The organism is Streptomyces sp. AK02-01A, from assembly GCF_033795305.1.
GTDB lineage: Bacteria > Actinomycetota > Actinomycetes > Streptomycetales > Streptomycetaceae > Streptomyces.
Genome location: NZ_JARBAE010000013.1, coordinates 56,828 through 114,498 on the forward strand (window position 1 = coordinate 56,828; position 57,671 = coordinate 114,498).

Here is a 57,671-nt window from a genome sequence, read left to right on the forward strand (position 1 = left end):
TGGGTCTGTACGGCGCCGGGGCGGTCCACGATGACCACACGGCCCGTGTCGTCGGCGGTCACGGGCGGCACGGGACGGGGAGCGGCGGTGTCACCGGTCCAGGAGCCGAGCGTGTCGGCGAGCACCTCGTCGAGATCGACGCCGGTGAGGTCACCGACGACCACCGCGGTGGCCGTGGCGGGACGTACATACGCCTCGTAGAAGGCCCGTACGCCCGCGGCGTCGATGCCCGCCACGGTCTCCTCGGTGCCCTGGCGCGGCCGGGACATGCGCGAGGCGGCCGGGAACAGCTCCTTGGAGAGCTGCTTGGCGGCCCGGCGGCCCGGGTTGGCGGTCTCGTGCGGGATCTCGTCCAGGCGGTTGCGGACGAGCCGCTCGACCTCGCTGTCGGCGAAGGCGGGCGCGCGCAGCGCCTCGGCCAGCAGGCTGAGCGCCTTGGGCAGCCGGGAGACGGGGACCTCCAGGGAGAGCCGTACGCCCGGATGGTCGGCGTGCGCGTCGAGCGTGGCGCCGCAGCGCTCCAGCTCGGCGGCGAACTCCTCGGCGCTGTGCTTGTCGGTGCCCTCGGAGAACGCCCGCGCCATGATCGTGGCGATGCCGTCGAGCCCCTCGGGCTCGGCGTCCAGCGGAGCGTCCAGATTGATCTCGACCGCCACCACCTGCTGGCCGGGGCGGTGGCAGCGCAGTACCGTCAGGCCGTTGTCGAGCGTGCCGCGCTCGGGAGCCGGGAAGGCCCAGGGCCTGGCCTCGCCAGGGGCCGGCTGCGGATGGAAGTCCATGGTCACGGCAGCGTCGCTCACTGGTCCGCCCCCTCGTGCTCGTCGTTCTCGTCATCGGCGGCGTCGTCGGCGGCGGTCAGCGGCTCGTACACCAGCACCGCCCTGTTGTCCGGGCGCAGCCGCGCCGCGGCGACCGTCCGCACCTCGTCGGCGGTGATGTCCAGCACCCGGTTCACGGCGGTCAGTGCGAGCTGCGGGTCGCCGAACAGCACGGCGAACCTGCACAGTTCGTCCGCGCGGCCCGCGACCGTGCCGAGCCTGTCCAGCCATTCGCGCTCAAGCTGGGCCTGCGCCCGCTCCATCTCCTCCGCGGTCGGTCCCTCGTCGGCGAGACGGGCCAGCTCCTCGTCGACGGCGGCCTCGATCCGCGGGATCTCCACGCCGCCGGACGCCTTCACGTCCAGCCAGCCGAGCGAGGGCGCGCCGGCCAGGCGCAGCAGGCCGAAGCCCGCGGCGACGGCGGTCCGGTCCCGGCGCACCAGCCGGTTGTGCAGCCGGGAGGACTCGCCGCCGCCGAGGACGGCGAGCGCCAGATCGGCGGCGTCGCACTCGCGGGTGCCGTCGTGCGGCAGCCGGTAGGCGGCCATCAGCGCGCGCGCCGGGACCTCCTCGTGGATCTCCTCGCGCAGCTCCTCGCCGATGACCTCGGGAAGGGCGCCGTCGCGCGGCGGCTTCTTGCCGTCGTGAGCCGGGATCGAGCCGAAGTACTTCTCGACCCAGGCGAGCGTCTGCTCCGGGTCGATGTCGCCGACGACGGAGAGCACCGCGTTGTTCGGCGCGTAGTTCGTCCGGAAGAACGCGCGGGCGTCCTCCAGGGTCGCGGCGTCCAGGTCGGCCATCGAGCCGATCGGAGTGTGGTGATACGGATGACCCTCGGGGTAGGCGAGCGCGGTCAGCCGCTCGAAGGCCGTACCGTAGGGCACATTGTCGTACCGTTGGCGGCGCTCGTTCTTGACGACGTCCCGCTGGTTCTCCATGGACTCGTCGTCGAGCGCGGCGAGCAGTGAGCCCATCCGGTCGGCTTCCAGCCAGAGCGCCAGCTCAAGCTGGTGGGTGGGCATGGTCTCGAAATAGTTGGTGCGCTCGAAGCTGGTGGTGCCGTTCAGCGAACCACCGGCTCCCTGCACCAGCTCGAAGTGCCCGTTTCCCTTCACCTGCGCCGAGCCCTGGAACATCAGGTGCTCGAAGAGGTGAGCGAGTCCTGTACGACCCTTGACCTCGTGGCGTGAGCCGACGTCGTACCAGAGGCAGACCGCGGCGACCGGGGTCAGGTGGTCCTCGGAGAGCACCACGCGCAGGCCGTTGGCCAGCCGGTGCTCAGTCGCTGTCAGGCCGCCGGAACCGGCCTGCGCTGTGGCCGTGTGACCCATGGGCATGTACGTCCCTTCGATCGCGATATGGAGAAGTCCTGCCACTGTATGCAAGCGTGCTGCCACCTGGCGAAGTTCCCGTGCCCGGTACGTTCAACGACGGGTCGAGGTCGGCGTTGTCAGAGGCGCGGTCCACAATGGTCCGCGTCAGTTCAAGAAGTTGCCGTACAGAACCTGTGAAGGAGCCGCAGCAGCGATGGCCCGCCGCAGCACGAAGACCCCGCCGCCGGAGGACTTCGAGGAGAAGATCCTCGACATCGACGTGGTCGATGAAATGCAGGGCTCCTTCCTCGAGTACGCGTACTCGGTGATCTACTCCCGGGCCCTGCCGGACGCCCGGGACGGCATGAAACCGGTGCACCGCCGCATCGTTTACCAGATGAACGAGATGGGCCTGCGCCCCGACCGTGGCTATGTGAAGTGCGCGCGCGTCGTCGGCGAGGTGATGGGAAAGCTTCACCCGCACGGAGACTCGTCGATCTACGACGCGCTCGTCAGGATGGCGCAGCCGTTCTCGATGCGGCTGCCGCTCGTCGACGGCCACGGCAACTTCGGCTCGCTCGGCAATGACGACCCGCCGGCCGCCATGCGCTACACAGAGTGCCGGATGGCCGACGCCACGTCACTGATGACGGAATCGATCGACGAGGACACCGTCGATTTCGAGCCGAATTACGACGGCCAGGAGCGAGAACCGGTCACGCTTCCGGCCGCGTATCCGAATCTGCTGGTCAACGGCGCCTCCGGAATCGCCGTCGGGATGGCGACGAACATGCCGCCGCACAATCTCGGCGAGGTCGTGGCGGCGGCACGCCATTTGATCAGGCACCCTGCCGCGGACCTGGAGACGCTGATGCGTTTCGTACCGGGTCCCGATCTGCCGACCGGTGGCCGGATCGTCGGCCTGACGGGGATCAAGGACGCGTACGAGAACGGCCGGGGCACCTTCAAGATCCGGGCCACCGCGACGGTCGAGGACGTCACCGCGCGCCGCAAGGGCCTGGTGATCACGGAACTGCCCTTCACGGTCGGTCCCGAGAAGGTCATCGCGAAGATCAAGGACCTGGTCTCGGCCAAGAAGCTCCAGGGCATCGCGGATGTCAAGGACCTCACGGACCGCGCGCACGGTCTGCGTCTGGTGATCGAGATCAAGAACGGCTTCGTGCCCGAGGCGGTGCTGGAGCAGCTCTACAAGCTGACGCCGATGGAGGAGTCCTTCGGTATCAACAATGTGGCGCTGGTGGACGGCCAGCCGCTGACGCTGGGGCTGAAGGAGCTGCTGGAGGTCTATCTGGACCACCGGTTCACGGTGGTGCGCCGGCGCAGCGAGTTCCGGCGGACCAAGCGGCGCGACCGGCTGCATCTCGTCGAGGGGCTGCTTGTCGCGCTCATCGACATCGACGAGGTCATCCGGCTGATCCGGTCGAGCGACAACTCCGCGCAGGCGAAGGAGCGGCTCATCGAGCACTTCTCGCTGAGCGACATCCAGACGCAGTACATCCTGGACACTCCGCTGCGCCGGCTCACCCGGTTCGACCGGATCGAGCTGGAGAGCGAGCGCGACCGGCTCAACGGCGAGATCGACGAACTGACCGGCATCCTGGACTCGGACAACGAGCTGCGCAAGCTGGTCTCGGGCGAACTGGCCGCGGTGGCCAAGAAGTTCGGCACGCCACGGCGCACGGTGCTGCTGGAGTCCGCCGGTTCTTCGGTGGCCTCGGTGCCGCTGGAGGTGGCGGACGATCCGTGCCGGGTACTGCTCTCCTCGACCGGCCTGCTGGCCCGTACGGCCAACGGCGAGCCGCTGGAAGGCGGCGGCGGCCGGCGGGTCAGGCACGATGTGATCGTCTCGGCCGTCCCGGCGACGGCTCGCGGCGATATCGGCGCCGTGACGTCCGCAGGACGCCTGCTGCGGATCGCGGTGATCGACCTGCCGCAGCTTCCGGACACCGCCTCGGCACCGAATCTGTCGGGCGGTGCGCCGATCTCCGAGTTCCTCGCGCTGGAGGACGACGAGACGCTCGTCTGTCTGACCACGCTCGACGAATCGTCACCGGGGCTCGCGCTGGGCACGCTCCAGGGCGTCGTCAAGCGGGTCGTGCCCGACTATCCGGCCAACAAGGACGAGTTGGAGGTCATCACGCTCAGGGAGGGTGACCGGATCGTCGGTGGCGCGGAGTTGCGGACGGGCGAGGAGGATCTCGTCTTCATCACCTCCGACGCCCAACTGCTGCGCTACCAGGCCTCGCAGGTACGGCCGCAGGGCCGGCCCGCGGGCGGGATGGCGGGTATCAAGCTGACCGAGGGCGCCGTGGTGATCTCTTTCACGGCGGTGGACCCGGCCGCGGACGGAGTGGTCTTCACGGTCACCGGCTCGGACGGCACGCTGGACGACTCGGTGCGTACGGCCAAGCTCACGCCGTTCGACCAGTATCCGCGCAAGGGCCGGGCGACCGGCGGAGTGCGCTGTCACCGGTTCCTGAAGGGCGAGGACAAGCTGGCCCTGGCCTGGGCGGGAGCGAGCCCGGCGCACGCGGCGCAGAAGAACGGCACACCGGTGGAGCTGCCGGCACCGGACCCGCGCCGGGACGGCTCCGGTACGCCCTTCACCTCGGAGATCGAGACCCTGGCCGGCCCGGCGCTCTGACCGGGGCCTACAGCGACCTGTCCGGGCTCTCGGGCTCGGACAGGTCGGGTACATAGCGCAGGACGCCCCACATACTCCGCTCGTCGGCGGCGTCCCGCGACGCGTCCTCCCGGGTCCCGTCCGCGTCTGAGCTCTCCCGGCACGCTTCGAGCTCCTTGTGCAGGGCGTCGCCGTCGATGCCCGAGCCGATCAGCACCAACCGCGTGAGGCGCTCCTCACCGCGTGGCCAGGGCTCCGGATAGAAGCGGAGAAACCGGCCGACCGCGTGCACGGCATAGCGGTTGGCCGTGTCGGCCGCGCCGAAGTCCACGAATCCCTTGATCCGGTAGAGCCCTTCGGTCCTGGAGTCGAGGAAGTCCATGAGCCGCCGCGGGTTCATCGGTGTCCGCGCGGTGTACGAGACGCTCTCGTACGCAGTATGCGGATGGCCGTCGTGCTCCGCGTGCTCGTCCTCGCGCAGATCCTCGAAGCTGAGCTGACGCGCCTTCGTCTCCTCGTCCGGCCGGACGGCGGGGTCGAGGAGCAGCTCCGGGTCGATCCGTCCGTACGCGGCCGAGACCACCGGCGTACCGGGCCCGAGCGCGCCGAGGACGGACCGGAGGCGCTGCCGCTCCGGCTCCGCCACCCGGTCGGTCTTGTTGAGGACCACGAGATCGGCGATGGCGAGATGGCGGTCGATCTCGGGATGACGCTCCCGGGTGGCGTCGAACTCGGCGGCGTCGACGACCTCGACCAGTCCGCCGTACACGGTGCGCGGATTGTCTCCGGCGAGGATCATCCGGACCAGTTCCTGCGGCTCGGCCAGTCCGCTCGCCTCGATGACGATGATGTCGATCCGGGCGGCGGGCCGGGAGAGCTGCTCCAGATATCCGTCGAGTTCGCTCGCGTCGACGGCGCAGCACAGACAGCCGTCGCCGAGCGAGACCGTCGAACCGACCTGACCGGCGACGGTCATGGCGTCGATCTCGATGGCGCCGAAGTCATTGACGACGACCGCGATCCTTCGTCCCGCGCGGCGGCGGAGCAGATGGTTGAGCAGGGTCGTCTTGCCGGATCCCAGAAAGCCCGTGAGGACGACCACCGGGATCTGCTTGCTGCTCAAGGATGCGCCTCCGTGCCGCGTCGGGCCCGTCCGGGTCCCGCTCCGTCCAGGTCCCGCGCGGACAGCCGGCAGCGGCTGCGGCGGGGGCGGTCCCGCGTCGGGGCCACCGGGCGGATGATCTTGGAGTCCTCCGCCCGCTCCAGGATATTGGCGCTCGGCTCGGCCCGCCCAGGGCCCTGCCCTGAGCGGGCGGAGCGCCGGGCGGACGGGTTGCCGGATGGCCGAGGAGCCGCCGGCCGGACGCCTCGGCGCCCGCGACAGCGTTGTCAGGAGCGCTGTCGCGGGCGCCGGGACGTGCGCGGGAAGACCGGTGGCGCCGGCCTCGGTGTCAGCTTCGCAGCCAGGCCGCCGTGTCGCGCGGGAGACGTCCGTCGCCGTCCAGCGGACCGCTGGTGAGCAGGAGCTGACTGTGGCCGGGCAGCTCCGCCGGTTCAGCGACGAGGTTGACGACACAGATCAGACCGTCGGTCCTGGTGAAGGACAGCACACCGGGAGCGGCCTCCAGCCAGCTCATCGGCCCGTCTCCGAAACCGGGCTCGGTGCGCCGCAGCCGCAGCGCCTCGCGGTAGAGATTGAGCATCGAGTCCGGGTCGCCCGACTGCAGATCGGCGGCGTAGGAGGACCAGGACTCCGGCTGCGGGAGCCACGGCTCGGTGTCGGAGCCGAAACCGGCGTACGGCGCGTCCGCCGTCCAGGGCAGCGGCACCCGGCAGCCGTCCCGGCCCGGGTCCGTACCACCGGAGCGGAAGTGCATCGGGTCCTGGATCCGGTCGAGCGGGATGTCGGCTTCCGGCAGGCCGAGCTCCTCACCCTGGTAGAGATACACGGCGCCGGGAAGGGCCAGCGAGAGCAGCGCGGCGGCGCGGGCGCGACGGGTGCCGAGCTCCAGGTCGGTCGGTGTGCCGAAGACCTTCGCCGCGAATTCGAAGCCGGTTTCCACCCGCCCGTACCGGGTGACCGTACGCGTCACATCGTGGTTGCAGAGCACCCAGGTGGCCGGGGCGCCGACCGGCGCGTGCTCGGCCACGGTCTCGTCGATCGCGCTCCGCAGCAGGTCCGCGTCCCAGGGGCAGGCCAGGAACTTGAAGTTGAACGCGGTGTGCAGCTCGTCCGGGCGCAGATAGCGTACGAATCGCTCGGTATCGGGCAGCCACACCTCACCGACGAAGATGGCGTCGTACTCGTTGGCGATGGCACGCCAGGAGCGGTAGACGTCGTGCAGCTCGTCGAGGTCCACATACGGATGCGGATCGCGGCCGGGAGTGAAGTCCGGCAGCGCCGGATCCTTGGCCAGCAGCGCGGCGGAGTCGATCCGTACACCGGCCACCCCACGCTCGAACCAGAAGCGCAGCACGTCCTCGTGCTCCTGGCGCACCGCCGGGTGGGCCCAGTTGAGGTCGGGCTGCTCCGGCGCGAAGAGATGCAGATACCACTCGCCGTCGTCGAGGCGGGTCCAGGGTGTGCCGCCGAACTCGGAGATCCAGTCGTTCGGAGGGATCTCGCCGTTCTCGCCGCGCCCGGTCCTGAAGTGGAACAGCTCGCGCTCGGGGCTGCCGGAGCCGGCGGCCAGCGCCGCCGTGAACCAGGCGTGCCGGTCGGAGACATGGTTGGGCACGACGTCGATGATCGTGCGGATGCCCAGCTCGCGGGCCTCGGCGATGAGTTTCTCGGCCTCGGCCAGAGTGCCGAAGGCCGGGTCGATGGTGCGGTAGTCCGCCACGTCGTAGCCGCCGTCCGCGAGGGGCGAGAGATACCACGGGGTGAACCAGAGTGCCTCCACGCCCAGTTCCACGAGATACGGCAGCCTCGCCCGGACACCCGCGAGATCGCCGGTGCCGTCGCCGTCACCGTCGGCGAAGCTGCGTACGTAGATCTGATAGATGGCGGCGTCCCGCCACCAGTTCGTGTCGGCGGGCTCCAGAGGGCTGCCTTCCATGCGATGTTCCTTTCGGGCTGGTGCGGTGGCCCTCACGGCGGTGCCTTCCGTGACGAGGCGAGGGTGGTTCGAAAGCTGCGCACCGCCGCCCCACAGCGGGGACTGGGATGGGTGACGGCGGTGCGCAGGACGGTCGGCCGGGCCTGGGTCCGGCTCGGTCCTTGCCGCGGTGGTGCCGCAACACCGTCAACGCCGCGGGCGTGGACGGCTTTTGAGGCAGAGGAGAGCTGTCTCGCCGTACGGGCCTTCGGCATTGAAGGTGAGGGAGGTCGGTCCGGTGGGGAGTGATCGGAGGTGATGCGGGCCGGTCGCGGACAGGATCCGAAGTGGTCAGCCCTTGGTACCGCCGGCGCTGATACCGGCGATGATGTGGCGCTGGAAGACGAGGAACATCGCGACCATCGGGATACTGGCGATCACCATGGCGGCGATCAGCACCGAGAGCGGGATGTTCTGCGAGAGCTGGACGAGCGCGACGCTGATGGGTTGTTTGTCGGTGTCCGGGAAGACCATCAGCGGCCAGAGGAAATCCTGCCAGACGGCGACCAGCGCGAAGATCGACACAACGCCGAGCACCGGCCGGGACATGGGCAGCAGGATCGACCAGAGCGTGCGGAGCTTTCCCGCGCCGTCGATCTCCGCCGCCTCCAGCACGTCACGCGGGATCTGGTCGAAGAACCGCTTGAGCAGATAGAGGTTGAAGGCGTTGGCGACCGCCGGCAGCCAGATGCCCAGCGGATCATTGAGCAGGCTGGTGTGGATCAGCGGCAGATCGGCGATGGTCAGGTACTTCGGTACGAGGAGGGCCTGGGCCGGGACCATCAGCGTGGCCAGGATGCCGCCCAGGATCACCTTGCCGAACGCCGGCTTCAGCTTGGACAGGGCATAGGCCGCGGCCGTGCAGAAGACGAGCTGGAGGATCCAGGCACCGGCGGCCTGCACCACCGTGTTCCAGAGATGCCGCGGAAGCTGCATCAGGTCCCACGCGTCGGTGTAGGCGCTGAAGTGCCAGGTCTCGGGGATGAGGGTCGGCGGTGTCTGCACCAGTTCGTCCGGGGATTTCATGGCGCCGGACGCCATCCAGTACACGGGGAACAGGAAGGCCACGCCGAAAGCCAGCACGACAGCGCTGAAGACGATCCAGTAGAGCGTCTTGCCGCGGGTGCTCGCGAGCGCGAGCGGGGAGACAAGGGTGCGTACGGCCTGGCTGTCCGTTTTTCCGCCGGCGCGCTCACCGGACGCGGGGGGTGCCTGCCGGGGAGGCGGCGCGATCTGTGTCATGGCGCTGCGCTCCTCTCAGTCGTCGGTGCGGGTGAGCCGCAGATAGAGGGCGGAGAAGAGGCTGAGCGCGAGCAGCAGCAGCACGCTCAGGGCGCAGGCCCCGCCGAAGTCGTTGTAGAGGAACGCGTACTTGTAGATGAGATAGAGGATCGTGACGGTGGAGTTCTCCGGGCCGCCGCCGGTGATGACGAAGGGTTCCGTGAAGACCTGCATCGTGGCGATGATCTGGAGCAGCATCAGCATCAGGATGATGAAGCGGGTCTGCGGGATCGTCACATGGCGGACGCGCTGGAAGATGTTGGCGCCGTCCAGCTCCGCCGCCTCGTACAGCTCTCCCGGGATTCCCTGGAGAGCGGCGAGGTAGATGAGGACCGTGCCGCCCATGTTCGCCCAGGTGGCGACGATGACCAGGGAGAGCAGCGCGGTGTCCGCGCCGTTGGTCCAGTTCGACGTCGGCAGGTGGAGAAAGCCGAGGGCCTCGTTGGCGAGGCCGGCGCCCGGATCGTAGAACCACTTCCAGAGCAGGGCGCTGACCACCGGCGGGATCATCACCGGAAGGTAGACGACCACGCGGAAGAACGACTTCGCGTGGCGCAGTTCATTGAGCACGAGTGCCATCAGGAACGGCACCGCGAAGCCGAGCAGCAGGGCGATCACCGTGAAGGTGAGCGTGTTGCGCCAGGCCGCTCCGAACTCCGGGTCGTGGAAGACCTGAGTGAAGTTGGCGGTCCCCACCCATTCCGGAGCTGATCCGGGGGTGAACTTCTGGAAGGCGATGATGACCGCGCGGATCGCCGGATACCAGGAGAACAGCGCGAAGCAGATCAAGCCGCCGATCAGGAAGCCATAGGCGCGCACCTGATGGGAGAGCTTGCGGCGGAAGGGGCTGGGGGCCCCGCGGCCCGCCGGCCGCTGCCCCGTTGTGGAGGGCGGCACGGCGGCGGACCGCTGGAGGGCCTGGGCAGTCTTCATCGGTGCGTCAGCCTCGCGCCAGAATTCCGTCGATCTTGGACTGCGCGTCCTTCAGCAGATTGTCGATGTCGGCGTCCTTCTTGGTGAGGACCGAGGACACCGCTCCGTCGAGGACCGAGTAGATCTGCTGGGCCTTCGGCGGCTCCAGCTTGAGCGTGAGCTGCTGGCTGCCGTCGAGGAAGGGCTGGTAGTTCTCGACCGGGACATTGGCGTACTGCTTCTTCAGCGCCAGGTCCTTGGTGTCGGTCGCGCCGGTCCACAGACGGGGCTCGGGAAGACCGACGGGAGCCTTCAGGTCGGCCGCGCGCTTCCAGTCGTTCAGACCGCTGCCCGGGGTGTTCGTCTGGAACGCGAGCCACTTCAGACCGGCCTTGATCTGCGCCGGAGTGTTCTTCTTGTTGAACATGTAGCCGTCGCCGCCCGCGAGCGTGCCCTTGCCGCCCGGCATCGGAGCGAGCGCCAGATCCTCGTACTTGCCGCCCTTCTCCTTCACCAGGATCGGGACATTGTCCGGGGCCGAGATGTACATGCCGAGCTTGCCGGAGCCCATCATCTGCTGGACGTCGTTGAGGATGAGGAGCTGCTTGGTGCCCATGGAGTTGTCGGTCCAGCGCATGTCCTTCAGGGTCTGCAGGACCGCCTTGCCCTCGGGGCTGTCGACGGCGCCCTTCTTGCCGTCGGGAGTGACGACGTCGCCGCCCTGCGAGTACATCTCGGCGGTGAAGTGCCAGCCGCCCTGGTTCTGGGCGCTGTAGTCGGCGTATCCCACATAGCCCTTGCCGAGACCCGCGATCTTCTTGGCGGCCGCTCGGACCTCTTCCCAGGTGGCCGGCGGCTTGTTGGGGTCGAGGCCGGCCTGCTGGAAGAGCTTCTTGTTGTAGAGGAGGCCCATCGAGTAGTTGGTGCGCGGGACGCCGTAGACCTTGCCGTCGACCGTGTAGACGTCGCGCAGCGACTGCTGGATGTCGCCGTAGCCCGCCATGTCCTTCACGTACGACGTGATGTCCGCCGCCTGGTTGATGTCGACGACGTGCTTGGCGTCCGTGAAGTACGTGTAGAAGACGTTCTCCATCTGGCCGCCGGCGAGCTTGGCGTCGAAGGTCTTGGGGTCCTGGCACGGGAAGGCGTCGTGGCCGACCACGTCGATGTCCGGGTTCGCCTTCTCGAACGTCTTGATGTCGTCCTCGAAGCTCTTCCGGTCGATCTTGGCACTCTTGGGCGGCATGCAGTTCACGGTGATCTGCGTCTTGCCGCCCGCGGTGTCCTCGCTGTCCGAGCCGCATGCGGCCAGTCCAGTCAGGGCCAGAGCGGAGGCTATGGCAGCGGTACAGGTGCGGCGGAACCCGGAGCTTCTCATCGGTGGGACCCCTCTTGGGCAGGAGCGTGGGAAACCCACAGCTGCTCGCTGTGTGGCGGCGCTCACTCAACCACTAACTACGGATGTCCGCAATATGTCGCTCCGATTTCGCAAATACTTGACAGCAACCTGCATGAGCGGGGTTCGGAGGAGCGTCCGTACCCTATGCTTTCGGACCAACCGCACAGGGGCGCCCCGCTGCTTCCTGATGCCCTGTCCGGCCTGCGTGCGCCGCGCCGACGCGCCGTCGGCGCGCACGACACGGAGGACGAGGTTCCACCGCGGGCCGTCAGCACACCTGGCGCCGCGGACGGTACTTTCGGCCCTGCCGCGTTGACCCGGGTGTTCTCGGTTTCTTGCGAACGCCGCGAAGCGGCAGCGCAATTCTTACGCGGATGCCGCAAGCGACTTGCCCGCGCCAGCGCCTTTCCAGCGACATCCAAGCCGGAGGCCGGGCCCGTCTCCGTCCGGGCCGAACCGCCGCTCCACCTCGGGCGCTCCGCCTCGGACCGGCCGCGCTCCGTACGGCGAACGGCGTAGCTCCGGTTGGACCGCGTGGACCGCCCGGCGTAGCCGAAGTCCTCTTTCCCGGGCCTCACTTGACGGTCAACAGAGGTACGCGGACGGAGCGAGTGGCCGAAGACGCCGTCCGGGCGGGACTCCGGGCCGGAATCAGCGAAGAAGCCCATTGAATGTCTGGCTTTTGCGCCATCCTCACGAAAAGTTGCCGAGCCGGGATCTCCCGGAGGAGAAGGTATGCCACCACACGAAGACCATCCGCTGGTCGGCGCGCGAGCCCTGCGCAAGGTCTACGCCGTCTCCGACACCCGCTCCCCGGTCCGTCCGGCCGGACACCGGCGCCGCACCGCGCGTGCGACGCCCGGCGCTCCGGGAGCTCTCGTACTGGCTGCACCGGTACCGGCGCACCTGGCGCGGGAGAACGGCTCGTATCCGGCCTTCCTGACTCCGGGCCTGCCGGCCGCGGCGAGCATGCGGACGGCGTATGTCGACTCGGCCGGACCGGTGTACGAGTCGACCGGGCCCGGAGGCCACTACCGGGCCGCGGCGGCGACTCCGCTGCGGCCCGCCGACATCCTCCACGGCCATCTGCTCTTCATCCTGGTACGGCTGACGCTGAGCGCCTTCCTCTTCACAGCGGTCGCGACGGCCTTCGGCGCCGTGGCACCCTCCCGCGCCGTCCTACTGGTCCCGGCGGCCGTACTCACCGGCTTCGCCTTCGCCTCGGTCGGCCTCGCGGTCGTCACCTTTCTGCGCGACTGCCAGGACTTCCAGTTCATCCAGCTCGCGATGTTGCCGATGTTCCTGTTCGCGACGACCTTCTATCCGCTGGACGTCTATCCGCGGCCGTTGCGGATCGTGGTCGAGTGCCTGCCGCTCTACCAGAGCATCGAGCTGCTGCGCGGCCCGTTCCTGGGAACCGCCGGCCTTGGGCTGATCTTTCCGGCCCTGCATCTGCTCGCGCTCGGTGCGCTCGGCCTGGCGGTGGCCGCACGCCGGCTGGACGGCATTCTGCGCACCTGAAGGACCCGTTTCCAGGTCCTGGAGATGGCCGCGAGGCCCGTAAGCGGGCCCCGCGGGCATTTCTCGTGGGCAGATGTCCGTAATATTTCGCGTGCGTTTCGAAAAAGTTTGACAGCCCGTGTCCGGCTGTCAGCCGCGCGCCACCGCCTCGGCTCCCACCGCCTGCCGGGGAGCCTGCGCCGTGGAGCCCCGTACCACCAGCTCCGGCTCGAAGAGCAGCTCGCCAGGAGGGACCGCACCACCCTGGATCTGGGCAGTCAGCATCTCGACGGCTGCTCGTCCCATGGCCTCGATGGGCTGGCGGACCGTGGTCAGCGGGGGCTCGGTGCAGTTCATGAAAGCGGAGTCGTCGAAGCCGACCACGGACACCTCGCGCGGCACGTCGAGACCGCGCCGGCGGGCCGCCCGTACCGCACCCAGCGCCAGCGGGTCGCTGGCGCAAATGATCCCGGTGACCCCTCGGTCCAGCAGGCGCGAGGCCGCCGCCTGCCCGCCCTCCAGCGAGAACATGGTGCGCTCGATGTATTCGTCCGGCAGCTTCGCCTTCGCGGCCTTCGCCGCCGCGAGCGCCGCGGCCAGCTTGCGCCGGGACGGCACATGGTCGGACGGACCGAGCACCAGACCGATGCGCTCATGGCCGAGGGAGGCGAGATGGCGCCACGCCTGCTCGACGGCGACGGCGTCGTCGCAGGAGATGCACGGGAAGTCGAGATTCTCTATCGGCGCGTTGATCAGGACGACCGGGATCTTGCGCTCGGCGAGCTGCCGGTAGTGGTCGTGCGGCGCGTCCGCCTGCGCGAACAGGCCACCCGCGAAGACCACTCCGGACACCTGCTGCTGGAGCAGCAGCTCCACGTAATCGGCCTCCGAGACACCGCCCTTGGTCTGGGTGCAGAGCACGGGTGTGAGGCCCTGCTGGGCCAGCGCTCCGCCGATCACCTCGGCGAACGCGGGGAAGATAGGATTCTGCAGCTCCGGCAGCACCAGCCCGACAAGCCGGGCACGCTCTCCCCGTAGCTGCGTCGGGCGCTCGTAACCAAGGACGTCCAGCGCGGTCAGCACCGACTGCCGTGTGGCCTGTGAGACACCGGGCTTGCCGTTGAGCACCCGGCTGACCGTGGCCTCACTGACCCCAACCTTCTTCGCCACCTGAGCAAGTCGTCGCGTCATACACGCAAGACTATCGCAAGGGATGCAAGCTACTTGCTTTGCAGCGTAAAGAGGCCAACAGGCGCGATGCCGGCCGGAAGAATCCGGCCGGCATCGCTCCCTGGACCCGTCACCGGGCCCGTCCGCGGCCCTCCCTACGGATTGATGTTGATCTTGAAGCCGGGCGTCGTGTTCTTGATGTCCACGGCGTTGTTGTTGAGCGTCAGGCCGTTGAAGGTGACCTCACCGACCGCCGGTCCCTGACCCGCCTCCGGCAGCTCGTTCGCCCACAGTCCGAAGCCGGACTTGGCGTCGAAGGCGTCACCGCTCTTGCGGGCGCCGGTGATCGAGATGTCGCTGAGGATGGTGTCCTTGATCGGGAACTGCGGCTGACCGCCCACGTAATTCGTCTGGAACATGATCCCGCTGTAGGTCGGATCGACGATGTCGACGTTGTTGATCCGGATCCCCTGGAACACCTTGGACGCGGAGAACAGCCAGATTCCCGGGAAGGTCTGCGAGCCCCAGAAGTGGCCGCCGGACCGGATGACCGACACATTCTCGATCGTCGTCGGATCCGTCCCGAAGCCGTTCATCGCGTAGCCGAAGTCCAGCGAGCTGACCGTGATGCCCGAGTACACGAGCGTGTCCGCGATGGTGATGTTGCGGAAGGTGTTGTGGTAGCCGCCGTATACGGCGAGGCCCGCCGCACGCCAGGTGAGGAGCGAGGTCAGGTTCTCGTAGACGTTGTTGTACATGTCCGCGCCACCGGCGTCGATCGCCGAGAAGAGCGCGAAGCTGTCGTCACCGGTGGCTCGCGCCTCGTTGTTGACGACATGGTTGTCCGTGCTGCCGTTGGTCATGTTCACACCGTCGGCGAAGGTGTTGCGGATCCGGGAGTTCTTGATGGTGATCCGGTCCGCGTTGGCGCCCCAGTAGAGGCAGACCGTGTGCTCGTTCCAGATGTTGTCGATGGTGATGTCGGTGACGTTGGAGAGGTCGAACACCTTGCCGGGGCCGTCGATGCGCGAGGTGTAGTTGCCGAAGTACGCGAAGTTGGTGAAGGAAGAGCCCTTCGCGGCGGCCTCCACGCGGAAGCCGACATCGGTGTTCTCCTGGCCCGACGGAGCGAAGAACCTGGTGTACCAGGAACCCGCGCCAAGGACCTGCACCGGCTTGCCGTACACCTGGAACTTGCTGGACGTCTGGTAGTCACCGGGCGGCAGGTAGACACCGACGAGCTTTCCGGTGGTGTCCATCCGGACCCGGTCCAGAGCGTTCTGCACGTCCTGCTGAGTGAAGCCGGCCGGGGTCGTGTAGGTGGCCGGGTCCGGGTTGGCGACCTGGGAGACCTGCTCCAGGTTGACGAAGTCGATCGCGTACCTGGAGGTGTTGGCGGAGTCCTTCTGCAGCCTGATCCTGCTGCCCGCCGGGACGGTCTTGCCCAGCATGACGTTGGCCTCGTCATAGATGTGACGGGGACCGCCGGAACCGGGCGAGTTGCCGGGTCCGGTCTCCGCGCCGTACAGCCAGGCGTACTTCGAGGTGAGGTCGATGGCCTTGAGGAACGTACCGTCGACGTAGATGTTCAGGTTGGAGTTGATGCCACCGCCGCCGGCCGAGTCCGGGATGGAGAAGCGCGTGACCAGTGTGTTGGTGCTGGCCCTCGTGGTGAACTCGACGTAGTTGCCGGTGTCGTTGAGGGTGACGGCCTTACGGCCGGACGCCTCGCCCGCGAGGTCGCCGACGGTCCGGTTCGGACCGACCACCTGCGCGCCACCGCCCGCGACGCCGTCCTCCGCCTCGTACATGTCGTACGGCATGTTGGCGCCGCGACCGACGAAGAGCGGCTGCGAGCTGGTGTTGTTGGTGCGCTTCACCGGCAGCTCGTTGGCGTCGTCGGCGAGGACCACCTTCACCGTGTACGAGCCGTTGGCGGCCGTCCAGGTGCCGAGGCCCACCTGCGCCGAGGTGGCGCCCGCGGCGATGGCGCCGTTGTACGCGCCGGTCAGCGTCTTGACCGTGGCACCGGAGGAGTTCACCACGGAGAGCGTGATGCCGTGGCTGCCCGCGGCGGACGCCACCGTGCCCTGGTTCTTGATGGCCACGGAGAAGGAGACGGTGTTTCCGGCCGCCGGGGCGGACGGAGACGTGCTGACCGAGGTGGCGACCAGGTCCGAGCTGGCGACCGGCCGCACCACCAGAGAGGTGGCGCTGGTGTAGGTGTTGTTGGTCTCGTTCTGCTCGATGATCGCGTCGGCCGGGTCCGCCACCGCGCTGAGCTGGTACGTACCGGCGTCACGCGCACCGATGTTCGCGGTGACCGTGGCCGAGGCTCCGGCCGCCAGGGCGCTCACCGAACCGGTGCCGACCTTGGTGCCGCCGAGCCGGAATTCGACCGAGCCGGCCGGTGCGGCGATCGCTCCGGCGTTGCGTACGGTCGCCGACAGCGTGATCGCGTCGGACTCGACCGGCGAGGCGGGAGACGCGGTGAGGGCCGTGACCTGGAGGTCCGGGTTGGGCGCCGGGTCACCGAGGATCTGGAACTCCGCCACCTGGCCCGCGCCGGAACCGGTGTTGGAGTTGAACTTGAGCTGGACGTCGGCGACCCGGGAACTGACCGGGATGGTCACCGAGTTGCCGCTCGCCGGGCTGAACGCGTAGTCCCTGGCGGCCACCAGGCTGGTGTAGCCGGAAGCGCTCTGCTCACGGCCGAGCACCTGGATGTTCTGCGTCCGCGCGCCCCAGCTACTGTCCGGGTTGAGCTTGACGACCACGCTCTGGGTGTCGGCGTTGGCTCCCAGCTTCACCGTGAGGGTGTTGGGATAGCTGCCGCCCGCGCCCTCCCAGTAGGTGCTGGTGCTGTTGTCGTTGGCGTTCTCCGCGACAAAGGTGAAGACCGAGGAGGACGCGGTGATCGGCTTGCCGACGGCGAGGTTCGACGCCGAACCGCCGTTGCCGTTCCTGGTCACCGTGTTGCTGTTGCCGGACTGGTTGCCCGCCGCGTCCTTGGCCCGCACGTAGTACGAGACCGTGGTGCCCGCGGACTGCGTGTCCGTGTAGGTCAGGACATTGCCCGCGACGCTGCCGCGCAGCGTGTTGTTGGCGTAGATGTCGTAGCCGGTCACGCCCGTGTTGTCCGTCGACGCGCCCCAGGCCAGCCTGATCTGCCCGGAGGACGGCTCGGTGAAGGCGAGGTTGGCCGGGACGGTCGGCGCCTGGGTGTCACCCGTGTCTCCCTGACGGGTGACGGTGTTGCTGTTCGACGACACATTGCCGGCCGCGTCCTTGGCCCGTACGAAGTACGAGACGGTGGCGCTGTTGGGCTGGTTGTCCGTGAAGGTCGTGACATCGCCCGCGACGCTGGTCCGCAACTGGTTGTTGGCGTAGATGTCGTAACCCGTGATGCCCGTGTCATCCGTCGACGGCCGCCAGGACAGCCTGATCTGGCCGGACGCCGGCTGGGTGTACGTCAGCTCGGTCGGCGCGGTGGGAGCCGTGGTGTCACCGGTCTCGGGACCGTAGACCTCAAGCTCGGAGAGCTGGCCGCCGGGCTGACCGGTGTTGGCCGTGATCAGCACCCGGACATAGCGCTGGGTGGTGGCGTCGAAGGGGATCGTCACCGTGTTCGCGCCCGCGGAGTTGAACGTGTACGCCTTGGAGGCCGTCAGATCCGCGAAGTCGATGTTGTTGGTGGAGCCCTGGACCTTCAGGGTCTGGTCCCTGGCGCCCCAGCCGTCCGGCAGCCGCAGCACCACCTGGTTGACACGGACCGAGGAGGCGAGGTCGGCCTGGATCCACTGCGGGAAGGCGTTGTTCCTGCTCTCCCAATAGGTGGCCTTGTTGCCGTCGTTGGCGTTTCCGGGGCCGTAGACCTCGGTGAAGCTGCTCGCCGTGAGGGTCTTGCCGAGAGCCAGGTTCACCGACGCCGCGGCGGCGACGCGCACCTCCAGCTCGGAGAGCTGGGCCTTCTTGCCTGCTGAGTTGGCCGTGATGTCGGCCCGTACGAACCGTGTCCTGGTGGCCGGGAATGAGACGGTGACCTTGTTGCCCGCGCCCTTGCTGAAGGTGTACGTGGCCGAGCTCTTCAGCGTCGTGAAGCTGGTGCCGTCCTCGCTGCCCTGCAGCGACAGGGTCTGCTGACGGCTCTCCCACCCTGCGGGGAGCTTCAGCGTCACCTGGTCGACGCGCTTGCTGGACCCGAGGTCCGACTGCACCCACTGGGGAAACTTCTTGCCACCGCCCTCCCAGTAGGTGGACTGGTTGCCGTCCGTGACATTACGGGCGGTCGCGTCGCCCGTGGTGGCGCTCGCCGCCGCGGTCCGCCCCGCGGCGATGTTGGGGCCGTCGGCCGCCGAAGCGGCGAGTGACGGCCAACCGACCATCAAAAGACTGGTGGCTACGGCGGTCGAGAGGACCCGCCATCTCCGGCGTAGCGATCTCATGGATCCCCGATCTTCGGCCTCGGCGCGGGGGCGGCGAGGGCGCGGCTCTGGCTGCGTGCCTGTCCGGCAAGCGTTTCTGCACTAATGAACGGAGTCTTTTGCGTTTTGCGGTCAGAGAGTTGCAGAGAAATGCGAGTCCGTCCACAGCCCGGACAGAACCAAATCGCTTGGCCGGCCTCCTGAGTTGGCCCGCGTAGTTCCACACCACGCCGTTTCTGGCCGCCTATCAGGCAAACGTAAGCAACCTGCAAAACTTGCAAGCCATTTGCGTCAGAGTGGAAATTTCAGAAAGGAAGCCTGGCCCTCTACCGTTCGTACGCATGAGCGCCCGACCGAGCATCGCGGGAAGACGACGGCGATTCGGCTGGCCACGCCGGGTCTTCTCCCAGGTGCTGCTGATGCAGCTCGCCATCGCCGCGGGCGTCACCGTGCTGGCCACCGGGCTCTTTCTGGCGCCCTTCAGCTCCGAACTGGACGACCAGGCGATGCGCCGCGCGCTCGCCATCGCCGAGACCACCGCCTCCAGCCGGGTCGCCGGCGAACTGCTGGCATCACGGCCGACGGCCGACGGGCCTCTGCAGACCGAGGCAGAACGCATCAGAAAGGCCACCGGCGCCGAGTATGTGGTGATCATGGACAGACGAGGGGTGCGCTGGTCCCACACCGACATCGGCCAGATCGGCAAGGTCGTCTCGACCGATCCCAGCGAAGCCCTCGCGGGCGAGCACGTCATGGGCATCGACAACGGCACTCTCGGCCGCTCCGCCCGCGGCAAGGTCCCGCTGCGCGACGAGACGGGAAGGATCGTCGGAGCCGTCTCGGTCGGTATCGCGTACGACAGCGTCCGGGACCGGCTCCTCGCCGCGATCCCGGGGCTGCTGGCGTACGCGGGCGGCGCTCTGGCGGCCGGGGCGCTCGCCGCCTATCTGATCTCCAGACGCCTTCAGCGGCAGACGCATGACCTGGCCTTCTCCGATATCTCGGCGCTGCTCGCCGAGCGCGAGGCCATGCTGCACAGCCTGCGCGAAGGAGTCGTCGCACTGGACGGAGCCGGCCGGATCCGGCTGATGAACGACGAGGCGCAGCGGCTGCTGGGGCTCGGTCCCGACGCCACCGGCCGGCCGCTGGACGAGATGCTCGACGGCGGACGCACCACCGATGTGCTGACGGGACGGGTCAGGGGCGAGGATCTGCTCGCCGTGCAGGGCCCCCGCGTGCTGGTCGCCAACCGGATGCCCACCGACGACGGAGGCGCCGTCGTCACACTCCGCGACCGTACGGAGCTGGAGCGGCTGGGCAGAGAGCTGGACGCCACCCGGGGTTTGATCGACGCTCTGCGCGCCCAGGACCACGAGCACGCGAACCGGATGCATACGCTGCTCGGGCTGCTGGAACTGGAGATGCACGAGGAGGCGGCGGAGTTCGTGACCGAGGTCGTCGGAGTGCACCGGGCCACCGCCGAGCAGATCACCGAGCGGATTCACGACCCACTGCCGGCCGCGCTGCTGGTCGGCAAGGCCACGGTCGCCGCCGAGCGAGGTGTCTCGCTGCGGCTGTCGCCCGGCTCTCTGCTGCCGGACCGGTTGGTGGACCCGCAGGGCCTGGTCACGGTCGTGGGAAACCTCGTCGACAACGCGCTGGACGCGGCGGCCGGCTCCGGGGATCCGCGGATCGAGGTGGAGTTGCGCGCCGAGGGCCGTACGGTGGTCGTCCGCATATCCGACAGCGGACCCGGTGTGCCGGTGGACCAGCGGGAGCTGGTCTTCTCGGAGGGCTGGTCGACGAAGAAACCGCCGGTCCACGGCAAACGCGGCCTCGGCCTGGCCCTGGTACGCAGACTCGCCGAGCGGCAGGGCGGCAGCGCACGGGTCGGCCGATCGGCGGACGGCGGCGCCGAGTTCACGGTCGTCCTTCCGGAGGCACTGGCGGAAGCGGCCGGACCGGTACCGGACAGGACGGCCGCCGCCGGGCCCGGCACGGCGGAAGGAGCACGGTGATCGACGTACTGGTCGTGGACGACGACCACAGGGTCGCGGAGATCAACACGGCCTATGTGGCCAAGGTGGCGGGCTTCCGCGTCGTCGCCCGGGCTCACTCGGCGGCCGAGGCGCTCGCCAGGATCTCCGAGCGCTCCATCGATCTCATCCTCCTCGACCACTGGCTGCCGGACGAGGACGGGCTCACCGTGGTGCGGGAGTTGCGCCGGCTCGGCCATCCGACCGATGTGATCATGGTGACCGCCGCGTGCGATGTCGCCACCGTCCAGGCCGCGATGCGCCACGGCGCACTCCAGTACCTGATCAAACCCTTCAATTTCGCCGGGCTGCGGGCCAAGCTGGAGGCATACGCGACGCTGCGCCGCACCGTGGACGGCGGCGGAGAGACCGAACAGTCGGAGGTGGACCGGATGTTCGGGGCGCTGTCCGCCTCGGCCGCGCCGTATCTGCCGAAGGGCCACTCGACCGCCACCGCCGAGCTGGTGCGCCAGGTGCTGCTGGGCGCCGAAGAACCACTGTCGGCGCACGACATCGCGGAGCACGTGGGGATGAGCCGGCAGACCGCGCAGCGCTATCTCAAACTGCTGGAGCGGACGGGCCAGGTGCGGCTCAGCCTTCGGTACGGCGAGACGGGACGCCCGGAGCACCGCTACACCTGGATGACGGGCGCCCGCCCGTAAGGGCCTGGGCTGTTCCGCGAAGCACGCCTCACACGGCCCCCGCGCCGGTCAGCGAACGGACCTCGGTCTCCGCGTGCTTGGCCTCGTCCGCCGGCTCGGACGAGAGGACCGTGCCGATCCAGCCGGCGAGGAAACCCAGCGGGATGGAGACCACGCCGGGGTTCTGAAGCGGGAAGACATGGAAATCCACTCCGGGAAAGATCGCCTCGGGGCTGCCGGAGACCACGGGTGAGAGCGCCACCAGCACGATCGCCGGAACCAGTCCTCCGTACACGGACCAGACCGCGCCACGGGTGGTGAACTTCCGCCAGAACAGCGAGTACAGCAGCACGGGCAGATTGGCGGAGGCCGCGACCGCGAAGGCGAGACCCACCAGGAAGGCGACGTTCAGATCCTGGGCCAGCAGGCTGAGCGCGATGGCCACGGCACCGATCCCGGCCGCGGCCACCCGGGCCACGGCCACCTCGCTCCGCTGCCTGGCGTGCTTTCGTCTGAGCGAGGCGTACAGATCATGGGCGACGGAAGCGGAGGAGGCGAGCGTGATGCCCGCGACAACGGCCAGGATGGTGGCGAAGGCGATCGCCGCGACCACCGCGAAGAGGACGGTTCCGCCGGTTGATCCCGCTCCGCCGCCGAGATCGAGGGCGAGCAGCGGCACCGCGGTGTTCCCGGCGGCGTTCGAGGCCCGTACGGCGTCGGAACCGACCAGTGCGGCCGCGCCGAAACCGAGCACGATCGTCATCAGATAGAAACCGCCGATGAGTCCGATGGACCAGACGACCGACCGGCGGGCGGCGCGCGCGGTGGGCACGGTGTAGAAGCGGGACAGGATGTGCGGCAGTCCGGCCGTGCCCAGCACCAGCGCCAGGCCCAGGCTGATGAAGTCGAAGCGCGCGGTCCAGTCTCCGCCGTACTTCAGGCCGGGTGAGAGGAACTCCGCTCCGTGACCACTGTGTGCGACGGCGGTGTTCAGCAGATCGTTGACATCGCCCTGGAAGCGGACCAGGACAAGGACGGTCAGCGTGATCGCGCCGGCCATCAGCAGGACGGCCTTGACGATCTGGATCCAGGTGGTGGCACGCATCCCGCCGAGCGAGACATAGACGACCATCAGCGCGCCCACTCCGATCACGGTCCAGGTGCGCGCCGCTTCGCTCGTGCCGCCGAGCAGCAGCGCGACCAGGCTTCCCGCTCCGACCATCTGCGCCACCAGATAGAGCACGGACACGGCGACCGAGGAGGTGCCCGCCGCGATCCTCACCGGCCGCTCCCTCATCCGGGCGGCGACCACATCGGCCAGGGTGAACCGGCCGCAGTTACGGACGAGTTCGGCGATCAGGAACAGAACCACGAGCCAGGCGACCAGAAAACCCACCGAGTAGAGCATGCCGTCGTAACCGAAGAGAGCGATCAGGCCCGAGATCCCGAGGAAGGACGCGGCGGACATGTAGTCACCGGCGATGGCGAAGCCGTTCTCCATGGGCGAGAAGAGCCTGCCGCCCGCGTAGAACTCCTCCGCGGAGCCATGACGTTTGCGGCCCGCCCAGGTGGTGATCCCCAGGGTCAGCACGACGAACGCGCTGAACAGCAGCAGCGCCAGGGTCTGGTGGTCGCCGCTCACCGGTCGATCCCTCGCGTCATCTCCTGGGTGTCCCACCGCAGTTCGAGGGCCGCGTGGTCCCGGCGCAGCCGGGCGTGGCGCGCGTACGCCCAGGCCAGCAGGAAGGTGGAGAGGAACTGGCCGAGCCCGGCCGCCATCGCCACATTCACCGCGCCGGCCACCGGCCGGGCCATCAGCTCCGGTGCCGTGGTCGCCGCCACGACATAGGCGAGATACCAGACGAAGAAGGCGATCGAGGCCGGGACGACGAACCTCCGATAGCGGCGTCGCACCTCCTGGAAGGCGGCGCCGCGCTGTACCTCCACATAGATGTCGGCGGCGCTGTGGCCACGCCCGGGGGCCACTGTCCCGTCCGGCGCGGCCGGCGTCGCGGGCGTGACCGTACCGTCCAGCTCGCCCCAGCCGTCGTCCAGCGCGTCGTACCACGGGTCGTCGAGCCGCACCGCTGCGGCATCACGCCCTTCGTGCTTCTCCACCGGTCAGCTCTCCTTGTCAGCGAACCTTTTCGGCCGCGACCCAAGGATTGGGCAGAGCGGGAAGATCCCGTTCCCTCTCTGCTCCGACTTCACCCCATCAGGTGATAGTTGTCCCGGGTGGTGCGATAAGTCCCCGCTGATAGGCGTATCGCACCGCCTGCGCGCGGTCGCGTACACCGGTCTTGGCGAAGAGATTGTTGATGTGCGTCTTGACCGTGGCCGCGCCAATGTGGAGGCGTCCCGCGATCTCCTTGTTGGAGAGTCCCTCGGCGACCAGGGTCAGCACCTCGGCCTCGCGGGCCGTGAGCCCGTCCGGCAGCTCCGCCGGCGGCGGTGCGGCGGGCGGGGCTGTGACCCGTTCAAGAAGCCTGCGCTGCACGGCGGGTGCCAGCCCGGCCTCTCCGGCCAGTACGTCCTCGACGGCCCGGACGATCTCCTCGCCGCGGGCGTCCTTGGTGAGATAGCCCCGGGCGCCCGCCCGCAGCGCGGCGAACAGCGAGTCGTCGTCGGCGTATGTCGTGAGCACCACGACCTGGGTCTCCGGATGATCGGCGCGGATCCGGCGGGTGGCCTCGACGCCGTCGCAGCGCGGCATGCGCAGATCCATCAGGACGACGTCGGGCGCGAACTCGGCGACGAGGGCGACGGCCTCCTCGCCGTCCTTCGCCGCGCCGACGACCTCGATGCCAGGCAGCAGCCCGAGCAGCATGACGATGCCCTCCCGCACCACGGCCTGGTCGTCGGCCACGATCACCCTGGCCGTCACGCGGGCACTCGCAGACGCACAGTGAAACCCTTCTCGTCGGGGCTTTCAGGGCCGGCCTCCAGGGTGCCGCCCAGCAGCTCGGCGCGCTCCCGCATCCCCAGCAGACCGTACCCGGAGCCGGACGTCCCGAGCCCGGCCGGGCCCGGCCCGCTGCCGCCGGAGTCGCGTATGTCCAGGGCCACCTCGCCGGTGCCGTACGTGAGCCGGATCCACACGCGGGCGCCGGGCGCGTGCTTGCGTACATTGGTCAGCGCCTCCTGCACCACCCGGCGCACCGTCTGCGAGGCCTCCGCCGGCAGCGGCCGCGGCTCGCCGGCGACCTCGACCTCCGCGGCGTCCACCGTGGCCAGCTCGCGGAGATACTCCCCGAGAGGTGCCATCTCTCCGCGCAGCGCGGAGAGCGCCTGGCGGGTCTCGGCGAGTCCCTCGCTCGCCATGGAACGCGCGGCGACGACCCGTTCCAGGATCTGGTCGCGGAACGGGCCGTGCGGTTCCCGCTCGATCCGCAGCCGCGCCGCCTCCAGATGCACAAGCTGTGCGGAGAGGCTGTGCGCCAGGACGTCATGGATGTCGCGGGCGATCCTGGCGCGCTCCGCGAGAGCGGCGGACTCGGCCTCGGCGGCCCGGGCGGCCCGCTCCTGGGCCAGCAGCCGCTGGGCGTTCCCGCGTGCCTCGGCGTCCAGCCGCAGCACATATCCGCCGAGGACCAGGCCTCCGGTGGTGATCGACGTGGTCAGCCAGGTACCGCTGTCGACCAGCGTGTAGCCGGCCAGGGCGGCGAGCGTGGCGGGCAGGGCCGCCGCGAGCGGCAGCCGCTCCATACCGGCGATGGCACAGCCGCACCACAGCACGACCGCCGGGACCGCGAATCCCGCCTGCTGCACCGCGACGGCTCCGCCCATGAGCAGCAACAGCAGCCCCACCGACGGCCAGAGATCGTGCCGCAGGGTGGTGCGGTAGAAGGCCCAGACACAGGCGGCGACGGCGAACACTCCGGCGACGGCCGCGACGGCCACCCAGCCGTACACATGACGCTGGCTGAAAGTCGACCACAGCAGGGCGCCCAGGACGAGCGCGCGAATGGACCGGGCCGGCCAGCGCCGGGCGCCGCTACGGCCCTCTCGGGAGAGTGCCTCCCGGGAGGGCCAGTTCGTCCAGGCGTCGGGCGTCACACACGGTCCTTCCAGGCCAGGGCTGCGTCGCCGGCGGACGACGGCCGGTCCGCACGGACCCGCCACCCCAGCATGCCTCCGCGCACCAGCACGGAGGCCGCCAGCGCCAGCAGCAGCGCTCCGGTGCCCTGGTGCACGCCGGCCAGCGCGCCGATGCCCATGAGCGCGGCGCGGGCGGCGAGTCCGCCGATCCAGACCGCCGCGGTCGCCTTGGTGCCTCTGGCCCACACCGAGCCGTCCTCGGCCGTCCAGATACGGCTGGTCCGGGCCCAGCCCGCGCCCAGCAGCAGCCCCACCGCCAGCTCCGCGCCGAGCAGCAGGACCGACACGGTGCGCTCATGCGCGTCAAGGAGCCCGGGCTCGCGCAGGGCGAGGAACACCAGCACGGCCGGCACGACCAGCAGGCCCCGGCCCTCGACGGTGATCCGCTGTGGCCGGAACTGGCGCACGACGACGAGCGCGACCACTCCGGCGATCAGAAGGACGTCGATGAACGAGGACATGCGGGCCTCCGGAGACGAAGAAGTGCAACGACTTCGACGCTATGGAGAAACCCCTGGCCGGGGCATCGGCGCTGAGGTTGACCGCGGGTGGAGCCGCGGTCTCCGCCCAGGGGTGGAGACGCCTGTCCGTACGGGCCTCAGGCGTCGATGCGCGAGCGGTCCAGGGTCGCCGCCGAGCTGGTGATGAACTCCTTGCGGGGCGCGACCTCGTTGCCCATCAGCAGATCGAAGATCTGCTCGGACGACTCAAGGTCTCCGATGTTGATCCGCCGCAACGTGCGGTGGCGCGGGTCCATCGTGGTCTCCGCGAGCTGGTCCGCGTCCATCTCACCGAGACCCTTGTAGCGCTGGATGGAGTCCTTGATCCGGACGTTCTTGCGCTGGAACTGCAACAGCGTCTGCCGCAGCTCGCCGTCCGAGTACGTGTAGACGTATTTGTCCTGGCCCTTCTTGGGCTGGACCAGCTCGATCCGGTGCAGCGGCGGCACGGCGGCGAAGACCCGGCCCGCCTCCACCATCGGCCGCATGTAGCGCTGGAAGAGCGTGAGCAGCAGACAGCGGATGTGGGCGCCGTCGACATCGGCGTCGACCAGGAGCACGATCTTGCCGTAGCGGGCGGCGTCGATGTCGAAGGTCCGGCCCGAGCCCGCCCCTATGACCTGGATGATCGCTCCGCACTCGGCGTTCTTGAGCATGTCCGAGACGGACGATTTCTGGACGTTGAGGATCTTGCCGCGGATCGGCAGCAGCGCCTGGAACTCGCTGTTGCGGGCGAGCTTGGCCGTACCGAGCGCGGAGTCACCCTCCACGATGAACAGCTCGCTGCGCTCCACGTCGTCACTGCGGCAGTCGGCGAGCTTGGCCGGCAGCGAGGAGGACTCCAGCGCCGTCTTCCTGCGCTGTGCCTCCTTGTGCTGACGGGCGGCGATACGCGTGCGGGCGGCAGCGACGGCCTTCTCCAGGACGGCACGGGCCTGCGCCTTCGCGTCGCGCTTCGTCGACGTCAGGAACTCCTTGAGCTCCTTGGCGATGACATTGGCGACGATGCGGTTGGCCGCGGACGTACCGAGGACCTCCTTGGTCTGACCCTCGAACTGCGGCTCGGCGAGCCGCACCGTGACCACGGCCGTGAGGCCCTCCAGAGCGTCGTCCTTGACGACGTCGTCCTCGGCGACGCGCAGCATCTTGGCCGAGCGCAGCACCTCGTTGACCGTCTTGGTCAGGGAACGTTCGAATCCGCTCACATGGGTGCCGCCCTTGGGGGTGGCGATGATGTTCACGAACGACTTGACCGTGGTGTCGTATCCGGTGCCCCAGCGCATCGCGACATCGACGCCCAGCTCCCGCGTGACCTCGGTGGGGGTCATATGACCGCGCTCGTCCAGGACGGGCACGGTCTCCTTGAAGCTGCCCTGGCCGGTCAGCCGCAGCACGTCACAGACGGCCTTGTCCTGCGCCAGATACTCGCAGAACTCGCTGATGCCGCCGTCGAAACGGAACGTCTCCTCGACCGTGCCGTTGCCCTCGCTCTCGCCGGCGCCCCGCTCGTCCCTGACGACGATCGTCAGTCCGGGGACGAGGAAGGCGGTCTGGCGGGCGCGCTGGTGAAGCGTCTCCAGGGAGAGCTTGGCGTCCTTGAGGAAGATCTGCCGGTCGGCCCAGTAGCGCACGCGGGTGCCGGTGCGGGTCCTGGGCACCCGCTTGCCCTTGAGCAGACCGTTCGCCGGGTCGAAGGGCGCGTCCGGGCCCTGCTCCGTGAAAATACCGGGGACGCCGCGCCGGAAGCTGATCGAGTGGGTGGAGCTGTTGCGGTCGACCTCGACGTCCAGCCGGGCGGAGAGGGCGTTGACGACGGAGGCACCGACGCCGTGCAGACCGCCCGACGCGGCGTAGGAGCCGCCGCCGAACTTGCCGCCCGCGTGCAGCTTGGTCATCACGACCTCGACGCCGGACAGGCCGGTCTTGGGCTCGACGTCGACGGGGATGCCGCGGCCGTTGTCCTTGACCTCGACCGAGCCGTCCTCGTGGAGGATCACCTCGATGTGGTCGCAGTAGCCGCCGAGGGCCTCGTCGACGGAGTTGTCGATGATCTCCCAGAGGCAGTGCATCAGGCCGCGGCTGTCGGTCGAGCCGATGTACATACCGGGGCGCTTGCGGACCGCTTCGAGCCCCTCAAGGACGAGCAGGTGCCGCGCGGTGTAGTTGGAGCCGTCACGGTCTGCAGCCAGCAGCGCAGTGGACGGCACGGACGTCTCGGCGGTCACGCGGTTCGCTCCTCGCTGAATTTGAGATGGGGCCCCGTGGGGTAAGGGCCCGGCGTCTGTCACCGGTCAGAGGGTACAGAGGCCAGGTAGAGCCGTTGTCACGCCACCCACACGAATCCTCATGCTAGTCCAAGGTCGTATAGGTGTTCGATCCCTCGCCGGAGTGAAGCACACATCACGTTCCCTTCCAGGCATGAACCATTTAGGCTCCGGGCACGTCCTCATCTACAACCGGCAAGCCGGCCGGGAGGGCGCACCCCCCTGACAAGCACTGTCAAGCAACGCGAAACCCGTAGCGCGGAGCCCAAGCGAAGCAATACGGCCCATTCGCCGCCAACCGCCAGCAGCCGACCGACCACGGAAAGAAGTTTCGAGGAATTGCCGTAAGCGGGAACGTTTCCGGCCTGGTTGGATGTTGACCCTGGTACGACAGCTCGTCGAGCTAGAGAAGAGGCGACGTGACTACTGTTCTGACCCCCGCGAGCCCGCTGACGGCGGCTGACCGCTGTGACCGCTGCGGCGCCCAGGCATATCTGCGCGTCGTCCTGTCCAGCGGTGGTGAACTGCTCTTCTGCGCCCACCACGGACGTAAGTTCGAGCCGGAACTCAAGAAGATCGCCGCGGAAATACAGGATGAGACCGACCGGCTGACGGCTGCGCAGGCCGCCGGCGGTGAAGAGGATCACTGACGCCTCACATCCACGACGAGCAAAGGGCCGGCCAGGCCCTGCCTGACACATCCCGCCCGGCTCGCGACGCCTGGCACGGGCGCTCGCCACTCCGTTCGGAGTCAACCTCGTACATCCAGTACGAGGCTGAACTTCCGGTCTGACGGCAGCGCGCACCGGATGTCATGAGTCCCGCCCTCCGGGGCGAACGGGGTCATGTGTCGGACAGGACCTGGAACCGGTCGACGGGCGGCCGAACCTGCTCAGCAGGGTCGGCCGCCCGTTCTCGTCATCGCGCGGCGCCCGCACCGATCGCTTCGGCGACCGGCCGTACCGCCGTGGTGACGCGGGTGTAGACGCCCGGGCTGTCCGCCCGGCCACAGCCACTGCCCCAGGAGACGAGCCCGATAAGCCGTCCCTGGGCCACCAGCGGTCCCCCGCTGTCGCCCTGGCACGCGTCATGGCCGCCGCCGGGATCTCCCGCACAGAGCATCGTGGAGGGCTCGTAGCGGCCTCCTGAGTCCCCCGGGTATGCCCGCTGGCAGTCGGTGTCCGGCAACACCCTCACGGGCGCTGCGCGCAGCGTGGAGGCGTAGGCGCCACCGCCTGTGGTGTCGCCCCAGCCATAGACCGCCGCCGCGGTGCCTGGCGCGGAGGCGCGATCACCCGGTTTCGCGGGCCGGATCGCATACGACTTGGGCAGCGCGCTGGACAGCGTCAGCACGGCGAGGTCCGACGCGTTGGTGTCCGGGTTGTACGCCGGGTCGACGCGGACCGTCCGCACCGCGGCCTCCCGGCCGCCGCGGCCGAGCAGCCCTTCACGGCCGGCGATCACCCGCAGATCCCGCACCTCGGCCGGCGAGACCCCGAGGACCTCCCGGCTCACGCAGTGGGCCGCCGTCAGCACTTTCGTCGGTGCCACCACCACGCCTCCGCAGAATTGTCCCGCCCGCGCACCGCCGAAGCGGTCACGGCTGGACAGGGCGACGACCCAGGGATTGTCCGCGGCCCGTACCGGCTGACCTCCGACGACCACACTGTCCGCGGCGGCGGAGACGGGCGAGGCGAGCGTCGGCGCGGCCCCTGCCGTGATCACGGCCATTCCTCCCGTCAGCGCTCGGGCAAGGGAACGACGCATACAGGCTCCTGACTCTCCGGTTAACTCTGTTCTACCCAGAGTCATCCAACCGGCCGAGTCTCGCACCCCGCGCACAGCGCGAGGGCCCGGATTCCCGAAGGAATCCGGGCCCTCGCGCCGATGTGCTTCCGTGCGCCCCCGGGGCTGTCAGTCGAGGTAGTCGCGCAGCACCTGCGAGCGCGACGGATGACGCAGCTTCGACATTGTCTTCGACTCGATCTGACGAATGCGCTCCCGCGTCACGCCGTACACCTTGCCGATCTCGTCCAGCGTCTTGGGCTGGCCGTCGGTGAGGCCGAAGCGCATGGAGACCACGCCGGCCTCACGCTCGGAGAGCGTGTCGAGCACCGAGTGCAGTTGCTCCTGAAGGAGCGTGAAGCTCACGGCGTCGGCCGGGACGACGGCCTCGGAGTCCTCGATGAGGTCTCCGAACTCGCTGTCACCGTCCTCACCCAGCGGAGTGTGCAGCGAGATCGGCTCCCGGCCGTACTTCTGGACCTCGATGACCTTTTCAGGGGTCATGTCGAGCTCCTTGGCCAGCTCCTCCGGGGTCGGCTCGCGGCCCAGGTCCTGGAGCATCTGGCGCTGCACCCGCGCGAGCTTGTTGATGACCTCGACCATGTGCACCGGGATACGGATGGTGCGGGCCTGGTCGGCCATGGCGCGGGTGATCGCCTGGCGGATCCACCAGGTGGCGTACGTGGAGAACTTGTAGCCCTTGGTGTAGTCGAACTTCTCGACCGCGCGGATCAGACCGAGGTTGCCCTCCTGGATCAGGTCCAGGAAGAGCATGCCGCGGCCGGTGTAACGCTTGGCCAGCGAGACCACGAGCCGGAGGTTGGCCTCCAGCAGGTGGTTCTTGGCGCGGCGGCCGTCCTCGGCGATGATCTCCAGTTCGCGCTTGAGCTTCGGCGCGAGCTTGTCGGAGTTGGCCAGCTTGTCCTCGGCGAAGAGACCGGCCTCGATGCGCTTGGCGAGTTCGACCTCCTGCTCCGCGTTGAGGAGCGGGACCTTGCCGATCTGCTTCAGATAGTCCTTGACCGGGTCGGCGGTGGCACCGGCGACGGCGACCTGCTGGGCCGGCGCGTCGTCCTCGTCGTCGTCGGAGAGTACGAAGCCCTTGTTCTCGCCCTCGGTCTCCTCCTCCTCGCCCTTGCCGGCCTGGACCTCATCAGCGAGCTCTTCGCCGTCGACTGTCTCGTCGGCGTCCTTCTTGCCGGTGGCCTTCTTGGCCGTTGTCTTCTTGGCCGCGGTCTTCTTGACCGTCGCCTTCTTGGCCACGGTCTTCTTCGCGGCCGCTTTTCTGGCGATGGCGCCTGGCTCGTCGGCCGCGGCGTCCACGGCCTCCGACATCGGAGCGGCACTGGCGGCCGCGACGGTCTTCGTCGTGGTCGTCTTGGCCGCGACGGTCTTGGTGGCGGTGCGCTTGACCGGGCTCTTCGCTGCGACGCTCTTGCGGGCGCGCTTCGGCGACTCCGCGGCACTGACCATCAGCGTCACACCCTCTTCCTCGAGGATCTGATTGAGGCTGCGCAGAACATTCTTCCACTGGGTTGGCGGAATCTGGTCAGCCTCGAAGGCCCGACGCACGTCATCGCCGGCGATCTGCCCATCAGCCTTTCCCCGCTCGATGAGCGCCATCACAGACTCGGACTCGGCGATCTCCGGCGGGAGCGTACGGGATGTGCTGGCCGACACGAACAACCTCTCGGAACGATGGAAACGGCTTCCGGCCCCGCCCATGATCGGGCCGGAGCCGACGACCGCCGGCTGGGGATGTTGCCGACGACGCGGGCTTGAGCCTCAGAGGTGAATACAGCGCCATGCGCGGCGGTCGTATTCCCTCTTCGACTGTCACCTCTTAGGTCATCGCACTGTGTCGAGGAGTGTTACGCCCAATCCACGTGGCCCGAGTCACACCCCATTTACGACATAAGGACCAGAAGGGGGATTAGCTCCCCGCAACCGTGTCGCCGGACCTCCTGGGCCCGACGACACACGATGCGCACATCCCCGCACACCTCTGGCCCGGGGCCGCGCTCAGTGCTCGCGCGGTGCTGGAACGACACGCTCCACTTCCGGGTGAACGGTGAGCAGTTGACGCATGGCCGATTCCGCGGCGTGCGCGTCACCGGCGGCGAGCGCCTCGACGATCCGCCCGTGATGGGCGAGCGAGGTCTCGGTGGGACGGTCGCATCCGGTGACCGGACCGCCGGAGACCTGGAGGGCCGCGGAGACGATTCCCGAAAGGTGCTCCAGCATGCGGTTGCCCGCGAGCTGGATCAGCAGGGAGTGGAACTCCGCGTCCGCTCGGGCGAAGGTGATCGAGTCACTCTGAGTGAGGGCGTGACCCATGATCTCCATCATGTCGGAGAGCCGCTGCTGGACGTCCGCCCGGCCGTGGCCGGCCGCCAGGCGCGCGGCGAGAGGCTCGATCGTCCAGCGCAGCTCGCTCAGCTCACGACGCTGGTCGTCACGCTGGGGTCCGAACGCCCGCCATTCGATGATGTCGGGGTCCAGCAGATTCCAGTCACTCACCGGCCGGACGCGGGTTCCGACATTGGGGCGGGCGCTCACAAGACCCTTGGCCTCAAGAACGCGCAGCGACTCCCGCACCACCGTGCGGGAGACCTCGAAACGCTGGCCGATCTCCTCCGGCACGAGCGGCCGGTCGGCGCCGAGATCGCCGGAGACGATCATCTGGCCGAGTTGTTGGACGAGTTGGCCGTGCAGCCCGCGGCCACGGCTGCTCGTCGAACGCCGTCCCACCCGGCCCAAGTCGGTGTCGGCGCTGTCCCAGACGGGGGCGCCCGCGCGGTCGGCGGCGCCGGGCGCCTCCGCGAAGGGGTAGCGGTCGAGTTCACCCGGACCGGCGAGGCCGGATTCGGCGGAGCGGGCGGCGGTCATCATGGTGTGCGCAAGGGTACTCACGCATCCTTTGTCGGCGTTGATTCCACGACCCTTGAGGTCTTTGGTGAAAAGCACACGAAAGGGTGATCGGCGCCCGCCTCTCGATTGACGCCTTATCGGAAAGAAGCGGACGTTATCAGGGGAGTTGTGAGCAGGAAGCTACGCTCCGGTCGTTCCCCGGTCACCAACGGGCCCTACGGCGAAGGCCGGTGAGCAGATACGCGCAGAGCAGGGCCGACAGTGACAACGTCAGCGCGGCGGCGACCGGCTGGGCGACGAGCCGGACCATGGCCATCAGCCAGCGGTCGGCCTCGCGGGGCCACGCCACCCACGCCAGCTCACGCAGTCTGGCCGGGAGTCCGACGATCGAACGCGTGGACGGGCCGCCGAACGCCTTCTGGACCAGGGGGCCCACCAGAGTCGGTACGGCGATGACCACGGCCACTCCGGCGGCCGTGAGCCGGAAGACTCCCGCCGCCAGCAGCCCCGCCCAGCCGCAGCCCACCGCGAGCCCGGCCCAACCGGCGCTCAGAGCAAGCCAGTTGGACGGTACGGACACGGCATCGGCGCCGTACACGAGGCGCAGGGCCTCATAGTCGGCGACCACCACGAGGAACGCGAGCAGCAGTCCGGCAACCGCCGTCACGGCGAGTTTCGCCAGGAGCAGACCGAGCCGGCGCGGGACGGTGCCCAGCGCTCCGGCGAGCGCGGGATAACGGAACTCGTCGCCGAAGGAGAACGCGCCGATGAGCCCCGCGCCGAGGGCGGTGGGCGGGAGGGGGAGGAATCCGGGCCAGCCCGCGAGCAGGCCGGGAACCGATGTCCTGCCGGTGCGGGCAAGGGGCACGGCGAGGGCCAGGGACACGACGAGGACGGCTGCCGCGATCAGAGGTGTGAGGCGGACTCCGAGCATGCGGCGGAGTTCATAACGCACCGGTCTGAGCGGGCTGCGGACCGGCTGCGCCAGCAGCGGCGGCGGAAGCTGTTCGGTGTCGGGCGCCGCGGGTTCGCGCACCGCCGGACCGGCCTGCCTCGGCTCCGCCGCAAGGCCCGGAGCGGGTCCGGGCACGGGGCCCGCGTCTCCGATCTCGTCGGCGAGCTGATGCACCAGGACGCCATGCCGGAAAGCGGTCTCGCCGACCTCGGGACAGCTACTTCCGTAGACGCTGAGTCTGCTGCCCGCCTCGGAGACGACTTCGACGGAGCGCCGGTCGGCGCGGGCCTCGCGGCTCAGCGCTTCGGCCAGGCGAGCGGTGTGCGGTGTCCTGACGGCGACCCGGGGACGGAGCCTCGTGCGAGCGAAGGAGACGGCGTCCTGGTCCGCGACGAGGCGGCCCTCGTCGATGGTGACTACACGATCGGCGGTGCGCGCGGCCTCCTTGGGGTCACTGGTCGTGTACAGGACGGTGCCACCCTGGGCGGCGTGGGCCCGCAACAGGCCGAACAGCCAGCCACTCTCGCGCGGCGAGAGGCCCCTGGACGGCGCGTCGAGCAGGAGAGTGTGCGGATCGCCCAACAGTGCCGAGGCGAGCCCGAGTCTGCGGTCCATACCGATCGGGAGAGTGCCGAGGCGTTGCCCGGACAGACCACCGAGACCGACGACTTCGAGGAGTTCGTCGGCGCGCGAGGCGGGAACACCGGCCGCGGCGCAGAGCATCCGGAGCTGGCCGCGCGCGGTGCGTGCCGGGTGGCCCGGCACATCTCCGAGAAGTACGCCGATCTCGCGGGCGGGATGAGCGATGCGGTGCAGCGGACGGCCGCGGAAGTATGTGATCCCTCGGCCGGATTCGAGTTCGAGCATCAGCCGCAGCGTGGTGGTCTTGCCCGCTCCGGGGGCACCGAGCAGCGCCGTGACCGAGCCCGACCGGGCTTCGAAGGTCAGATCGTCCACGGCGGGCGTGAGGTCTCGACGGGGGGTGCTGGTCAGTCCGATGGCCTGGAGCATCGCTTCTCTCGCGGGGAGGTGAGACCGCTCGGCGGCAGGGCGGGTACCGCAGCAAGATAACGCGACATGTCCGACTTGTGGCGCAGGGTGGCTGACTGGGTGTCTGACGTCGGGACGCGTAGAAACCGGCACCGTCGAAGCCAGGCCCTGCAGGACCTGGGCCCTACAGCTCTCGCAGCCGGGCCTCACGGCTGTTCCCGTGGCCGGACATCGCGCGCCCGGCCCTCACCTCACGCGCCATCAGATGTCACGGCCCATCAGACCTCCGGAGAGGCGGCGCTCTGAGGCGGCGTCAGGCCTCGGGCCGCAGCATCGGCGGGTTGAGGACGGTCGCTCCGCCGGCCCGGAAAAGCTGGGCCGGCCGGCCCCCCTGCCGGGTGGTGGTTCCACCTGACGGCACCAGGAACCCCGGAGTTCCCGTCACCTTGCGGTGGAAGTTACGAGGATCGAGCGCCACGCCCCATACCGCCTCGTACACCCTGCGCAGCTCACCCACGGTGAACTCGGACGGGCAGAAAGCCGTGGCGAGCGAGGAGTACTCGATCTTGGAGCGGGCCCGCTCCACTCCGTCGGCCAAGATCCGCCCGTGATCAAAGGCGAGCTGGGCGGGATGCTCGTCCTCGCGGACGAAACCACCCTCCTGGTTGAGCAGGGTTTCGACGGGGGCCCAGCGCGCGCTGTTGGCGTCACCGCCGGCGCGCGGCGCCGGAAGGTCGGGCGAGAGCGCCAGATGAGCCACGCTGACCACGCGCATCCTGGGGTCCCGTCCGGGAGCTCCATAGGTGGCGAGCTGTTCGAGGTGGGCCGCGTTCCCGGGCGTGGGGAAGGTCGGATCGTGCGCGCAGAGCCCGGTCTCCTCGACGAGCTCACGCGCCGCCGCACCCGCGAGATCCTCGTCGCCTCGCACAAAGCCGCCGGGCAGTGCCCACCGCCCCTGGAACGGCGGCTCCCCGCGCCGTACGACCAGCGCGCAGAGCGCGTGGCCGCGCACGGTGAGCACGACCAGATCGACGGTGACAGCGAAAGGCGGGTAGGCCGACGGGTCGTAGGGCGACATGCCGCGATCATAGTCGTCTGCCTGACGATAAACACTCCTTCCAACATCATCGCTGCCTCCTTCCGCGGCATCTTCGCGATCGCCGCGCTCCGTCCTGCCGCCGTGCCGGGAGCGCACCGCCGGCCGGAGCGCGCGGCGCACGGAGGCGGTCCGCCGGTCAGTACCGCTCGCACGGACCCGCCACCGCCGTCAGCCCACGCGCGAGCGGCCGACGCAGGGCCGTCATCGCCCGCTCCTCGTCCCTCACCGGCCACCGCGGCGGTCACCGCGGCCACGCGGCGCTGCCGCGTCGGGACGCGGCGCCGGGGACGCCGGAGCCTTTCGCGCCGCGGGCGGCCGCACCGGACGGGGCTTGGGCCGCCGGCCCGTCCCGCGCGCGCCGGGACCGGTGCGCGTACCGCGCTCCTCACGCAGACAGCGGCGCAGCGCCTCGGGGTCGAGCCCTTCGTTGCATGCCTGGTGAAGCAGTTGAGCGAAGATGTAGTGAGGGTCGAGGCGTAGGGCGAGCCCGAGGGCGACCCGGGCGCCGGGCTCGTCGCCGGTGGACCAGGCGACCCAGCCGGCCAGGGTCAGCGGAGCGGTCGCATGCTCGGCGTACGGACCGACACAGCGGCGGGACAGCGCTCGCCAGAGCCTCAACGCGGACAGGGCCTCCGGGCCCTCCATCCACTCCGCGGCCCGGTCCCGCGTCTCCCGGTCCTGCAGTCCGAGGATGACGGCCGCCGCCTCGTCATGCGTGATGAGCCGGTCGTCCTCGGTGTCCGCGTCGGCCCGGCCGGCACGCGGTGCCTCGTCGAGTCGCTTCATGAGCCCACGCGCCAGCCGCAGCGTCTCCTCTCCGACCTGTTCGCGGTTTCCCTCGACAAGGATTCTCGGTACGAGGGCGGCGCCGGCCTCGTCCAGCGCCCGTTCCTGTTCCTTGGCGGCCGAGGTCCGCCAGGGCTCCAACCGGGCCTCCATCTCCTTCAGCGAGCCCCGCACCCGGACCCCGGCGTAGGCGGCGGCCGCGGCCATCACCGAGGTACCGGGCAGAGCCAGCCCGGTACCCTCCGGCGGACAGCAGCGGACATCGGGACAGCAGTAGGACCAGAAGCGGCCCTCGGAGAGACAGAGCGCTTCGTACACGGGCACATCGAGACCTCCGCACGCGGTGCGGAGCCGCTGCGCGAGAGGGCGGAGCCGCTCCATCACCTGTCGGCCCGTCTCACCGGCCGCCGGATCCTGGCAGAGGAAAACGACGATGCCGTCGGGGCGGGAGCCGCGCCGCTCACTCCCCTCGATCAGGCATTCGGCCAGTTGCTCGGCGACCGGTGGCCATTCCCTCGGCGAGCGCGGAATGCCCAGCCTGAGCCTCCCGCCGAAGCGCCCGCGATCACCGTGGAGAGCCACCATGACGACGGAATCAGTAGGATGGAATCCCAGCAAATACGGGACGGCGTCGGCGAGTTCCGCCGGACTGCGCAGGGTGATCTGCTGCGCGTCGGCGGAACCGGTGTGTTCGCGGTGCTTGTTCTCGTGGTGCTTGTTCTCGCGGTGCTTGTTCTCGCGGTGCTTGGTCATGGCACGACCGTCCCGCAGCGAGCCAATTCCCGCGACCCCTGTGGATAAAGTTATCCACAGGCCGCTGTCCGCGTTCGCGCTCTGTCCGAGCCATCGGGTTGCATAGGGCCATGACCAACACAGACCGCGCAGCCCTCCGGACCCGGCCGACTCCGTACTCGCACGCCTCGTCGGTAATGCCACCGGCATTGCCCGGCCGCGCGAGGACCGGTATCGGGCCACCATCCAGAATCCCTAGGCCGTGTCTGACACATAGCGCCGTCCGCCCGGAGGGCGGGGCCCGCGACGTCTGGTGCGTGCGATCCCAAGGCGGAGGATCATCCGTGTACTGGACGTACTCGGATGACTCCGACAACGCGGTGAGCGTGCGTGCCAGGCGTCGCAGGCCAGGCGGGATGTGTCAGACAGGGCCTAGGCCGGTTCGCGTGTCATAGCCGCCTTGCGGCCGCGTCGGCCGCGTCCACGACTCCCTGAGGCACACCGATCGGGCGGCGTTGCCGCCTTGCGTCGGGTGTGACATGTTGAAGCGGAGTCCGGTCAAGTGGCTCCCGGACGAGGTGTGCCGTACCCGGTGTGCGACAAGACGGCCCGTAGGAGGGCTGTCATGTCGTGGTTGATTCTTGCCGTCTCGGGCGTTCTGGAAGCTGTGTGGGCCACCGCACTGGGCAGATCCGAAGGCTTCAGTCGCCTTGTCCCGTCCCTGGTCTTTGTCACCGCGCTGGCCGCGAGCATGGCTGGGCTGGCTTACGCGATCCGTGACCTGCCGGTCGGTACCGCGTACGCGGTATGGGTGGGCATCGGCGCGGTGCTCACCATCCTGTACGCGATGTCCACCGGACAGGAATCAGTGACCGCGCTCAAGGTCTTGTTCTTGACACTGATCGTCGGAAGCGTGATCGGGCTCAAGCTCGCCCACTGAGGCCCCGCCCTTGTGCTGGGCCGTGTCTTCAAAAGATCTCGATTGGATGGATCGCCATTGGGTGATTCGCCGTCATGAACTGTTCGATGCAAAGAGGGAGTTCATCCGGCCACCGCTGCCCGAGTCCCAGCCCGCTCAGATGTCCCGCACGACCGCCGACGGCCTGAGCCGGCGATCCGCCCTGACGCATCGGCCGCAGGCGATTGACACGTCTCACGGCACAACCCCTGCCCCCGGTGCGGTGTCTAACGGGGTGCTCGGAAAGAACACCTACCCCGCACACACCTCCAAGCTCACCGGCCCGCGCCGACACGACGGCCGCCGCTTCACCAGCGAGGGACGTCAGCGGCGTTTCCGCGCCGGTCTGACCATCCCTCTCCGCTGACCAGCACACCACCCCGATCCCGCTTCCGCGAAGGGTTGCTTCCGCATGCGCGCTTACAGGACCAGAACCAGGATCATCGCCGCCACCGCCACGCTCAGCCTCGCACTCGGTGGGACCTTATTCGCGGCACCCACCGCCCAGGCGGCCACAACGGTGGCCTCCGTCGTCCACGAAAACAGTGAGCTCTGGTACAAGGGCGCCGCCGGACAGACGAACAACCTCACGGTCTCCACGGAGTTCGAGGAGAGAGGCCCGTGGGAGTACTACTACGTCATCACCTTCCGCGATCAGGGTGACATCACCATCGATCCGAGCGTGGCGACCACCGATGAGTGCGCGTACCCCTCCGAGACCGACCACACCGTCGTCCAGTGCGCGACCGAGGTGCCCCTGGGCTCCGACGACTCGGACAACTACGACGTCGACCTCGGTGACGGCGACGACACCGCGACGGTCAACGCCGACAGCAGCGCCTACTCCTCGATCCACGGCGGTCCCGGCGACGATGTCCTCCAGGGCTCAGCGGCGGATGTGCTCTACGGCGACGACGGCAACGACCGCCTCGACGGCGGCGGCGGTGTCTGGAGCGTCGGCCCCTACGGCGGCCCCGGCGACGACACCATCACCGACTGCGCGACCGACTGCTGGGGCGGTGCCGGCAACGACTCCCTGACCGGAGGCACCGACCCCACCGACAATCATTTGTACGGCGACGACGGCAACGATGTCATCCATGGCTTGTCCGACGCCGACTTCATCTACGGTGGCCTGGGCCACGACACCCTCTACGGCGACGAGGGCAACGACACGATCTATGGCGACAGCGGCAACGACACGCTGTACGGCGGCCAGGGCACGGACACGCTCTCGGGCGGCCCGGGCATCGACAAGGTCTACCAGGACTGACGGACCCCGCTCGCCTGTGGCGGGGACCCGCTCACACTCCGCGCCACCGGGACATGAGGGCAGGGCCTCCTGAACAGCTCGGGGTGGATTCGCCAACAGCATTCCGATCGCGTGAGCTCAGCGGGGCACCCGCACGTCGACCAGAGGCCGCGCAAACCCATGTCCGGACGACGGGAAGGCCCAGCCCTTCGGGAACCTCCGAAGAGGAGCTGGGCCTTCCTCGCCGCCGTTTTCTCCCGGCACTGGCCGACGCGCGTCACGCGAACATCGCAACCGGCACGTCGCTGCGAATACGCCTCCCGCGACTTCAGTCACGTCAGCGGGCACCAGCACGAAACGTGTCAGCCTGCCGCGGCGAGGGTCAACGGAAGAACCTGTTCGGTGCCTGCCTGGCGGAGCAGGCGGGCGGCGACTGCGAGCGTCCAGCCGGAGTCGGTGTAGTCGTCCACGAGCAGGACGGGTCCGGGAGAGTTGGCCAGCGCACCAGCCAGCTCCTCAGGGACGGTGAAGGCACCGGACAGCGCCCTGACGCGTTGGGCGGAGTTGCTGCGGCGTACGGCGTGTGCGCCGCCCGGCCCGGTGTACGCGAGGGTGCCCAGAAAAGGGAGGCGGCCGATGGTCGCGATTCCCTGGGCGAGAGAGCCGACCAGTTGTGGGCGGGCCACGGACGGTACGGCGACGACTCCGACCGGCCGGGCGGAGGCGTCCGGGACATGCGTCGCCCAGCCGCCCGGAGAGCGCGCCCAATCGGCGAGGACCGCCACCGCCGCGCGCAGGACGTCGTCGGGCACCGGCCCGTCAGGCGCGTTCTCAGCCAGCAGCGGGCGCAGCCGGTTGCCCCAGCCGATGTCGGAGAGCCGCCCCAGGGCACGTCCGGTGGAACACTGCTCTCGGGCCGGGATACGCCCCTTGAGGTCGATGCCCAGCGCGGGCATCCCCGTCGGCCACATCCGGCGCGGCTCGACCTCCGTCCCCGGGCGATCCAGTTCCTTCGTCGCCCCGGTCAATGTCTCCGCCGAGACAGCGGGATCGGCCCAGGTTCCCGCGCAGTTGTCGCAGCGGCCGCACGGAGCCGCACCCTCGTCGTCAAGCTGCCGGCGCAGGAACTCCATCCGGCACTGGGACGTGCTCACGTAATCGCGCATGGCCTGCTGCTCGGCCGCCCGCTGGCGCGCCACCCACGCATAGCGCTCAGCCTCGTACACCCACTCGGCGCCCGTGGCCGTCCAGCCGCCCTTCACCCGCTTGACCGCGCCGTCGACATCCAGCACCTTCAGCATCGACTCCAGCCGGCTGCGCCGAAGATCCACCGCCGCTTCCAGGGCCGGCACGGACAGCGGCCGTCCCGCGTCGGCGAGGGCCGAGAGGGTCTGCCGGACCTGCGTCTCGGGCGGGAAGGCGGTATCCGCGAAGTAGCGCCAGATGGCCTCGTCCTCCTTGCCCGGCAGCAGCAGTACATCGGCGTGGGCCACACCGCGTCCCGCACGCCCCACCTGCTGGTAGTAGGCGATCGGCGAGGACGGCGAGCCCAGGTGCACCACGAAACCCAGGTCCGGCTTGTCGAAGCCCATGCCCAGCGCCGAGGTCGCGACCAGCGCCTTGACCCGGTTCTCCTGCAGATCCACCTCGGCCTGCAGCCGGTCGGCGTTCTCCGTGCGCCCCGTGTAGGAGGCCACCCGGAAGCCGCGCTGCCGCAGAAAGGCGGTGGCCTCCTCGGCCGCGGCCACCGTCAGCGTGTAGATGATTCCGGAGCCCTGCAGCTCGTCCAGATGCTCGGCGAGCCAGGCCAGGCGGTGCGCGGCGTCCGGCAGCTCGACCACACCCAGCCGCAGGCTCTCCCTCTCCAGCGGGCCGCGCAGCACCAGGGCCTCGCCTGCACCGGTACCCAACTGCTCGGCCACATCCGCGGTGACCCGCGCGTTGGCGGTCGCGGTGGTGGCCAGCACCGGCACACCGGGGGCAAGCTCGGCGAGCATCGCCCGCAACCGGCGGTAGTCGGGCCGGAAGTCATGTCCCCAGTCGGAAATACAGTGCGCCTCGTCGACCACCAGCAGACCGGTCGTGGCCGCGAGCTTCGGCAGCACCTGATCACGGAAATCCACAGAATTGAGGCGTTCCGGACTTACGAGGAGTACGTCGGTCTCGCCGCGCTCGACCTCCTCGTAGATGGTGTCCCACTCCTCCGGATTGGCGGAGTTGATCGTGCGCGCCCGGATACCGGCCCGCGCCGCCGACTCGACCTGGTTGCGCATCAGCGCCAGCAGCGGCGAGACGATCACCGTAGGGCCGGAGCCACGTCGACGCAGCAGAGCGGTGGCGACGAAGTACACCGCCGACTTGCCCCAGCCGGTGCGCTGCACCACCAGTGCACGCCGGCGCTCCTCCACCAGAGCCGCCACCGCCTGCCACTGGTCCTCCCGCAGCCGCGCCGTACCCACCGGGGCACCGACGAGCTCAGCGAGGATGGCGTCGGCTTCAGTGCGGAGCTCCAGGTTGTCCATGCCCCCATGCAACCCGATGGCAAGGACAATCGGCCACCTCACCCCGCGTGACAGCCGGCTCACAACCGGTCCACCGGCCACGCGCCGATCAAAGACGGCCAGGGCAGAACGCTCAGCCACGACCAACCTTGTTTGACGCGTTTGCACAGGTCAGGGCTTCTATTCCGGCTGGGACCGCGCGGGCGCGCGGTTCGAGGACACGGTGACCGCCGGCCTCAATGCCGCGACGGGCGAGCCGGGCAGGCCAGGCGTCGAGGTGGAGCCCCGCGAGACGTGGCCGACGGGATTCGCCGCGGTCGGCGCGGAGCTCAAGGGACGTATCGCGCCGGGCGAACAATCCTTCACCGGAAGGACGTTGGGACGGCTGGCCGACGGCCGGGCCAATCGCCTCCGCCCGATACCCGCCGCACAGGCCGCGGACGGCAGTCCCGTCCTGCTCATCGACGATCTGCCGGACAGCGGCTGGACTCTCGCGGTGGCGGCACGGCTGCCGCGCAGAGCGGCGGCGGAGCAGGTATTTCCGCTGGTCCTTGCCGTTCAGACGGGGCATGAGGCATCAGGAGCCGCCTGAGTGGGCAGGGATATCACAGTCATTCCAGTGCATTCCCGTCAGCGGCGTCAATTGCTCGTTGCCGCATGCCCATACGCCAGAGAGAATTGGAACTGCCCCCCGCACGGCCCGATCGCGGTCCGCAAGGGTTGTGTCGCGGTGCATCACAGCCGACCCTGCCCGCTCTGTGGGCGCGTATGCGAAGGGAGGAACGTGACCTTCGGATTCGCTCCGTCCGCAGCCACTTCGATAACCACACCGGCCGACTCCGTCAGCCGCCTCGCCCGGATGCTGGAACCTGCCGAATGGGCAGCGGCGGGCATACCGCTGCTGCGCGATCCCCGGGAGGTCGTCAGCGGCCTGCACAGCCGGCACCGGCCGACTCCCTCGACCGCCGTCGTGGCCGTTCTCGACCATGAGGAACGGCTCGCAGCCAGCGCCTCGTTCGTCCCTCGCGAGGCGCCGGTGGACGGCTGGGAGTTCCGGAACGCTCTCCTGGCCCATCTGCGCCGTGTCATCCCGCACGATCTCCGCCGCCGCACACCCGTACGCACCGCCGTGCTGCTCTACTGCCGCGAGGGTGACGAGCGCTGGACAGAGGTGGACGGTGCCTGGATGTGGGGACTCCGGGACGCCTGCACCCTGCACGGGCTGCGGTGCGGCGCGTACATCACACTGACGCGCGGCGGCTGGCAGGTGCTGGGCGAGGGCCGTGGCGGCCGTCGGCCCAGCTCCGAGTCCCCGCCGGCCGATCTGGCGGAGACGACGGCCGATCCGCAACCGTCACCGCTGCGCAGCGGCGGCGGCGGTGCGGTGGAAGCGCTGCGGCGTACCGCCGCCCGCTGAACGGCCGCCGCGCACGTACGCCACAGCGGCCCGGCCGCCCCCGCACGGGCAGCCGGGTCACCACCGGGACGTACGACGTGCGACCGCGGCGGCGCACCAGGCGTCGGACGGCTCAGACACCCGCGCCGAGCACGGCGTTGATCCGCTCGGAGTCACCGCACACGACAAGCAGCGCGGATGCCCGCTCCCGGGCCAGGGGCAGCACCAGGGCGGCAGCGTCCTCACCGCCGCCGTTCACAGCCACGACCACGACGGGCCGGGACTGCGCGCGGGAGACAGCGGCGGCGTCGGCGAAGAACACGTCTTCGCGGGCGTCGTGCTGCGCCCAGTACGCGGTTTCGCCGAAGGACAGTTCATGAGTCGCCCACGGGTGCTGCTCACCGGTGGTGAGCACCAGGATGTCGCCCGGCGTCCGGCCGGACTCAAGCAGCAGGTCGACCGCCTCCTCGGCGGCATCCAGCGCCCCGTCCACCGGAGCGGGGACCAACTGGATCTGTGGTGCGGACGGCGTGGCCCCGGGTTTCTGAGGCTGCCCGGCCGAGCCGTGCGAGCGCTGCGCCGGTGGCGCGGGCCTCGCGGGACCGGGCCCCGGACGTCCGGGACGCGGTGTGGACGCGGAACGCGGCCCTGGCACGGGACGCGGACCGGGTACAGGACGGGGGGTCGGCGCGGTACGGCCGGTGGCCGGAGTAGCGCTGGGACCCTGGGCTCTCTCGTGAATCTGAGGCTCCTGGGGGATGAGAGGCATGACTGGATGTCTATCAAACACCGATGCGAAAGCCATCGGCGGGTTGGTGCATTTGTACCCATCCCTGAGGCCGGGAGGCACACAGGCCGGAGGGTTCACCGGATGTTTCAGAAATCGAAGCCGAGTTGGCCCCCGCTTTCCATCGCGCCGGCCTCCGCGGAGACCCGGACCTTCTTGAGGTGCCGCCACCGGGGCAGCGCGTCGAGATAGGACCACGAGAGCCGGTGGTGCGATGTCGGCCCCCACTCCTCAAGCGCCGCCTTGTGCACCGGCGAGGGATATCCGGCGTTGGCACCGAAGGCGAACGGGACACACGCCTCCGTCGCCGCGCCCAGTTCGGCCATCATCGCGTCCCTGCGGACCTTGGCGAGTACCGAGGCCGCCGCCACCGAGACACAGGACTGATCGCCCTTGATGACCGTGCGTACCTGCCAGGGCCCTCCCAGATAGTCGTGCTTGCCGTCGAGAATCACAGCGTCGGGCCGCACCGGCAGCGCGTCCAGGGCGCGTACGGCGGCGAGCCTGAGCGCCGCGGTCATCCCGAGGGCGTCGATCTCCTCCGGCGAGGCGTGCCCGAGAGCGTGCGAGGTGACCCACTCCGACAGTTCACCGGCCAGCTCCGTGCGGCGCTTGGGGCTGATCAGTTTGGAGTCGGTGAGGCCGGCCGGGGGTCTGCGCAGTCCGGTTACGGCCGCGCATACCGTGACCGGTCCGGCCCACGCTCCGCGTCCGACTTCGTCGACGCCAGCGATGATTCTGGCGCCGGTGGTCGCGCGGAGCGAGCGCTCGACGGTGTGCGTGGGTGGTTCATACGGCATGGCGCCAGTCAGATTACGCCGACCGGACGCCACGCGACAGACCGGGTACCTGCCGTCCCGCACAACGGCGTCCGGACGGGCCCGCGCGGAGGTCCTCAGGCGGTGTGAGCGTGCAGCAGAGGCACCATGACCTGATCGATCACCTCGGTGATCTCCTCGTCGCTCCATTCGCTCGCACACACCTTGGAGCGGTACATCATCAGGGCCGGAATCACATCGAAGAGCAGCTCTCCGGTGGCGTCCGGGCGTACGTCACCACGGCTGATCCCTCTGCTCACCACCTCGCCGAAGAGCCGCCTGGACGGTTCGATGACCCCGCTGAGAATCAGCTCGTGGAACCGCTCGGCGGTCGGCGAATCGCATTCATGAAGGACTGATCGGAGCGCGAAGCCGGGCCGCGAGTACATCGCGTCCCTCATCAGCTTGCACAGTTGGTAGAGGTCCTCCCGGACGTTCCCGTGGTCGGGCGCCTCGCCGAGGGTCGGCAGTCCGGCCCGCAGGGCGTCCTCGACGAGCTCCTCCTTGGACGACCATCGGCGGTAGACGGCGGCCTTGCCGGTCTGGGCTCCGGCGGCGACACCTTCCATCGTCAGGCCGTTCCAGCCGACCGTACTCAACTGCTCCAGCGCCGCGTCGAGGATCGCCCGTTCCAGCACGGGCCCGCGGCGGCGCAACGACACCGGCTGCGAACGAGCGGTGGCCGCAGAGCGCGAAGAAACCATCAGTAACTCTCCATCGGGGGGCGACACTCCGGGCGGCAGCGTCAGTGAACGCTTGCGTTCACTGACGGGGACTCACTACCGTGGACGAGACAGTGAACGGATGCGTTCACTAATTCACTTGTGGGGGATTCAATAGTGACAACCTCTCAACTCGAAACACTCGGCGGACCACCGGGCGCGGCCCGCCGGAGCGGGCGCCCGGGGATCGCCCTCGCCGTTATCGCGGCCTGTCAGCTCATGGTCGTACTCGACGCGACGATTGTGAACATCGCGCTTCCTCATATCCAGAACGCGCTCAGTTTCTCGACGACCGACCTCTCCTGGGTCCTGAGCGCCTACACGCTCACCTTCGGAGGTCTGCTGCTGCTCGGCGGCCGGGCCGGTGACATCCTGGGCCGCCGCCGGGTCTTCATGGCGGGCATCCTGCTCTTCACTCTGGCGTCCCTGCTGGGAGGCTTCGCCCAGGAGCCCTGGCAGTTGCTCGCCGCCCGTGCGCTCCAGGGCGTCGGCGGCGCGATCGCGTCGCCCACCTCACTCGCTCTGATCACCACCACGTTCGCCGAGGGGCCCGAGCGGAACAGGGCCTTCGGAGTCTTCGCCGCCGTCTCGGCGGGCGGCGGCGCGATCGGCCTGCTGGCGGGCGGAATGCTCACCGAATGGCTCGACTGGCGCTGGGTGTTCTTCGTCAACGTACCCATCGGTGTCCTGATCGCGGTCCTCGCACCGATGTACATCAATGAGTCACGGCGGCACCCGGGACGCTTCGACATATCGGGCGCCGCCACCTCCACACTCGGTATGGCGTCGCTCGTGTACGGATTCATCCGGGCCTCCGAAGAGGGCTGGCGGGACTCGCTCACCATCGGCTCGTTCGTCGCCGCGGTGGTGCTGCTCGCCATGTTCGCGCTGATCGAGTCGCGGGCGAAGGAACCCATCACACCGCTCAGGATGTTCGCCGACCGGAACCGCTCGGGCACGTACGTCATCATGCTGAGCCTTTCCGCCGCGATGTTCGGGATGTTCTTCTTCATCGTGCTGTTCGTGCAGAACGTCCTCGGGTACAGCCCGATCAAATCCGGCCTGGCGTTCATGCCCGTGACGGTCGCGATCATCGTGGGAGCGGGGCTGTCGCAGCGGTTCCTGCCGGTCCTCGGTCCCAAACCGTTCATGGTGACCGGCTCAGCCATCACCGGTCTCGGGCTGTTCTGGCTGACCCTCATCGGACCGGGCAGTTCATATCTGGGCGGGGTGCTCGGTCCGCTGACCCTCTTCGGCTTCGGCATGGGGCTGAACTTCGTCACCCTCACTCTGACCGCCGTCTCCGGGGTCGCACAGCACGAGGCGGGCGCGGCGTCCGGGCTGCTCAACGCGAGCCAGCAGGTGGGCGGTTCGCTGGGACTCTCGATCCTGGTCACCGTCTTCGGCACGGCGAGCCGTGACGAGGCGGAGAAGCAACTGCCGGCCTTCATGGCGGAGGCGAGCCCCGAGCAGAAGGCGCAGCTCGCCAAGACCCAAGAACTGCCGGGGCGCTGGGGCCACGAAGTGCTGACACAGGGCATCTCGACCGCGTTCCTCGCCGCGGTCGCCATGGTCGTCCTCGCGCTGCTGACCGCGACGCTGGTGATCCGGGTGCGCAAGAGCGACCTGGAGGCCCTCAGCGGCAAAGCGGAGGCTGCGGGACCGGTGGCGTAGGACGGCCCGGTCCACGCACCGCGGCGCGGGACCTTCGAGGGCTGTACGAGCCTGTCCGGTCACACCCTCGCGCGGGACGTGGCCGGACAGCTCAGCCCGGGACCGTGACAGTCAGCCGGGCACCGCGGGCACCTCGGTCACCGCGGGCACCTCAGCGGGGTACGGCATCCGACAGCCAGCCCGGCAACGCTTCCGTCCGCTCCAGCCACTGCCCGGGAGGTGCGCCGGTCTTCGTGACGGAGACCACTCCTCCGACGATGGCACAGTTCGTATCGACGTCTCCGCCCACCTGGGCCGTGGTCCAGAAAGCCCGCTCGAAGTCACCGAGCGCACGCGCCGCCGACCAGAGGGCGAACGGCACGGTGTCGTGCGCGCTCGTCCGCCGTCCGCGGCCGAGGACCGCGGCGACGGTGCCGGCATCGCCGTAGTCGAGCATGTCCCGCGCCCTTCGCAGCCCCGCTCCCACCGCGCTGCGCGGCACCAGCGCCACGACGCCGTCGAGCAGAGCCTCCGGCGTGGGAGGCCCCGCCGGGTCCGCGGCGAGCGCGGCCGCGGCCGCCACCGCCATGGCTCCCACCACGGCTTCGCGATGCTGATGCGTGGTGTACGCGGAGACCTCGGCCTGATGTGTGGCCTGTTCCGGATCATCGGCGTACCAGGCACCGAGCGGAGCGATCCGCATCGCGGCGCCGTTGCCCCACGAGCCCTGGCCATTGAAGAGTCCGGCCGCCAGCTCACGCCAGTCGCCGCCCTCACGGATCAGCCGGAGCATCCGGTTCACAGCGGGGCCGTAGCCGCGGTCGAAATCATGACGGCGGGCGAAGGAGTGCGCCAGGGCGTCCTGGTCGATACGGCCGTGCCCGGTCAGCACGGCCAGGACCGAGGCGGCCATCTCGGTGTCGTCGGTCCACTGCCAGGGGCCCGGCGGCAGTTCTCGCCGCTTCAGCAGTGGATAGTTCGAAGGTACGAAGAACTGGGAGCCCAGGGCGTCTCCCACGGACAGCCCGAGCAGGCTGGCCAAGGCGCGGTCGAGGCGCCGGTCGGTTGTGGAGTCAGCGGTCATCGCACTATCACTCTATCCGGTGATTCCATACGACTCAGGGACGCGCCAGCGGTCGAAAGGCCTGTCCAGGGTGTATTTGCCGTCCGCGCCAAGCTCCAGGACGCGTATCTCCCCGTTGTCGGGGTTCGACAGTGATTCGAACTCGGCCACCGACCAGTGGAACCACCGCATGCAGAACAGCCGCATGGTCAGTCCATGGGTCACGAGCAGCACATTCTCCGGCGAGTCCGGTGCCTCGAAGCTCCGGTACAGCGACTCCAGGAACGCTCCGACCCGGTCGTACACATCGGCGCCGGACTCGCCCTGCGCGAAGCGGTAGAAGAAGTGCCCGTACGCGTCGCGGTAGGTCTTCTGCAGCCGTACGTCCTCCCGGTCCTGCCAGTTCCCCCAGTCCTGCTCACGCAGCCGGGGCTCCTCCCGGATCCGGACCCGCTCCATGTCGAGGTCGAAGGCCCGGAGGGTCTCATGCGCCCGGCGGTACGGGGACACATAGACGCTGACCGGCTCCTGGCCGAACATCTCGCGCAGCCGTACACCGGTCTCCTCGGCCTGACGGCGCCCGGTCTCGGTGAGCCTCAGGGCATGATCGGGCTCACGTTCGTACACCGTGTCATCAGAATTGCCTTCCGACTCGCCGTGCCGGACAAGGACAATGCGCCGCGGTCGTGCCATGCCATGACCCTAAATCGGTCCGGATCCGGCCGTGCGGCCACCCGGCCCTCCCGCATCCATCCGGCGTAGCCGGTGGGCGAAACCGCGGCCGGGTGTCCACCGGGGCCCGGCCGGCCGAAGAGAGCCGACAGCTCAGACCGTCCAGGACGGTTCCAGGTCGACGACGTCTCCCGCCAGCGCCGCCACATCCGCGGCCGTCTGCGCGCGCAGCGTCAGCCGCTCCACCCGTTCGTCCCGGTATTTTCCGTGCTCGGCCGCCGACTGCCACATCGACAGGACGATGAACTCACGGCCCGGCGCCTCTCCGAACAGTCCGCGCACCATGCCCGGCGACCCCGCCATCGCGGGGTTCCACACCTTCTCCTGCATCAGCGCGAAATGCTCGACCCGGTCCTCGTGGACCTTGCAGTGCGCGATACGGACCACATCGGCGTCGGTGAATCGCGGCTCGAAGCCGGTTTTCACATCGAAGCGGTAGTCGAACAGTTTGACCTGCATGTCCTTGTACGACCCGGACTGTGCGGCGGCCAGCCGATCATACGAGCGCGCCATGAACGAGTCGTAGAACGCGCGGCTCTCCCAGAAGGCGAAGACGTGTGCCACCCCCGGCCGTGTCCTGCTCCATCCCCCGCTCTGCCCCCGGAACCCCGGCTCACCGAGCAACCCCGCCCATTTCCGCTGCCCGCGTTCGAAGCCTCGGCGGTCGATCACGGTGCAGCGAATCCACTTGACCAGCACCGCGCCATCGTACGGCGTGGAGCGTGGCATGGGTCATGCTCCGGCGGAGTGCGCCGGACGCACGCTCCCGTATCCCGCACCGCGCGTCCGGCGCCGAGGCGAGGCGGTCGGCTCCGGGCGCGAAGACAGCACAGCACACGACGCCGACAAGAGAGCGCGCCGGCCCGGTGGTGCGGCGAATATCAGCCAAGGTGGCGCCAACTGGACTGCTCCCGGCATGGGTTGTCGGTGCCCCGGTCTAGCCTTACGTAGGAAGGCTCGGAGATCGAGCCCGGTCTGTGAAGGGGGAAGACTGGTGAGCAGTCTCAACAGAGGGGTGGCGAAGGTCGAGGTCACGCTCAAATGGGACCCCAGTCCCCTGGGCGAGTCCGCGCACGACCTGGATGTCGTCGCCGCGACCTTTACATCGGACGACCCCACGGGCAAGCCCGCCTATCTGGTTTATTTCGGCAGCCGTTCACCGGACGGCACCATCACCCTGGACCGGGAGAGCCGGACCGGACAGGGCTTCGGCTCCGACGAGGAGATGACTCTGGAGCTGGACCGGCTCGCACCCGCCTACACCCGTGTCGTCGTGGGCGTGGCCATTCAGCAGCGGGACGGGCGGCTGACGTTCGGCGACATAGACAATCCCAGCTTCCGCGTCCTGGAGGGCTATACCGAGCTGGCGGAGTACGACTTCTCCGGTGTCACCGCCTCCACCGCTGCGACGGTCGCGGAGTTCACCAGGGACGCCGGTTCGGGAGCATGGCGATTCCGGGTGGCCGTCCGGGGATTCGACGCCGATCCGCAGTCGTTCGGCGCCCTGATGGGCGGCGCCTGATCCCCGAAGCCATACGCCGCGACGCCCCGAGGGGCGGCGAGCCTCATCGGCTCACCGCCCCTCGGAGAGTGGACTACTGCGGAACGGCTCAGCTGCAGCCGCTCGTGGAACCGCATCCTTCGCAGATGTAGCAGGACCCCGCCCGCTGCATCTTCGTGCCGCAGGAGAAGCAGAGCGGTGCGTCGGCGCTGATTCCGAGCTGCATTTCGACCAGCTCGGCCGAGGTGTGCGCCTCCTTGGGCGCCGGAACCGCGGCGACGGCCGGGCCTGCCGAGGACACCGCCTTCAGGGTCTCCGTCTGGCGCGGGGCGGACTGGGCCAGGATCTCGGCGTCCAGGTCGTCGTCCATGGACGGCTCGTAGGAACCGGTGTCCAGATGCCGCTGCCGCTCCTCGGCCGAGTGGATCCCGAGGGCCGAGCGGGTCTCGAAGGGCAGGAAGTCCAGCGCGAGACGGCGGAAGATGTAGTCGACGATCGACTGCGCCATCCGTACGTCCGGGTCGTCCGTCATACCGGCCGGCTCGAAGCGCATGTTGGTGAACTTGGAGACGTATGTCTCCAGCGGCACGCCGTACTGCAGACCGACCGAGACGGCGATCGAGAAGGCGTCCATCATCCCCGCGAGGGTCGAACCCTGCTTGGACATCTTGAGGAAGACCTCGCCGAGACCGTCGTCGGGATAGGAATTGGCGGTCATGTACCCCTCGGCGCCGCCCACCGTGAAGGAGGTGGTGAGACCCGGACGGCCCTTGGGAAGGCGCTTGCGGACCGGACGGTACTCGATGACCTTCTCCACCGCCTGGCGGATGGTGTCCTCGGCCTTCTCCGTGACCTGCTCCGCGACCTTCTCTTCCTTCTTCTTCGCGGAGAGCGGCTGACCGACCTTGCAGTTGTCGCGGTAGATCGCGAGCGCCTTGATGCCCATCTTCCAGGCCTCGAAGTAGACCTCTTCGACGTCCTCGACGGTGGCGGTCTCCGGGAGGTTCACCGTCTTGGAAAGCGCGCCCGAGATCCACGGCTGGATCGCGGCCATCATCCGGACGTGGCCCATGGCGGAGATGGACCGCTCGCCCATCGCGCAGTCGAAGACCTCGTAGTGCTCGGTCTTCAGGCCGGGCGCGTCGATCACATTGCCGTTCTCGGCGATGTGGGCCACGATCGCCTCGATCTGCTCCTGCTGGTATCCGAGGCGGCGCAGCGCCTGCGGAACAGTGCCGTTGACGATCTGCATGGAGCCGCCGCCGACCAGCTTCTTGAACTTGACCAGGGCGAGGTCGGGCTCCAGACCCGTGGTGTCGCAGGACATCGCCAGACCGATGGTGCCGGTGGGCGCGATGACCGACGCCTGGGCGTTCCGGAAGCCGTTCTTCTCGCCGAGGCGGAGGACGTCCTGCCATGCCTCCGTGGCGGCGGCCCAGATCGGGCTGTCCAGGTCGTCGACGCGGACGGCCACCGCATTGGCGTCCGAGTGCTGCTTCATGACGCGCTTGTGGGGCTCGGCGTTGCGGGCGTAGCCGTCGTACGGACCGACGACCGCGGCCAGTTCGGCGGAGCGGCGGTACGACGTGCCCGTCATCAGCGAGGTGATGGCGCCGGCGAGACCGCGGCCACCGTCGGAGTCGTACGCGTGACCCGTGGCCATCAGCAGGGCGCCGAGATTGGCGTATCCGATGCCGAGCTGCCGGAAGGCCCGGGTGTTCTCACCGATCTTCTGCGTCGGGAAGTCCGCGAAGCAGATGGAGATGTCCATCGCGGTGATGACCAGCTCGACGACCTTGGCGAAGCGCTCGGACTCGAAGGACTGCTTGCCCTCGCCGTCCTCCTTGAGAAACTTCATGAGGTTCAGCGAGGCCAGGTTGCACGAGGTGTTGTCCAGGTGCATGTACTCACTGCACGGGTTCGAGCCGTTGATCCGGCCGGACTCGGGGCAGGTGTGCCAGCGATTGATCGTGTCGTCGTACTGGATGCCCGGGTCGGCGCAGGCCCACGCAGCCTCGGCCATCTTGCGGAAGAGGGACTTGGCCTCGACCTCTTCGATCACATCACCGGTCATCCGGGCGCGCAGCCCGAACTTGCCTCCGGCCTCAACGGCCTTCATGAACTCGTCGTTCACCCGGACCGAGTTGTTGGCGTTCTGGTACTGGACGGACGTGATGTCGTCGCCGCCCAGGTCCATGTCGAAGCCCGCGTCGCGCAGGGCGCGGATCTTCTCCTCCTCCTTGACCTTGGTCTCGATGAAGTCCTCGATGTCGGGGTGGTCGACGTCGAGGATGACCATCTTGGCCGCGCGACGGGTCGCGCCACCGGACTTGATCGTTCCGGCGGAGGCGTCGGCGCCGCGCATGAAGGAGACCGGTCCCGAGGCATTGCCGCCGGAGGAGAGCAGTTCCTTGGAAGACCGGATCCGGGAGAGGTTCAGGCCGGCGCCGGAGCCGCCCTTGAAGATCATCCCTTCTTCCTTGTACCAGTCGAGGATCGAGTCCATGGAGTCGTCCACGGACAGGATGAAACAGGCCGAGACCTGCTGCGGCTGGGGCGTTCCGACGTTGAACCACACCGGTGAGTTGAAGCTGAAGATCTGGTGCAGGAGGGCGTAGGCCAGCTCGTGCTCGAAGATCTCGGCGTCCGCGGGCGAGGAGAAGTAGTTGTAGTCCTCGCCGGCCTTGCGGTAAGTCTTGACAATCCGCTCGATGAGCTGCTTGAGGCCGGTTTCACGCTGCGGAGTGCCGACGGCTCCGCGGAAATACTTGCTGGTAACGATGTTGACCGCGTTCAGCGACCAGAAGTCGGGGAACTCGACGCCACGCTGCTCGAAATTGACCGAGCCGTCGCGCCAATTGGTCATGACGACGTCACGGCGCTCCCAGACCACCTCGTCGTACGGATGCACGCCGGGCGTGGTGTGAATTCGCTCGATACGCAGACCCTTGCTGGCCCTGGTTCCCTTGGCTCGGGAACCTCGTGCCGGGCCGCTCGTCGTCTCTGTCATGCCGCCTCCCATATACGTACAAAAACGCCCTGAAGTGCCATGTTCTTCCCATGGCACGGGGTGTGTGTCTGATGCCTCGGATGCCCCTAGGAGCACCGCGACAGGTCTTTGTCGCCGCGGAGCGGCCCAGCGAAAGCCGGCCGGTCAGTCCGCGGCGGTGACGGGCACGGGGGCCTCATTGCCCTGGCCGACGCCGCATTCCTCCGAGGGTGGCCGCTCGCGCAGTTCCGCGATGGCCGTCTCGAAGTCCTCAAGTGAGTCGAACGCCCGGTACACGGACGCGAAGCGCAGGTACGCGACAAGGTCGAGTTCCTGGAGCGGGCCCAGTATGGCGAGTCCCACGTCGTGAGTGGTGAGCTCGGCACTCCCGGTGGCGCGCACCGCTTCCTCGACCCGCTGGCCGAGCTTGGCGAGAGCGTCCTCGGTGACCGGCCGTCCCTGGCACGCCTTGCGCACGCCGGAGATGACCTTGGTACGGCTGAAGGGCTCGGTCACCCCGCTGCGCTTGATCACCATCAGCGAGGCGGTCTCCACCGTCGTGAAGCGGCGGGAGCAGTCCGGACACTGGCGACGGCGCCGGATGGACGTCCCGTCGTCGGTGGTGCGGCTGTCGACGACACGGCTGTCGGGGTGCCTGCAGAAGGGACAGTACATGGCTCCCAACCCTCCTTCACAGCGCGACTGAATAGCCCCGTCAGGGCCCGGAAAGGGCCCCTCGAAGCGAGTCCCAGCATAGGCGATGGTCTCGCTCCGAAAAATCGGGGGACCACAACTTCTGGGTGGCCGCGACAATCCAACCACTAGATCTGGGGTTTGGCCGCATCCTAAGCCCGAGCGCGTGTCGCACGTCCGGGTGGGTACCCGGTGGCTTCGCGGGCCGGCCCGGAGAGTACGGGAGAGGCGCGGCGGACCGGATTCCGGACCCTCCGGTGGAAGACTGGGAACCGCCCCGGATCGCTTCGGCTCAGCGGCGAACGGTACCGTGAAGACGGTCGGCCACGACGCCCATAGGGCCCGGCCATACACCTACTGAGACGCTCACGTCAGATGCTCCGCGATTTTTCACTCGAACGTGTGTTTGGCGCAACCTTTCGAAAGCTACTACCGTTGTCCAGCTAGGGAGAACATTTCGAGAGGGGCCGACGTGACCACCACCGCAGACAGTGCCACCATCACTGCGCAGGACCGCTCCCAGAGCCGACTCGAGCCGGTGCATGCAATGAATCTGAATGACTCAGCCACGAACCCGGAGGGGCCCAAGCCCGGCCGTTCGCTGCCCGGCCGACCTCCAGGAATCAGGGCCGACAGCTCCGGTCTCACGGACCGGCAGCGGAGGGTGATCGAGGTCATCCGCGATTCCGTGCAGCGGCGTGGATATCCGCCCTCCATGCGGGAGATCGGTCAGGCCGTGGGCCTCTCCAGCACCTCCTCGGTCGCCCATCAGCTCATGGCCCTGGAGCGCAAGGGCTTCCTGCGCCGGGATCCGCACCGGCCGAGGGCGTACGAAGTGCGGGGTTCGGACCAGCCGAGCACCCAGCAGACGGATACGACCGGCAAGCCCGCCGCCTCCTACGTTCCGCTGGTCGGCAGGATCGCGGCCGGAGGACCGATCCTCGCGGAAGAGTCCGTCGAGGACGTCTTTCCTCTCCCCCGCCAGTTGGTGGGTGACGGAGAGCTGTTCGTCCTCAAGGTCGTCGGTGACTCGATGATCGAGGCGGCGATCTGCGACGGTGACTGGGTGACGGTCCGCCGCCAGCCGGTCGCGGAGAACGGCGACATCGTCGCCGCGATGCTGGACGGCGAGGCGACGGTCAAGCGCTTCCGGCGCGAGGACGGCCATGTCTGGCTGCTGCCGCACAACGCGGCATACCAACCGATCCCCGGCGACGAGGCGACGATCCTCGGCAAGGTGGTGGCGGTCCTGCGCCGGGTGTGACGACTCCGCCGGCTCCGACCGGGCCCCGGGACCTACTGCGCCGGTCCCGGGGCTCCCTTTTGCCGTCGGCTCCGCACATTGCCGGAACGCCCGAATACATCCCGTATGCGAGCGCTCCTCCGCCTTGCGACGCATCGCATCTGACGCCGCGCGCCGATCCACCAGGGATCACGGGACAGCCCCTAGCGTCCGTCCGCCTTGGCCACCTCATCGATCGACGCCAGAGACCGTCGTACCTGGTTACGGTCCGTCGTGTACCAGAAGTCGGGCAGCGAGGCACGCAGAAAACTGCCGTACCGCGCGTTGGCCAGTCTCGGGTCCAGGACCGCCACAACACCACGGTCGCCGCTCGCCCGCACAAGCCGTCCGGCGCCCTGGGCCATCAGCAGTGCGGCGTGCGTCGCGGCCACGGCCATGAACCCGTTGCCGCCGGCTTCCTCGACCGCCTTCTGACGCGCGCTCATCAGCGGGTCGTCCGGACGCGGAAACGGAATCCGGTCCATCACCACGAGCTGCGAGCTCGGACCGGGCACATCGACGCCCTGCCACAGCGAGAGTGTGCCGAACAGACAGGTCTTCGGGTCGGCGGCGAATGCCTTGATCAACTCGCCGAGCGTCTCCTCGCCCTGCAACAGGATCGGCGCGTCCAGCCTGCCGCGCAGTTCTTCGGCGGCGGCCTGGGCGGCCCGCATCGAGGAGAAGAGCCCGAGCGTGCGCCCACCCGCCGCCTCCACCAGTTCCGCCAGCTCATCCATCATGTCGCCGCGCGAACCCTCCCGGCCGGGCGTGGCCAGGTGGCGGGCGACATAGAGGATGCCCTGCTTGCGGTACTCGAAGGGCGAGCCGACATCGATGCCCTTCCACTGCGGAATGTCATCACCCTCCGTCCCTTCCGGCGCCAGACCGAGCGAGGCTCCCACACCGTTGAAGTCGCCGCCGAGTTTGAGTGTGGCGGAGGTGAGGACGACGGACCGGTCAGCGAAGAGCTTCTCCCGCAGCAGCCCCGACACGGAGAGCGGGGCGACCCGGAGAGACGCACCGAACCGGTCGTGCCGTTCGTACCAGACGACGTCGTACTCGGAGCCGTTGGCGATCCGCTCGGCCACTCCGTGGACGGCTTCGACAGAGGCCAGCGCCTGCTTGCGCACCACGTCCTCGTCCTGCACGGACTTGTCACGGGTAGAGCCCAGCGCCGAGATGACCGTACGGGCGGCGTCGCGCAGCGCCATCAGCGCATAGCCGAGATCCTCGGGAATCTCTTCCAGCCGCCCGGGAAGAGCCAGCTCCATCAGCCGCTCAAACGTCTCGGCGGCCGTCTGCAGCGCGTCCGCCGCCTTCTCGTTCACCAGCTTCGCCGAACGCCTGACGGCACGGTTGACCTGGCCCGGAGTCAGCTCTCCGGTGGCCACGCCGGTAACCCGTGAGACCAGCTCGTGCGCCTCGTCGACGATGAGCACCTCGTGCTGTGGAAGTACCGGCGCGCCTTCGATCGCGTCGATCGCGAGGAGCGCGTGGTTGGTGACGACGACCTCCGCGAGCTTGGCGCGCTCACGGGCCAGCTCCGCGAAGCACTCGGCGCCGTAGGCACACTTGGTCGCTCCCAGACATTCCCGGGACGAGACGGAGACCTGGGACCAGGCGCGGTCGGACACGCCGGGCGTCAGGTCGTCGCGGTCGCCGGTCTCGGTGTCATCGGCCCAGTCCCTCATCCTCAGCAGGTCCTGGCCCAGCTTGCTGGTGGGTGCGGCCGCCTCGAACTGGTCGAAGAGACCATCCTCCTCGTCCTGCGGCACTCCCTCGTGGAGACGGTGCAGACAGAGGTAGTTGGACCGGCCCTTGAGCATGGCGAACTCGGGACGTCTGCGCAGCAGGGGATGCAGCGCGTCGACCGTCCGCGGAAGGTCGCGCTCCACGAGCTGGCGCTGCAGCGCCAGCGTCGCTGTGGCCACCACGACCCGCTCTCCGTGCGCCAGAGCCGGGACCAGATAGCCCAGCGACTTGCCGGTGCCGGTGCCGGCCTGGACGA

At 68.9% G+C, this 57,671-nt stretch carries 42 protein-coding genes, 1 pseudogene and 1 riboswitch (2 of these 44 running past the window's edge); of the genes and pseudogenes, 12 read left to right on the top strand and 31 right to left on the bottom strand.

Annotated elements, in window-relative coordinates:
* Together PV679_RS15115 and PV679_RS15120 are read right to left on the bottom strand one after the other, a co-directional pair.
* A protein-coding gene (locus tag PV679_RS15115; protein ID WP_319680816.1) for a pitrilysin family protein crosses the window boundary here: on the bottom strand, positions 1 to 779 show its 5' portion. The gene continues 604 nt to the left of window position 1, outside the view; 779 of the gene's 1,383 nt are visible here — the first part of the coding sequence; it begins with the start codon at positions 777 to 779; its stop codon lies beyond the left edge, outside the window.
* A gap of 17 nt (positions 780 to 796) precedes the next feature.
* Positions 797 to 2,149: a pitrilysin family protein gene (locus PV679_RS15120; RefSeq protein ID WP_319680817.1), complete on the bottom strand. Its 1,353-nt coding sequence runs from the start codon at positions 2,147 to 2,149 to the stop codon at positions 797 to 799.
* A gap of 196 nt (positions 2,150 to 2,345) precedes the next feature.
* Here PV679_RS15120 and PV679_RS15125 point away from each other — a divergent pair, with 196 nt between their 5' ends.
* On the top strand, positions 2,346 to 4,796 hold the full coding sequence (locus PV679_RS15125) for a DNA topoisomerase IV subunit A (protein WP_319680736.1): 2,451 nt from the start codon (positions 2,346 to 2,348) through the stop codon (positions 4,794 to 4,796).
* A gap of 7 nt (positions 4,797 to 4,803) precedes the next feature.
* Here PV679_RS15125 and PV679_RS15130 read toward each other — a convergent pair whose 3' ends face one another.
* The 5 genes from PV679_RS15130 to PV679_RS15150 form a co-directional block, all read right to left on the bottom strand.
* Positions 4,804 to 5,898: a GTP-binding protein gene (locus PV679_RS15130; protein ID WP_319680737.1), complete on the bottom strand. Its 1,095-nt coding sequence runs from the start codon at positions 5,896 to 5,898 to the stop codon at positions 4,804 to 4,806.
* A 328-nt stretch (positions 5,899 to 6,226) separates the two neighbouring features.
* Positions 6,227 to 7,834 carry a glycoside hydrolase family 13 protein gene (locus tag PV679_RS15135; protein WP_319680738.1) on the bottom strand — a complete coding sequence of 536 codons (1,608 nt, stop codon included), beginning with the start codon at positions 7,832 to 7,834 and terminating at the stop codon, positions 6,227 to 6,229.
* Positions 7,835 to 8,164: 330 nt separating this feature from the next.
* Positions 8,165 to 9,115, bottom strand: coding sequence for a carbohydrate ABC transporter permease (locus PV679_RS15140; protein ID WP_319680739.1), 951 nt, complete (start codon positions 9,113 to 9,115; stop codon positions 8,165 to 8,167).
* A gap of 15 nt (positions 9,116 to 9,130) precedes the next feature.
* Complete coding sequence (locus PV679_RS15145; RefSeq protein WP_319680740.1) at positions 9,131 to 10,087, bottom strand: sugar ABC transporter permease; 957 nt, start codon at positions 10,085 to 10,087, stop codon at positions 9,131 to 9,133.
* Positions 10,088 to 10,094: 7 nt separating this feature from the next.
* Positions 10,095 to 11,444, bottom strand: coding sequence for an ABC transporter substrate-binding protein (locus tag PV679_RS15150; RefSeq protein ID WP_319680741.1), 1,350 nt, complete (start codon positions 11,442 to 11,444; stop codon positions 10,095 to 10,097).
* A 756-nt stretch (positions 11,445 to 12,200) separates the two neighbouring features.
* Between PV679_RS15150 and PV679_RS15155 the strand changes: the two genes are divergently transcribed.
* Entirely contained in the window at positions 12,201 to 12,986 is a 786-nt protein-coding gene (locus PV679_RS15155) for an ABC transporter permease (RefSeq protein ID WP_319680742.1), read from the top strand.
* A 129-nt stretch (positions 12,987 to 13,115) separates the two neighbouring features.
* On the opposite strand, the gene PV679_RS15160 is transcribed toward PV679_RS15155, so the two are convergent.
* A complete protein-coding gene (locus tag PV679_RS15160) occupies positions 13,116 to 14,156 on the bottom strand; it encodes a LacI family DNA-binding transcriptional regulator (RefSeq protein WP_319680743.1) in 1,041 nt (346 codons plus the stop codon).
* Between the two features lie 134 nt (positions 14,157 to 14,290).
* Positions 14,291 to 18,580 (bottom strand): discoidin domain-containing protein, encoded by a 4,290-nt coding sequence (locus PV679_RS15165; RefSeq protein ID WP_319680744.1) that lies wholly within the window; start codon positions 18,578 to 18,580, stop codon positions 14,291 to 14,293.
* 320 nt (positions 18,581 to 18,900) lie between these two features.
* Here PV679_RS15165 and PV679_RS15170 point away from each other — a divergent pair, with 320 nt between their 5' ends.
* Positions 18,901 to 20,577, top strand: a complete 1,677-nt coding sequence (locus tag PV679_RS15170) for a sensor histidine kinase (RefSeq protein ID WP_319680745.1) — start codon at positions 18,901 to 18,903, stop codon at positions 20,575 to 20,577.
* Positions 20,574 to 21,257: a response regulator gene (locus PV679_RS15175; protein WP_319680746.1), complete on the top strand. Its 684-nt coding sequence runs from the start codon at positions 20,574 to 20,576 to the stop codon at positions 21,255 to 21,257. Before PV679_RS15170 ends, PV679_RS15175 begins: the two co-directional genes overlap by 4 nt.
* Before the next feature lie 28 nt (positions 21,258 to 21,285).
* On the opposite strand, the gene PV679_RS15180 is transcribed toward PV679_RS15175, so the two are convergent.
* From PV679_RS15180 to PV679_RS15205, 6 genes are all read right to left on the bottom strand, one after another.
* On the bottom strand, positions 21,286 to 22,878 hold the full coding sequence (locus PV679_RS15180) for a cation acetate symporter (protein WP_319680747.1): 1,593 nt from the start codon (positions 22,876 to 22,878) through the stop codon (positions 21,286 to 21,288).
* The gene (locus PV679_RS15185) at positions 22,875 to 23,354 is read right to left on the bottom strand and encodes a DUF485 domain-containing protein (protein WP_319680748.1); all 480 of its coding nucleotides are present in this window, start codon (positions 23,352 to 23,354) and stop codon (positions 22,875 to 22,877) included. The genes PV679_RS15180 and PV679_RS15185 overlap by 4 nt, the downstream gene beginning before the upstream one ends.
* 97 nt (positions 23,355 to 23,451) lie before the next feature.
* Positions 23,452 to 24,120: a response regulator transcription factor gene (locus PV679_RS15190; protein WP_319680749.1), complete on the bottom strand. Its 669-nt coding sequence runs from the start codon at positions 24,118 to 24,120 to the stop codon at positions 23,452 to 23,454.
* A complete protein-coding gene (locus PV679_RS15195) occupies positions 24,117 to 25,292 on the bottom strand; it encodes a sensor histidine kinase (RefSeq protein WP_319680750.1) in 1,176 nt (391 codons plus the stop codon). Before PV679_RS15195 ends, PV679_RS15190 begins: the two co-directional genes overlap by 4 nt.
* The gene (locus PV679_RS15200; RefSeq protein ID WP_319680751.1) at positions 25,289 to 25,795 is read right to left on the bottom strand and encodes a CcdC protein domain-containing protein; all 507 of its coding nucleotides are present in this window, start codon (positions 25,793 to 25,795) and stop codon (positions 25,289 to 25,291) included. Before PV679_RS15200 ends, PV679_RS15195 begins: the two co-directional genes overlap by 4 nt.
* Positions 25,796 to 25,932: 137 nt before the next feature.
* Entirely contained in the window at positions 25,933 to 28,059 is a 2,127-nt protein-coding gene (locus PV679_RS15205) for a DNA topoisomerase IV subunit B (RefSeq protein ID WP_319680752.1), read from the bottom strand.
* 458 nt (positions 28,060 to 28,517) lie between these two features.
* On the opposite strand from PV679_RS15205, the gene PV679_RS15210 reads away from it, so the two are divergent.
* The gene (locus PV679_RS15210) at positions 28,518 to 28,748 is read left to right on the top strand and encodes a hypothetical protein (RefSeq protein WP_319680753.1); all 231 of its coding nucleotides are present in this window, start codon (positions 28,518 to 28,520) and stop codon (positions 28,746 to 28,748) included.
* A gap of 268 nt (positions 28,749 to 29,016) precedes the next feature.
* Here PV679_RS15210 and PV679_RS15215 read toward each other — a convergent pair whose 3' ends face one another.
* The 6 genes from PV679_RS15215 to PV679_RS15240 form a co-directional block, all read right to left on the bottom strand.
* Positions 29,017 to 29,865: a serine protease gene (locus PV679_RS15215; protein WP_319680754.1), complete on the bottom strand. Its 849-nt coding sequence runs from the start codon at positions 29,863 to 29,865 to the stop codon at positions 29,017 to 29,019.
* Positions 29,866 to 30,012: 147 nt separating this feature from the next.
* Positions 30,013 to 31,563 carry an RNA polymerase sigma factor gene (locus PV679_RS15220; RefSeq protein WP_319680755.1) on the bottom strand — a complete coding sequence of 517 codons (1,551 nt, stop codon included), beginning with the start codon at positions 31,561 to 31,563 and terminating at the stop codon, positions 30,013 to 30,015.
* 342 nt (positions 31,564 to 31,905) lie between these two features.
* Positions 31,906 to 32,796, bottom strand: a complete 891-nt coding sequence (locus PV679_RS15225; RefSeq protein WP_319680756.1) for a FadR/GntR family transcriptional regulator — start codon at positions 32,794 to 32,796, stop codon at positions 31,906 to 31,908.
* A 160-nt stretch (positions 32,797 to 32,956) separates the two neighbouring features.
* Positions 32,957 to 34,720 (bottom strand): ATP-binding cassette domain-containing protein, encoded by a 1,764-nt coding sequence (locus PV679_RS15230; protein ID WP_319680757.1) that lies wholly within the window; start codon positions 34,718 to 34,720, stop codon positions 32,957 to 32,959.
* Between the two features lie 292 nt (positions 34,721 to 35,012).
* Positions 35,013 to 35,777 (bottom strand): NUDIX hydrolase, encoded by a 765-nt coding sequence (locus PV679_RS15235; RefSeq protein ID WP_319680758.1) that lies wholly within the window; start codon positions 35,775 to 35,777, stop codon positions 35,013 to 35,015.
* Between the two features lie 243 nt (positions 35,778 to 36,020).
* On the bottom strand, positions 36,021 to 37,337 hold the full coding sequence (locus PV679_RS15240; protein ID WP_319680759.1) for a DUF4192 domain-containing protein: 1,317 nt from the start codon (positions 37,335 to 37,337) through the stop codon (positions 36,021 to 36,023).
* Between the two features lie 526 nt (positions 37,338 to 37,863).
* Positions 37,864 to 37,930, top strand: a riboswitch (guanidine-III (ykkC-III) riboswitch).
* Positions 37,931 to 37,941: 11 nt separating this feature from the next.
* Here PV679_RS15240 and PV679_RS15245 point away from each other — a divergent pair.
* Positions 37,942 to 38,256 (top strand): DMT family transporter, encoded by a 315-nt coding sequence (locus PV679_RS15245; RefSeq protein ID WP_319680760.1) that lies wholly within the window; start codon positions 37,942 to 37,944, stop codon positions 38,254 to 38,256.
* A gap of 430 nt (positions 38,257 to 38,686) precedes the next feature.
* Positions 38,687 to 39,547: a calcium-binding protein gene (locus tag PV679_RS15250; protein ID WP_319680761.1), complete on the top strand. Its 861-nt coding sequence runs from the start codon at positions 38,687 to 38,689 to the stop codon at positions 39,545 to 39,547.
* A gap of 341 nt (positions 39,548 to 39,888) precedes the next feature.
* Here the strand turns inward: PV679_RS15250 and PV679_RS15255 are convergent, their stop codons facing one another.
* On the bottom strand, positions 39,889 to 42,048 hold the full coding sequence (locus PV679_RS15255; RefSeq protein WP_319680762.1) for a RecQ family ATP-dependent DNA helicase: 2,160 nt from the start codon (positions 42,046 to 42,048) through the stop codon (positions 39,889 to 39,891).
* 178 nt (positions 42,049 to 42,226) lie between these two features.
* On the opposite strand from PV679_RS15255, the pseudogene PV679_RS15260 reads away from it, so the two are divergent.
* Both PV679_RS15260 and PV679_RS15265 read left to right on the top strand, forming a co-directional pair.
* Positions 42,227 to 42,619: pseudogene (locus PV679_RS15260) on the top strand (hypothetical protein); the annotation flags it as partial.
* Positions 42,620 to 42,811: 192 nt separating this feature from the next.
* Entirely contained in the window at positions 42,812 to 43,444 is a 633-nt protein-coding gene (locus PV679_RS15265) for a hypothetical protein (RefSeq protein ID WP_319680763.1), read from the top strand.
* A 112-nt stretch (positions 43,445 to 43,556) separates the two neighbouring features.
* On the opposite strand, the gene PV679_RS15270 is transcribed toward PV679_RS15265, so the two are convergent.
* From PV679_RS15270 to PV679_RS15280, 3 genes are all read right to left on the bottom strand, one after another.
* Complete coding sequence (locus tag PV679_RS15270; protein ID WP_319680764.1) at positions 43,557 to 44,192, bottom strand: hypothetical protein; 636 nt, start codon at positions 44,190 to 44,192, stop codon at positions 43,557 to 43,559.
* A 107-nt stretch (positions 44,193 to 44,299) separates the two neighbouring features.
* Positions 44,300 to 45,010, bottom strand: coding sequence for a ribonuclease HII (locus tag PV679_RS15275; RefSeq protein ID WP_319680765.1), 711 nt, complete (start codon positions 45,008 to 45,010; stop codon positions 44,300 to 44,302).
* Positions 45,011 to 45,105: 95 nt separating this feature from the next.
* On the bottom strand, positions 45,106 to 45,732 hold the full coding sequence (locus PV679_RS15280) for a TetR/AcrR family transcriptional regulator (RefSeq protein ID WP_319680766.1): 627 nt from the start codon (positions 45,730 to 45,732) through the stop codon (positions 45,106 to 45,108).
* 135 nt (positions 45,733 to 45,867) lie between these two features.
* Here PV679_RS15280 and PV679_RS15285 point away from each other — a divergent pair, with 135 nt between their 5' ends.
* Positions 45,868 to 47,424: an MFS transporter gene (locus PV679_RS15285; RefSeq protein WP_319680767.1), complete on the top strand. Its 1,557-nt coding sequence runs from the start codon at positions 45,868 to 45,870 to the stop codon at positions 47,422 to 47,424.
* A gap of 151 nt (positions 47,425 to 47,575) precedes the next feature.
* Here the strand turns inward: PV679_RS15285 and PV679_RS15290 are convergent, their stop codons facing one another.
* The 3 genes from PV679_RS15290 to PV679_RS15300 form a co-directional block, all read right to left on the bottom strand.
* Positions 47,576 to 48,487, bottom strand: a complete 912-nt coding sequence (locus PV679_RS15290) for an ADP-ribosylglycohydrolase family protein (protein WP_319680768.1) — start codon at positions 48,485 to 48,487, stop codon at positions 47,576 to 47,578.
* Between the two features lie 12 nt (positions 48,488 to 48,499).
* Positions 48,500 to 49,159 (bottom strand): histidine phosphatase family protein, encoded by a 660-nt coding sequence (locus PV679_RS15295; RefSeq protein WP_319680769.1) that lies wholly within the window; start codon positions 49,157 to 49,159, stop codon positions 48,500 to 48,502.
* A 132-nt stretch (positions 49,160 to 49,291) separates the two neighbouring features.
* Positions 49,292 to 49,897, bottom strand: a complete 606-nt coding sequence (locus tag PV679_RS15300; protein ID WP_319680818.1) for a YdbC family protein — start codon at positions 49,895 to 49,897, stop codon at positions 49,292 to 49,294.
* 295 nt (positions 49,898 to 50,192) lie between these two features.
* Here PV679_RS15300 and PV679_RS15305 point away from each other — a divergent pair, with 295 nt between their 5' ends.
* Positions 50,193 to 50,720: a TerD family protein gene (locus tag PV679_RS15305; RefSeq protein ID WP_319680770.1), complete on the top strand. Its 528-nt coding sequence runs from the start codon at positions 50,193 to 50,195 to the stop codon at positions 50,718 to 50,720.
* Between the two features lie 88 nt (positions 50,721 to 50,808).
* On the opposite strand, the gene PV679_RS15310 is transcribed toward PV679_RS15305, so the two are convergent.
* On the bottom strand, positions 50,809 to 53,709 hold the full coding sequence (locus PV679_RS15310; protein WP_319680771.1) for a vitamin B12-dependent ribonucleotide reductase: 2,901 nt from the start codon (positions 53,707 to 53,709) through the stop codon (positions 50,809 to 50,811).
* Positions 53,710 to 53,853: 144 nt separating this feature from the next.
* Complete coding sequence (gene nrdR, locus PV679_RS15315; protein ID WP_319680772.1) at positions 53,854 to 54,363, bottom strand: transcriptional regulator NrdR; 510 nt, start codon at positions 54,361 to 54,363, stop codon at positions 53,854 to 53,856.
* Between the two features lie 490 nt (positions 54,364 to 54,853).
* On the opposite strand from nrdR, the gene lexA reads away from it, so the two are divergent.
* Positions 54,854 to 55,645 (top strand): transcriptional repressor LexA, encoded by a 792-nt coding sequence (gene lexA / locus PV679_RS15320; protein ID WP_319680773.1) that lies wholly within the window; start codon positions 54,854 to 54,856, stop codon positions 55,643 to 55,645.
* A gap of 182 nt (positions 55,646 to 55,827) precedes the next feature.
* Here the strand turns inward: lexA and PV679_RS15325 are convergent, their stop codons facing one another.
* Positions 55,828 to 57,671: the 3' portion of an ATP-dependent DNA helicase gene (locus tag PV679_RS15325; RefSeq protein WP_319680775.1), read on the bottom strand. Its footprint extends 127 nt past the window's final position; only the last 1,844 of its 1,971 coding nucleotides appear in the window; the start codon falls outside the window, past its right edge; it ends in the stop codon at positions 55,828 to 55,830.

Coding starts and splice junctions, on each gene's coding strand:
- PV679_RS15295 (WP_319680769.1), bottom strand. CDS start 49,159: ATGGCACGACCGCGGCGCATTGTCCTTGTCCGGCACGGCGAGTCGGAA.
- PV679_RS15170 (WP_319680745.1), top strand. CDS start 18,901: ATGAGCGCCCGACCGAGCATCGCGGGAAGACGACGGCGATTCGGCTGG.
- PV679_RS15145 (WP_319680740.1), bottom strand. CDS start 10,087: ATGAAGACTGCCCAGGCCCTCCAGCGGTCCGCCGCCGTGCCGCCCTCC.
- PV679_RS15200 (WP_319680751.1), bottom strand. CDS start 25,795: ATGTCCTCGTTCATCGACGTCCTTCTGATCGCCGGAGTGGTCGCGCTC.
- PV679_RS15270 (WP_319680764.1), bottom strand. CDS start 44,192: ATGCCTCTCATCCCCCAGGAGCCTCAGATTCACGAGAGAGCCCAGGGT.
- PV679_RS15120 (WP_319680817.1), bottom strand. CDS start 2,149: ATGGGTCACACGGCCACAGCGCAGGCCGGTTCCGGCGGCCTGACAGCG.
- PV679_RS15150 (WP_319680741.1), bottom strand. CDS start 11,444: ATGAGAAGCTCCGGGTTCCGCCGCACCTGTACCGCTGCCATAGCCTCC.
- PV679_RS15240 (WP_319680759.1), bottom strand. CDS start 37,337: ATGACCAAGCACCGCGAGAACAAGCACCGCGAGAACAAGCACCACGAG.
- PV679_RS15155 (WP_319680742.1), top strand. CDS start 12,201: ATGCCACCACACGAAGACCATCCGCTGGTCGGCGCGCGAGCCCTGCGC.
- nrdR (WP_319680772.1), bottom strand. CDS start 54,363: ATGTACTGTCCCTTCTGCAGGCACCCCGACAGCCGTGTCGTCGACAGC.
- PV679_RS15245 (WP_319680760.1), top strand. CDS start 37,942: ATGTCGTGGTTGATTCTTGCCGTCTCGGGCGTTCTGGAAGCTGTGTGG.
- PV679_RS15135 (WP_319680738.1), bottom strand. CDS start 7,834: ATGGAAGGCAGCCCTCTGGAGCCCGCCGACACGAACTGGTGGCGGGAC.
- PV679_RS15235 (WP_319680758.1), bottom strand. CDS start 35,777: ATGTCGCCCTACGACCCGTCGGCCTACCCGCCTTTCGCTGTCACCGTC.
- PV679_RS15140 (WP_319680739.1), bottom strand. CDS start 9,115: ATGACACAGATCGCGCCGCCTCCCCGGCAGGCACCCCCCGCGTCCGGT.
- PV679_RS15255 (WP_319680762.1), bottom strand. CDS start 42,048: ATGGACAACCTGGAGCTCCGCACTGAAGCCGACGCCATCCTCGCTGAG.
- PV679_RS15280 (WP_319680766.1), bottom strand. CDS start 45,732: ATGGTTTCTTCGCGCTCTGCGGCCACCGCTCGTTCGCAGCCGGTGTCG.
- PV679_RS15275 (WP_319680765.1), bottom strand. CDS start 45,010: ATGCCGTATGAACCACCCACGCACACCGTCGAGCGCTCGCTCCGCGCG.
- PV679_RS15215 (WP_319680754.1), bottom strand. CDS start 29,865: ATGCGTCGTTCCCTTGCCCGAGCGCTGACGGGAGGAATGGCCGTGATC.
- PV679_RS15310 (WP_319680771.1), bottom strand. CDS start 53,709: ATGACAGAGACGACGAGCGGCCCGGCACGAGGTTCCCGAGCCAAGGGA.
- PV679_RS15290 (WP_319680768.1), bottom strand. CDS start 48,487: ATGACCGCTGACTCCACAACCGACCGGCGCCTCGACCGCGCCTTGGCC.
- PV679_RS15160 (WP_319680743.1), bottom strand. CDS start 14,156: ATGACGCGACGACTTGCTCAGGTGGCGAAGAAGGTTGGGGTCAGTGAG.
- PV679_RS15230 (WP_319680757.1), bottom strand. CDS start 34,720: ATGCTCCAGGCCATCGGACTGACCAGCACCCCCCGTCGAGACCTCACG.
- PV679_RS15250 (WP_319680761.1), top strand. CDS start 38,687: ATGCGCGCTTACAGGACCAGAACCAGGATCATCGCCGCCACCGCCACG.
- PV679_RS15165 (WP_319680744.1), bottom strand. CDS start 18,580: ATGAGATCGCTACGCCGGAGATGGCGGGTCCTCTCGACCGCCGTAGCC.
- PV679_RS15125 (WP_319680736.1), top strand. CDS start 2,346: ATGGCCCGCCGCAGCACGAAGACCCCGCCGCCGGAGGACTTCGAGGAG.